The 40,784-nt window shown below is 43.8% G+C and carries 38 protein-coding genes; 19 read left to right on the top strand and 19 right to left on the bottom strand.

From position 1 onward, the window contains the following. Both F6K51_RS21080 and F6K51_RS21075 read left to right on the top strand, forming a co-directional pair. Window positions 1-1,107 (top strand): mechanosensitive ion channel domain-containing protein (locus tag F6K51_RS21080; RefSeq protein ID WP_293023780.1); only part of this gene is annotated, 1,107 nt, incomplete at its 5' end. Between the two features lie 598 nt (window positions 1,108-1,705). Then, window positions 1,706-2,857, top strand: a complete 1,152-nt coding sequence (locus tag F6K51_RS21075; protein ID WP_075897896.1) for a mechanosensitive ion channel domain-containing protein — start codon at window positions 1,706-1,708, stop codon at window positions 2,855-2,857. Window positions 2,858-3,105: 248 nt separating this feature from the next. On the opposite strand, the gene F6K51_RS21070 is transcribed toward F6K51_RS21075, so the two are convergent. The 8 genes from F6K51_RS21070 to arsM form a co-directional block, all read right to left on the bottom strand. Then, window positions 3,106-3,246: a hypothetical protein gene (locus tag F6K51_RS21070; protein WP_158069485.1), complete on the bottom strand. Its 141-nt coding sequence runs from the start codon at window positions 3,244-3,246 to the stop codon at window positions 3,106-3,108. Between the two features lie 4 nt (window positions 3,247-3,250). Next, window positions 3,251-4,096: a phosphate ABC transporter ATP-binding protein gene (locus F6K51_RS21065; RefSeq protein WP_293023772.1), complete on the bottom strand. Its 846-nt coding sequence runs from the start codon at window positions 4,094-4,096 to the stop codon at window positions 3,251-3,253. Between the two features lie 316 nt (window positions 4,097-4,412). After that, complete coding sequence (pstA, locus tag F6K51_RS21060; protein ID WP_293023769.1) at window positions 4,413-5,306, bottom strand: phosphate ABC transporter permease PstA; 894 nt, start codon at window positions 5,304-5,306, stop codon at window positions 4,413-4,415. A 124-nt stretch (window positions 5,307-5,430) separates the two neighbouring features. Beyond that, the gene (gene pstC, locus F6K51_RS21055; protein WP_293023766.1) at window positions 5,431-6,285 is read right to left on the bottom strand and encodes a phosphate ABC transporter permease subunit PstC; all 855 of its coding nucleotides are present in this window, start codon (window positions 6,283-6,285) and stop codon (window positions 5,431-5,433) included. Further along, entirely contained in the window at window positions 6,266-7,120 is an 855-nt protein-coding gene (locus tag F6K51_RS21050) for a phosphate ABC transporter substrate-binding protein (protein ID WP_293023763.1), read from the bottom strand. Before F6K51_RS21050 ends, pstC begins: the two co-directional genes overlap by 20 nt. Window positions 7,121-7,417: 297 nt before the next feature. Then, on the bottom strand, window positions 7,418-7,723 hold the full coding sequence (locus F6K51_RS21045; protein WP_293023761.1) for a metalloregulator ArsR/SmtB family transcription factor: 306 nt from the start codon (window positions 7,721-7,723) through the stop codon (window positions 7,418-7,420). A gap of 80 nt (window positions 7,724-7,803) precedes the next feature. Next, window positions 7,804-8,799: an arsenosugar biosynthesis radical SAM (seleno)protein ArsS gene (arsS, locus tag F6K51_RS21040; RefSeq protein ID WP_293023758.1), complete on the bottom strand. Its 996-nt coding sequence runs from the start codon at window positions 8,797-8,799 to the stop codon at window positions 7,804-7,806. 76 nt (window positions 8,800-8,875) lie between these two features. Beyond that, on the bottom strand, window positions 8,876-9,844 hold the full coding sequence (gene arsM, locus F6K51_RS21035) for an arsenosugar biosynthesis arsenite methyltransferase ArsM (RefSeq protein WP_293023755.1): 969 nt from the start codon (window positions 9,842-9,844) through the stop codon (window positions 8,876-8,878). An 859-nt stretch (window positions 9,845-10,703) separates the two neighbouring features. On the opposite strand from arsM, the gene F6K51_RS21030 reads away from it, so the two are divergent. Both F6K51_RS21030 and F6K51_RS21025 read left to right on the top strand, forming a co-directional pair. Next, the gene (locus F6K51_RS21030) at window positions 10,704-12,683 is read left to right on the top strand and encodes an AMP-binding protein (RefSeq protein ID WP_293023752.1); all 1,980 of its coding nucleotides are present in this window, start codon (window positions 10,704-10,706) and stop codon (window positions 12,681-12,683) included. A 671-nt stretch (window positions 12,684-13,354) separates the two neighbouring features. After that, window positions 13,355-13,804, top strand: a complete 450-nt coding sequence (locus tag F6K51_RS21025) for a YlqD family protein (protein WP_293023749.1) — start codon at window positions 13,355-13,357, stop codon at window positions 13,802-13,804. Between the two features lie 110 nt (window positions 13,805-13,914). Here F6K51_RS21025 and F6K51_RS21020 read toward each other — a convergent pair whose 3' ends face one another. After that, window positions 13,915-14,397, bottom strand: a complete 483-nt coding sequence (locus F6K51_RS21020; RefSeq protein ID WP_293023746.1) for a hypothetical protein — start codon at window positions 14,395-14,397, stop codon at window positions 13,915-13,917. 168 nt (window positions 14,398-14,565) lie between these two features. Continuing rightward, on the bottom strand, window positions 14,566-15,309 hold the full coding sequence (locus F6K51_RS21015; protein ID WP_293023743.1) for a hypothetical protein: 744 nt from the start codon (window positions 15,307-15,309) through the stop codon (window positions 14,566-14,568). A gap of 332 nt (window positions 15,310-15,641) precedes the next feature. Between F6K51_RS21015 and F6K51_RS21010 the strand changes: the two genes are divergently transcribed. The 3 genes from F6K51_RS21010 (at window position 15,642) to F6K51_RS21000 (ending at window position 17,620) form a co-directional block, all read left to right on the top strand. Beyond that, window positions 15,642-15,767: a hypothetical protein gene (locus F6K51_RS21010; RefSeq protein WP_293023741.1), complete on the top strand. Its 126-nt coding sequence runs from the start codon at window positions 15,642-15,644 to the stop codon at window positions 15,765-15,767. 286 nt (window positions 15,768-16,053) lie between these two features. Continuing rightward, a complete protein-coding gene (locus F6K51_RS21005) occupies window positions 16,054-17,364 on the top strand; it encodes a dihydrolipoamide acetyltransferase family protein (RefSeq protein WP_293023738.1) in 1,311 nt (436 codons plus the stop codon). A gap of 10 nt (window positions 17,365-17,374) precedes the next feature. Then, a complete protein-coding gene (locus F6K51_RS21000) occupies window positions 17,375-17,620 on the top strand; it encodes a hypothetical protein (protein WP_293023735.1) in 246 nt (81 codons plus the stop codon). On the opposite strand, the gene F6K51_RS20995 is transcribed toward F6K51_RS21000, so the two are convergent. Both F6K51_RS20995 and F6K51_RS20990 read right to left on the bottom strand, forming a co-directional pair. Further along, window positions 17,610-18,518: an NF038130 family PEP-CTERM protein gene (locus F6K51_RS20995; protein ID WP_293023732.1), complete on the bottom strand. Its 909-nt coding sequence runs from the start codon at window positions 18,516-18,518 to the stop codon at window positions 17,610-17,612. The two genes, F6K51_RS21000 and F6K51_RS20995, sit on opposite strands and share 11 nt — an antisense overlap. Window positions 18,519-18,885: 367 nt before the next feature. Then, window positions 18,886-19,788, bottom strand: a complete 903-nt coding sequence (locus tag F6K51_RS20990) for an alpha/beta fold hydrolase (RefSeq protein ID WP_293023730.1) — start codon at window positions 19,786-19,788, stop codon at window positions 18,886-18,888. Window positions 19,789-19,912: 124 nt separating this feature from the next. On the opposite strand from F6K51_RS20990, the gene clpS reads away from it, so the two are divergent. Both clpS and F6K51_RS20980 read left to right on the top strand, forming a co-directional pair. Beyond that, window positions 19,913-20,194: an ATP-dependent Clp protease adapter ClpS gene (gene clpS, locus F6K51_RS20985; RefSeq protein WP_070391454.1), complete on the top strand. Its 282-nt coding sequence runs from the start codon at window positions 19,913-19,915 to the stop codon at window positions 20,192-20,194. A 105-nt stretch (window positions 20,195-20,299) separates the two neighbouring features. After that, window positions 20,300-21,070: a type II CAAX endopeptidase family protein gene (locus F6K51_RS20980; RefSeq protein WP_293023726.1), complete on the top strand. Its 771-nt coding sequence runs from the start codon at window positions 20,300-20,302 to the stop codon at window positions 21,068-21,070. On the opposite strand, the gene F6K51_RS20975 is transcribed toward F6K51_RS20980, so the two are convergent. Then, window positions 21,017-21,196, bottom strand: a complete 180-nt coding sequence (locus tag F6K51_RS20975) for a hypothetical protein (protein ID WP_293023724.1) — start codon at window positions 21,194-21,196, stop codon at window positions 21,017-21,019. The genes F6K51_RS20980 and F6K51_RS20975 overlap by 54 nt on opposite strands. Window positions 21,197-21,651: 455 nt before the next feature. On the opposite strand from F6K51_RS20975, the gene F6K51_RS20970 reads away from it, so the two are divergent. Together F6K51_RS20970 and larE are read left to right on the top strand one after the other, a co-directional pair. Continuing rightward, window positions 21,652-22,425: an ABC transporter permease gene (locus F6K51_RS20970; protein WP_293023722.1), complete on the top strand. Its 774-nt coding sequence runs from the start codon at window positions 21,652-21,654 to the stop codon at window positions 22,423-22,425. Window positions 22,426-22,614: 189 nt separating this feature from the next. Further along, window positions 22,615-23,445, top strand: coding sequence for an ATP-dependent sacrificial sulfur transferase LarE (larE, locus tag F6K51_RS20965; RefSeq protein ID WP_293023721.1), 831 nt, complete (start codon window positions 22,615-22,617; stop codon window positions 23,443-23,445). A gap of 81 nt (window positions 23,446-23,526) precedes the next feature. On the opposite strand, the gene F6K51_RS20960 is transcribed toward larE, so the two are convergent. The 3 genes from F6K51_RS20960 to F6K51_RS20950 all read right to left on the bottom strand — a co-directional run bounded on the left by F6K51_RS20960 (window position 23,527) and on the right by F6K51_RS20950 (window position 26,796). After that, window positions 23,527-25,023: an NAD(P)/FAD-dependent oxidoreductase gene (locus F6K51_RS20960; RefSeq protein ID WP_293023718.1), complete on the bottom strand. Its 1,497-nt coding sequence runs from the start codon at window positions 25,021-25,023 to the stop codon at window positions 23,527-23,529. A gap of 280 nt (window positions 25,024-25,303) precedes the next feature. Next, window positions 25,304-26,194 carry an Rpn family recombination-promoting nuclease/putative transposase gene (locus F6K51_RS20955; protein WP_293023716.1) on the bottom strand — a complete coding sequence of 297 codons (891 nt, stop codon included), beginning with the start codon at window positions 26,192-26,194 and terminating at the stop codon, window positions 25,304-25,306. A gap of 149 nt (window positions 26,195-26,343) precedes the next feature. Next, window positions 26,344-26,796, bottom strand: coding sequence for a helix-turn-helix domain-containing protein (locus F6K51_RS20950; protein ID WP_293023714.1), 453 nt, complete (start codon window positions 26,794-26,796; stop codon window positions 26,344-26,346). Window positions 26,797-26,986: 190 nt separating this feature from the next. Here F6K51_RS20950 and F6K51_RS20945 point away from each other — a divergent pair, with 190 nt between their 5' ends. The 4 genes from F6K51_RS20945 (at window position 26,987) to F6K51_RS20930 (ending at window position 36,164) form a co-directional block, all read left to right on the top strand. Further along, complete coding sequence (locus tag F6K51_RS20945) at window positions 26,987-31,381, top strand: tetratricopeptide repeat protein (RefSeq protein ID WP_293023712.1); 4,395 nt, start codon at window positions 26,987-26,989, stop codon at window positions 31,379-31,381. A gap of 242 nt (window positions 31,382-31,623) precedes the next feature. After that, a complete protein-coding gene (locus F6K51_RS20940; RefSeq protein ID WP_293023710.1) occupies window positions 31,624-32,457 on the top strand; it encodes a PIG-L family deacetylase in 834 nt (277 codons plus the stop codon). A gap of 856 nt (window positions 32,458-33,313) precedes the next feature. After that, a complete protein-coding gene (locus F6K51_RS20935) occupies window positions 33,314-35,428 on the top strand; it encodes a nucleotide-binding protein (protein WP_293023708.1) in 2,115 nt (704 codons plus the stop codon). A 4-nt stretch (window positions 35,429-35,432) separates the two neighbouring features. Next, complete coding sequence (locus tag F6K51_RS20930) at window positions 35,433-36,164, top strand: FkbM family methyltransferase (protein ID WP_293023706.1); 732 nt, start codon at window positions 35,433-35,435, stop codon at window positions 36,162-36,164. 18 nt (window positions 36,165-36,182) lie between these two features. On the opposite strand, the gene F6K51_RS20925 is transcribed toward F6K51_RS20930, so the two are convergent. Further along, a complete protein-coding gene (locus tag F6K51_RS20925) occupies window positions 36,183-36,317 on the bottom strand; it encodes a hypothetical protein (RefSeq protein ID WP_293023704.1) in 135 nt (44 codons plus the stop codon). Between the two features lie 142 nt (window positions 36,318-36,459). Further along, on the bottom strand, window positions 36,460-37,341 hold the full coding sequence (locus F6K51_RS20920; protein WP_293023702.1) for an alpha/beta hydrolase: 882 nt from the start codon (window positions 37,339-37,341) through the stop codon (window positions 36,460-36,462). A gap of 274 nt (window positions 37,342-37,615) precedes the next feature. Between F6K51_RS20920 and F6K51_RS20915 the strand changes: the two genes are divergently transcribed. The 3 genes from F6K51_RS20915 (at window position 37,616) to F6K51_RS20905 (ending at window position 39,003) form a co-directional block, all read left to right on the top strand. Further along, on the top strand, window positions 37,616-37,945 hold the full coding sequence (locus F6K51_RS20915) for a hypothetical protein (RefSeq protein ID WP_293023699.1): 330 nt from the start codon (window positions 37,616-37,618) through the stop codon (window positions 37,943-37,945). A gap of 27 nt (window positions 37,946-37,972) precedes the next feature. Then, window positions 37,973-38,590 (top strand): hypothetical protein, encoded by a 618-nt coding sequence (locus F6K51_RS20910; RefSeq protein ID WP_293023696.1) that lies wholly within the window; start codon window positions 37,973-37,975, stop codon window positions 38,588-38,590. Window positions 38,591-38,712: 122 nt separating this feature from the next. Continuing rightward, complete coding sequence (locus F6K51_RS20905; RefSeq protein WP_293023693.1) at window positions 38,713-39,003, top strand: cupin domain-containing protein; 291 nt, start codon at window positions 38,713-38,715, stop codon at window positions 39,001-39,003. Window positions 39,004-39,121: 118 nt separating this feature from the next. On the opposite strand, the gene F6K51_RS20900 is transcribed toward F6K51_RS20905, so the two are convergent. Beyond that, window positions 39,122-39,550 carry a hypothetical protein gene (locus tag F6K51_RS20900; protein ID WP_293023690.1) on the bottom strand — a complete coding sequence of 143 codons (429 nt, stop codon included), beginning with the start codon at window positions 39,548-39,550 and terminating at the stop codon, window positions 39,122-39,124. 261 nt (window positions 39,551-39,811) lie between these two features. Between F6K51_RS20900 and F6K51_RS20895 the strand changes: the two genes are divergently transcribed. Continuing rightward, on the top strand, window positions 39,812-40,675 hold the full coding sequence (locus F6K51_RS20895) for an inositol monophosphatase family protein (protein WP_365940025.1): 864 nt from the start codon (window positions 39,812-39,814) through the stop codon (window positions 40,673-40,675). Window positions 40,676-40,784 lie beyond the last annotated feature (109 nt).

The raw sequence follows: 40,784 nt of genomic DNA, 5'->3' as shown, positions 1-40,784 counted from the left end.
ATCTTTGAGTCCGACTTCCAGCTCCCCAACATTCCTGTTACCACGATAGTTATTGTGGTGCTCATCCTCCTCTTCACCCATATATTGCGAGGCTTGTTCACTTCAATAATCATTCACAGACTCGAGCGTCTGACTAGCGGTACAGAAACCACCCTAGACGATGAGTTCATTAGGATTCTTAGGGCACCATTAGGCTGGCTAATTTGGATCGCTGGACTATGGCTAGTACATCTAGTTGTGGCCACCCATCTTAGTCCTGAACAGAATCAGAAAATCCCCGAGATTCTGTTTGTGAGTGCTCTGTTCATTGCCACCTATATTCTTTACTGTGCTGCTCCACTACTGGGGGAGCTTCTAGCCGGATTAGCGGCCAACACTGAAACTGAACTCGACGATTTGTTCGTCCCCTACTTCCCAAAGCTTTTTCAGATCGCAGCAATCCTGATTGCTACCATTAAAGCCAGTGAAATTTTGTTGGGGTCATCTGCCGGTGCACTGATCGGTCTACTCGGTGGCGCAGGTGTCGCCTTAGGTTTGTTATTCAAAGAGATTGTCTATGACTGGTGTTGTACGGTGATTATCTATGCTGATCGTCTCTATAAACCCGGTGACGTGATAGTATTGGACGGAGTAAGTGGTAGTGTAAAGATACTCAATATTGGTCTGAGAAGTACAAGGGTTCTTATTAAGAACTGGGGTTATATCAAAAAAGTTACCAATTCTCAAATGATTGCTAAAATTGTGGGAAATAGGTCCCATAAGACTGGCGAAACGTTGGAATGGGGCATAAATTTAACTCTGAAAATTGATGGGATTTCAGCGGAGCAAACTCTCCGAATTTGTCAGGCTCTTAAAGAAACAATTCCGACTATCGATGGCTTGCACAAGCAGAAAATGAAAGTGTTATTTTCCCACATTGAAGAGAATGCTCGTGTGATTATGATTAGGGTATTTGTGATTGATACCAACCTCGAATATTCTGCCCAGCAAGACTTGAACATAGCCATCTTAGAAATCCTGGAAAAAGAGGAGATTGATCACCTGCATATTGAGCTGGAAAAGCAACTTCAAGACTACAAACAGAGCAAGGGAAATTGGCTCTCCTAGGGTGGCTATAAAAAATTATGCTAAAATAATAGCTATAGCCCTTATTTAGTAAGGCTTTGAGTAATTTAAAAATGCAATTTTAATAAAAATGTATTTTTAGTTTATTGAATCCCTTGCTATTTAAGGGGTTAAGCTAATTTAAACTACTCATTTACTATAATCAGTCTAGGAGAGCCGGGAAATTTAGTTAGTGAGGTGGTATCTAAATCCTAGCAATGCTTTGAACAAGCGATGCAGCGTTGGCTCCTCTGTTCCGAAGCTGTATCGCTATTTAGGCGCGCACCAAAGCGCGAATTTAATTCGCCAAGGTCAAGCGCACCTTTGAAATTAGGCAAAAATTATAAGAAAATTCCCGCGCCCGGGCCCCGGGCCTTTCTTTTTTACAAATATCAGATGCACCCCAGATAGTAAACCTTTCAAACTCGCTCCTAGGGTGCTGCCCAAACGGGCAATTGGTGTCAATCATGTTGATTGCATACCTAGGAGTATTGGTTAAATTACCCACTTATAGTAAAATAAATCCATCAAGAGACTTGCCATCGACTTGCAATTTAGCTAGGCACAGGTCGATCTATGTTACTGTATTTTGGTTGAAACCATGGAAAACCTTAAGAGTACATTCAACAATAGAATCAACCTAATCAAAGAAAAGATCTTTGAGTCCGACTTCCAGCTCCCCAACATTCCTGTTACCACGATAGTTATTGTGGTGCTCATCCTCCTCTTCACCCATATATTGCGAGGCTTGTTCACTTCAATAATCATTCACAGACTCGAGCTGATAACTAGCGGTACAGAAACCACCCTAGACGATGAGTTAATTAGGATTCTTAGGGCACCATTAGGCTGGCTAATTTGGATCGCTGGACTATGGCTAGTACATCTAGTTGTGGCCACCCATCTTACTCCTGAACAGAATCAGAAAATCCCCGAGATTCTGTTTATGAGCATTCTGTTCATTGCCACTTATATTCTTTACCGTGCTGCTCCACTACTGGGGGAGCTTCTAGCCGGATTAGCGGCAAACACTGACACTGAACTAGACGATTTGTTAGTTCCCTACTTCCCAAAGCTTTTTCAGATCGCAGCAATCGTGATTGCCGCTATTAAAGCCAGTGAAATTTTGTTGGGGTCATCTGCCGGTGCACTGATCGGTCTACTCGGTGGCGCAGGTGTCGCCTTAGGTTTGTTATTAAAAGACATTGTTTATGATTGGTTTTGTACAGTGGTTATCTACGCTGATGGTCTCTATAAACCCGGTGACGTGATAGTATTGGACGGAGTAAGTGGTAGGGTAAAGATACTCAATATTGGTCTGAGAAGTACAAGGCTTCTTATTACTGAGTGGGGTTATACCAAAAAACTTCCCAATTCTAAAATGATTTCTGGAATTTTTGCAAATTGGTCAGATAAGACTGGCGAGACAGTTCAGTGGGGCATAAATTTAAATCTGAAAATTGATGGGATTTCGGCCAAGCAAACTAGGCGAATTTGTCAGGCTATTAAAGAAAAAATTCCGACTATCGATGCCGTGAACAAGCAGAAAATGGTAGTTGTATTTTCCCGCCTTGAACAGAATGCTCGTGTGATTAAAATTAGGGTATTTGTGATTGAGCCCAAGCTCTACTATGATGTCCAGAGCAACTTGAATCTAGCCATATTAGAAATCCTGGAAAACGAGGAGATTAATCAGCTCCATGTTTATATGAGAAAGGAACTTAACTGGTTGCCTGACACCAGTATGAATTAGGAACAATCGTAGGCGTTGCTGAATTAAGGAATGAAGGGCGATTATCTGATTTTATTGCAGCCCCCTAAATCCCCCAACTTTGGGGGACTTTGATAGTTTTGTTCCCCCCAGAATTGGGGGGCTAGGGGGGCGAAACCATACTCAGAATCAGCAACGCCCAATCGTAAGCTATCAGCTATCAGCTATCAGCTATCAGCTATCAGCTATCAGCTATCAGCTATCAACTATCAGCTATCAGCTATCAGCTATCAGCTATCAGCTTTTGAATAAAATAAGCTGTTCGCGTAGCGTGGCCAACGGCCAACGGCTGACCACTGACGGCTGACCGCTGTTCGCGCAGCGTGCGCGTAGCGCATATGCTTACGGGAATTCGGAGCAGGGAAGAGCACAGCTTTATCCTCTCATTCCATTCACATAGGCAGCTGTCAAGGCTTGTTGAGGTGATTCAAAAATCTGCTCCACACAGCCGTATTCAATCAATCGCCCCACTGCTTCCTTGACCCAGAAGACGGCAGTATAGTCAGCAATTCGTCTGGCTTGAGCTAGGTTATGGGTAACAATCACCAGGGTGTAGCGTCCCCTGAGCCTAGCTATCAAATCTTCGACCACACCGCTGGATATGGGATCGAGGGCACTACAGGGTTCATCTAATAGGAGTACTTCCGGTTGCAAAACCAAGGCACGGGCAATGCAAAGGCGCTGCTTTTGACCACCAGATAGAGCAAGAGCCGAAGTGTGTAGTCGGTCTTTTACTTCATCCCACAAACCAACATCCCGGAGTGCGGTTTCTATGAGCTGAGCAATGTTATCCCGGTTTTTAACACCATGTTCCCGCAACGGAAAGGCCAGATTCTTCCAGATTGAGAAGGGGAAGGGACTCGGCTTTTGGAAAATCATTCCAACACGACGGCGAAGTGCAATTAGCTCCATAGCACCACGCTTTGCGATCGCATCCATCCTAGGACTCAGCACATCTAGGGAACCAATGCGAATCCTACCGGTAACTTTAGCATTAGGAATCAAATCTGTCAAGCGATTTAGGCAACTTAAAAAACTAGTCTTTCCACAACCAGATGGTCCCACTAGTGCGGTAATCGAACCTTTATAAATTGGCAACGATACATCAGCAAAGGCCGGTTTTGTTCCATAATGTAAACATAGCCGCTCGGTCTGAATCAATGGGTCGTTTATAGACTGGCTTACCGGTAATCGCTGTTTTATTTCTAAAGGGTTAACCATTGTTTTTGGAAATTGGAAATTCTAGCGGTTTTCAATTTGGTGAGGTACTTTCGTCGTGGATTTTAGGGAACAGGGAACAGCGGATCTGGGAACAGGGAATCGGGAATCGGGAATCGGGAATCGGGAATCGGGAATCGGGAATCGGGAATCGAAAAAAATGTCTACCTCATAGCTATGAAAAACCCTATAGTAATTAGTAATTGGAAATTGGTAATTCGGAATTAGTTGCGTAGGGTGCGTTAGGGGGACTGGAGATTTTCCGCCTCGTAACCAGCCTTAGGTTGCTGCTTGTAACGCACCACTGGCTCAAACAGCTTTAATGAGATGCACCCAACCAATACTCAGCCATCAATGCTGCTGTACCATTAATCAGCAACAACAAGACCAGCAACACTAAAGCTGAGGCATAAGCATTAGCATTTCCCCCTGTTACATTCATCGACAAATCAAAAATATGAATCGACAGCGATCGCCCAGAATCCAGCAAAGACTCTGGCATCCGATCCACATAACCACTAGTAAAGATCAGTGCTGCGGTCTCAGCGATCGCTCGCCCTATCCCTAACACTAATCCCACCACTAGTCCCGGTGCTGCGGCTGGTAACAGCAAATTCCAGAGAGTGGTAGTGCGGGATAAACCAAGGGCAGTGGCAGATAGCCGATAATCATCACTAACGGCGCGAAACCCTTCCTCTGTTGATCGAATTAGGATTGGCAACACCATACAGGCTAATGTCAACCCCCCAGACAAAATTGAAAAGCCTAGCCCTAGGGTTTTGCAGAAAAAGGCATTGCCAAATAGTCCAAACACAATCGACGGTACCCCTGCCAGCACATCTAAGCTACGACGAACCAGACGCCCGAAAATACTCTTAGTATCTGTGAACTCAGCTAGCAGTATTGCTGTCCCTACTCCAATCGGAACAGAAACGGTCATACATACACCTAAAATTAGGAGAGTGGAAACCAGAATTGGAGCAATCCCTCCTTCCCGTCCAGCATTCTTTGGTGCAGTAGTCAGGAATTCCCAGTTAATTTGTCCGACACCGTGCCAGACGATATCACTCAAAATCCAGAGGAATACAGCAGTTACGAACAGTGCGATCGCCCAAATCATCACCGTTGAAACTTGGAAGTTGTCGATTGCAGGTTGGAAGTTGTCGGTTGCAGGTTGGAAGTTGTCGGTTGTCGGTTGTGGCTTCGTTTTCATATCATGTCAGGATAATTACCCTTAATAAATATCTCCCTATGTCCCTATGTCCCTATCTCCCTATCTCCCCATCTCCCCACCCTCTCCTTAATTATGGGTATTCAACCAGACTTGATATAAGTTATTACTCATAAATTCCTTCCTTGCTGATGATTTCTGCAATTGCTACCAGTACCAAAATTATTGCCATCAGCAGCAAGCCACTGACAAAAAGTGCTGAGCGGTGATTGCCAATAGCGTAAGCCATTTCCAAGGCAATATTGGCAGTAAGAGTTCGCATCGGCTCAAATAGGCTTTTGGGAGTTTGCACCACATTGCCACACACCATCAGCACGGCCATGGTTTCTCCAATCGCCCGTCCTGTTCCTAAAATCAAGCCAGTAAACAGCCCCGACTTAGCAGCCGGAAACACAACACCTTGGACTGTTGCCCAGCGGGATAGTCCCAGGGCTGCTGCTCCCTGTAGGTATTCTGGGGGGACTTTCGCAAAGCTAGCGTCTGCGGTCAGAGCAATAGTTGGCAAAATCATCAGGGTCAGAATCGCAATTCCAGCTAGGAGACTGGCTCCTGGTGGCTGGAAGCGTCCAATTAGGGGAACTAGCTCCACCAAACCCCAGAAGCCGTAAACAACTGAGGGCATCCCTGCCAACAATTCAATTAGCCGTCGATAAAGTCCAGCAATGGGTGGAGGCGCGTAATACTGACAAAAGACTGCAGATAGAATTCCCAGGGGTGTGGCCACTACCATCGCGCCAGCCGTGACGAATAGGGTACCCCAAAGCATAGGGGTGAAGTTGTACAGAGTCTCGGCAGGATGCCAGGATGGATCGGTAAAAAAAGGGAGTAATCCTACTTGTCCCAATACTGGCAAGGCTTCCGTGATTAGGAACACAACAATCAGCACCACGATAGCACCAGCCACCACAGCACAGCCTTGTAGGGTCAAGATTAGGAGAGTATCACTCCGAGAGGGGGACAAAGTTTTGCTCTTTAACAATGTCTTGTACCTTTTGCGATCGCGAAAACTCAATAAATGCTTTATCTAACCCAACCGGAATAGTTTTGGTGACTAACGTCAGGGAACGAGACAGGGGGAATGTGCCGTTTTGAACATTTTCTGTGGTTGCGGCTATTCCAGCAACGGGCAGTAACTTAATCGGAACATTCTGTTTGCTGCTATATTCTGCTGTGCCAATAGAGACATAACCAATCCCATTAGGATTACCCGCCACGGTCTTAATCCCCTGCTCATTATCCCCAATCACCACATCTGCCTTAATCTCGCTATTTTTCAGCTGGAAGTACTTCAGAAATAACTCTAAGGTAGAGCGCCCCTCGGCTTTGTTGACTACTGTAATTGGTGCCCTCTTGCCTCCCACATCTTGCCAGTTATCAATTTTGCCCTGATAGATATCCACAATCTGTTGATTACTCAGGGATTGCACCGGATTAGTTTTATGGACGATAATGCCAATCCCATCACGAGCGATCGCAAACCCTTGCAGATCTTTCTCGCTCTGCTTAAGGTCACGAGACACCATGCCAATATCAGCGACTCCTTGGCGAGCATCTGCAATACCGCGAGACGAGCCTCCTGTCTGCACATCCACCCGTACACCAGGATTTTCTGATTCAAAACCCTTGCCAATTTCCGACGCCAGGGGGGCTACTGTACTAGAACCAGTTAAAACCAACTTACCCTGCAACTGATCGGTTGATTGGGTAGCTACTTCTGGAGATTGGGCACAGGATTGTAGCCAAAAGCAAGCTACTAAAGCTATAGACATTGATGCCAGAGTTGTTAAATTTTTCATCAATCATCAGTCAGTCATCTTATCTATAAAATAATGAGAGTGCTCAGTTATAATTGCTCAGTTATAATTGCTGGATTGCTCAATAATTTCAAATCCGCCAGACTTGATATAAGGTTTGTATTTGAGATGTAAACCTAAAAGGACTTTTTTGATTTGACAATAAAAGTGAGATTTCTTGCCCCTATTGCTAGCATGCCTATTGTATGCAAGCCTTTTCCTGCAATACGTGTGTTCACAACCGAGATACATACGCTATATAACTGACAACTTAAAACTGAGCAATTACTCAGCACTTTGTTAATCAAAACATAGGCAACAACATCCCAAATCAATTGCTCTATTACCATTTCCTTGCCGAATGGTTAGCGAACACTGATAAAGCACCGCCTTACCATCTCGCGTCGCCCTAACAAATCCCTCATCCCGCAAAACTCTGAGATGATGGGATAGCAGGCTTTGCTCTATTCCCAACACAGCCTTGAGCTCCCCAACATGTTTTGGTCCTTCCATCAGGATTTCCAGAACAGTCAGACGAGTGTTGTCCGCTAAAACTTTCAGCTTACGGACACAGAAGGCTTGAGATGATGGACTTTTTAAGTTCATGATTCAGCTATTCTCAGCAGTTGAATTATCATTGATATGAAAATTCATTCATATTATAATCAAAAAAAACTCTGATTGGATCAAATCAAAGCACCACCACAACTGGAACCAGACCCTGCTGTACAGCCATAGCAATAGGAAGCGGTACGAATTTCCTCAATTATGTCTAAACTTCCTGCTTCGAGAAGTTTACTAACTGTCAACCTTTCTCCAGTGTCAGACGTTGCTGCTACATTTTCCATCTGATTAAAATCGCAATCGTAGACATTACCCAGATAGTCAATAGACAGTTCATTGCGACACATCAAATGCTGCACCGTACTGGCATTGAAACTATTTTCTAGAAACGCCATATAGGGAGCATATAGCTTGGTACGTTGTAAATAAAACTTTGTTCTACCAACGGGGATATTGGTAATTGTAAATAGCTGGTTGAAGTTAATATCAAAATGTTCTTTTAGGAACATTTTATAATCCTTCTCCAAGTTAAGCTGATTAGGAGTCATAGAAAATTTTTCACTCCTTGGCAAGGAAGGATTATAGACCAAATCAATAATTAATTTGGGGTTTCTCCCATAGCCCAACCGATTGAGCCATTGAATCGCCCGAATCGAACGATCGTAAACCCCCTTGCCGCGCATTTTATCTACATTATCTCCGATATAACAAGGCAAAGAAGCCACTACTCGTAATTGGTGCTTAGCGAAATAGTCAGGTATATCCTCATATCCTGGTTCAAAATAAATGGTCAAATTTGACCGAACAATCACCTCCTTTCCGGTTTCCCATGCTGCTTCAACTAATGGCTTAAAGCCATAGTTCATCTCTGGCGCACCACCAGTCAAGTCAATTGTCTTAATTTGAGGAAACTGATGAATCAGCGTAATCAGCTGGTCACAAATTTCTGGAGAAAGTTCTTCAGTTCGTTTAGGACCAGCTTCCACATGGCAGTGAGCACAAGCTAGATTACAACGTTTACCAAGATTAATTTGTAAAACCGTGATTGGCTGTTTACTTAAGGGAGCTTGCAGTTTTTTGCGGAACGGTGTAACCGCTGAAACTTCTGTTTTAATCATAATAGTTTTATCGCCTTGGGATTGTGAGACTTATTAAGTCTAAAGTCTGTTCGCGAACAGACTTTATCCTTCACCTCTAACAACAACCACCACCAACATAGTGCCAAGTTGAATCGGTGATTAAGATTTCTTCTGGATTCACCTTTCCTAATTTCCCAGCTGTTTTATCACAAACAGCGGCTGGCACACCACGGGAGAGGATGTGTCCGGCATTGTCATCAAAAAACTCTTCCGCACCCATGTAAGTTGCTGTCTTGCCAGTAAAAATGCATGCTCCATCTTCTGGGATCACAACTTTGAAAGAAACAGAATCCAGACTTTCCAGCAACAGGGGTTCTTCGAGGTTGTAGTTTTGGCAATCCAGAAGCCGATAGGGACGCTTTGCGCGAATTTCTACTTGACCAAAACCTGACTTGACCAAGTGCTGGACATAGGATTGATAAGTGAGCGCACCAGACAGACACATAGCTCGTAGCCGCTCATCTTCCTGTAGATGGGGTGGAATCGGACGAGTTGCAATCGGGTCACTCATTAAGAGTCGTCCACCTGGTTTTAAGACTCGATAGGCTTCTTTGAGTGCCTTCATCAGGTCAGCCGGTTCAAAGATGTTGAATAGGCAATTCTGAGCAACCACATCTACAGAATCATCTGGCATAGGTAGGGCAAAGGCATCCCCTTCCCGAATTTCCACAAAACTTTGGTCAAACCAGGAATTGTCTTCAGCAGCAATCTTCAGGTTACGGGTAGCCGCCTCCCGCATGGCCTGAACTGGCTCAACAGCAATCACACCCCCTGGACGTTGGGAAAAATAAGCAAATTGTAACGCCTCCAAGCCACCACCAACACCGACATAGAGGACAGTTGGCTGATTGCTGAGTTCTGTGGGATGTACCGTAGTACCGCAGCCATAATTCATCTCCGCCATCAGTGGAGGAATTTTCAGTCCTGGCAGTTGTAAGGGGCTACTTTGGACACAACACAAACCAACTTGGGGTGTTTGGGCGACTTCAGAATAAAATTCAGCAGTTGTTTCGAGATAGGTCATCAGAATCCTTTACTTGGCAAAGATGGTAATGCTATTTATAGTAGGGTGGAAATTGAAAACTAATTCTGAACCAGTATAGTTCCTCAGTTGAGCTTTAATGCTACAAAATTCATGTATCGTCTGATACCAAATCCCGGTTTAAAACCCCGTTGATTATTTTGATCATCTAGTCAGCGAAGCGCGGACTGTGTCATCTTCGAGAAGGCTTCGCCTATGTCTAGCCGCTATTTATTATTGGTTTAGGCTACAGGGAAGCTTTCAATTGGGGGTAGGGGGTAGGGTGACCGGGTGTGGGGACAAGTTATAGTAGTAGATTGGACTACTACTAAACTTGTTTGCCCCTAAAACAAAGTTTTTAGGCGGGGTATTAGACCCCTATGAGTAAGGGACAGTTTTTCCCCTACCCCCTACCCCCTACACCCTACCCCCTGTCCCGAAGGGACTGATAATAGTGGATTTGGAATTAACGCGCTGTTGCAGGCTTTTGTTCGAATTTGTCTTCAGGCAAGCAACGGTAGAATACCTTGCCTCACCCTTAGATGCTATTAAACTGATGCCAGATGAATTTTTCGAGTAGTACACCATGAATTTTTACTGAGATTACCACGCGATCGCTCATGCTTAGGGCATAGGATGCTGGGGTATTCAATGGGGGGTAGGGGGTAGGGTGACCGGGTGTGGGGACAAGTTATAGTAGTAGATTGGACTTTGGTAACTCTGGTGAGTGTGGATTATTCTACGAGTGATTAACCAGACTTCATCTAAGACAGAAACTATAGTGTCCACTCAACACTGCCAATCACCTCTGAGCATAAGAGTATGGTAGAAAGAGCTACCTAAGGAATCAGGGAGTTGATGAATGTCGAAAAACCAGTATGCAGAACGCCTTAGACAACAAGAGAGAGTTTACCTCAGGCGTGTTGCTGATTACTCTTCACTACAGTCGATACCAGAAATTTGGCCCCTTGCTGCCCAACGCTTTGGGTCAATCATTGCTCTGCAAGACCCTCACGCTGTGGGAGCTCATGGTGCTCCAGCTTCGACCCTGACCTATACCCAGTTGCACGAGCAAATCGAGCAATTTGCGGCTGGATTACAATCCCTAGGCTTCCAGCCAACACTGGATGAGAAGGGTATTCCTACCCGAATTGCGTTATTTGCTGATAATTCTCCTCGATGGCTAGTTGCCGATCAGGGTATCATGACTGCAGGAGCAGTAAATGTGGTGCGCTCAGGTCAAGCAGAACGGCAGGAATTGCTTTATATTCTCGAAGATAGCGGTAGCACTGCTGTAGTGCTAGAAAACCTCAAAACTTTGGAAAAATTAGGCGATCGCTTGGATGGGCTACCGATTAAATTAGTGATTCTCCTTTCTGAAGAACAACCACTATCGACCGGATCATCCCGACAAATTGTTAACTATACTCAACTCATGGAAGCCGGGGCATCTCGGTCTCTTACCAAAGCTAACCACAACCGGGAAACCTTGGCAACTCTGCTATATACCTCTGGTACCACAGGTAAACCCAAAGGGGTGATGCTGAGCCATGGTAATCTCCTGCATCAGGTCAACACCCTTGGTACAGTAATAGAAATTGAAAAAGGCGATCGCGTTCTTTCTATCCTGCCTACCTGGCACGCCTACGAACGCTCAGCGGAGTATTTTCTATTATCTCAGGGTTGCACCCAGATTTACACCAACCTGCGCCATGTCAAAAAAGACCTTAAAACCTTCAAACCTAACTTTATGGTCGGAGTACCGCGACTGTGGGAATCGATCTATGAGGGGGTGCAAAAGCAGTTTCGTGAGCAACCGGAAGGTAAGCAGAAATTAGTCCAAAACCTGCTAGGGTACAGTCAACGCTACATTGATGCACGGCGGCTTGCTCAGGGGTTGACCTTAGATAATTTAAATCCAACACCTATCCAAAAACTATTGGCCACAGTGCAAGCTTCCTATTTATGGCCGGTTCATCAATTGGCTAATAAACTAGTTTATCAAAAAGTCCGGGAAGCCACTGGGGGACAAATCAAGCAAGTCGTTAGTGGTGGGGGTTCCTTAGCTCGGCACTTGGATAACTTCTTTGAGATTATTGGTGTCGAAGTCCTAGTAGGCTATGGGTTAACCGAAACCTCTCCCGTTACTAATGCTAGGCGTTCGTATCGTAACCTGCGTTTTAGTGCTGGACCACCTTTACCGGACACTCAAATCCGGATTGTTGACCCTAAGACTCATCAGCCTTTACCCCAAGGTCAACGAGGGTTGGTGATGGTAAAAGGACCACAGGTGATGCAGGAGTATTATCACAAACCAGAAGCTACTGCTAAGGCAATTGATCTAGACCGGTGGTTTAATACAGGGGATTTAGGTTGGGTTACCCCCCAGAATGATTTAGTCCTAACTGGCAGAGCCAAAGATACTATAGTTCTCACCAATGGGGAAAATATTGAGCCACAACCGATAGAAGATGCTTGTTTGCGTAGTGCTTACATTGACCAGATTATCCTGTTAGGTCAAGACCAAAAGGCATTGGGTGCTTTAATAGTACCAAATTTAGATGCCTTACAAGGGTGGGCAGCGGGTCAAAATCTTCCCCTTGACGTATTTGCTCCAGATGTTGATTTAAATCTTAAAGAGGTTCAGACTTTATACCGGACTGAATTAAACCGAGAAGTCAAAAATCGCCCAGGTTATCGGCCAGATGACCGTATTAGCACCTTTAGGCTGATTCTAGAGCCGTTTTCCCAGGAAAATGGCATGATGACTCAAACCTTTAAAATCCGACGACCTGTAGTCACCGAACGCTATCGCGCTATCATTGACGGCATGTTTGCTTAATCGAGGGTAAGAAAGGTGAAGTACCCCAACCTGCTTGACCAAAGGCCATGGGATTGCTCCCATTCTCAGGTCAATTCAGGGACGGTCTTATTCGTCTTATCGGCTAAGCCGACGCTACGCGAACGGGTTTCCCGCGCGCGTCCCCGACGCCTAAACCAGAGGGAGGAGCTTTTGAATGGCCGGGGAACCCGGCCATTCAAAATATCGCCTGCTGGAATTGGTCTTACTCAGCGTCCACAGGCAGACATCCGCCTTCTATCGACGTATAACTTTTACGACAGACTTACCATGGAATTACAGCTCTATGGCTAACCAGCCGGGGCAAGTCTCTTCCCTGAGCTCTGAAGCGTACTTTGTAAACCTTTCATAAGGTAGCCTTTTAGTCAGTCAGGCGGGTCAGCGACCAAGTAGATTATATCACGAATCGTCGTAAGTTGAGGCGCGACCCCGTAATTTAATTCTTCAAACGGAAAGCGCGCCTCCGTAGTCTGGCTATCCATCCCCACCGTCAAAGAAGGTGGGGAATTCCGCGAGTTTCTGTTAAAACGTTAGAAGGTTTAGAGGTGCGGGCCTCGAACCTTGAGACTGAACCTCAATCTTCTTTTTAAGAATTATTGAGTAATATAACCAGTCAAACTCTCAATCCCTCAAACTTAGATAGTGGAACGCATATGGACGACTCTAACAAGAACTTACTATTGAAACGGCCAATTAATATCAAAGCCATCGTTACCCCTCGATGGAAAGAAGAGGTTCAGCAACAACTACAAAATCAAATCAACCAAATCGACGGCCAACTGCAACAGATTGATATCCAGGGACAAAAAGCGATCGCTGAGATTAAAAAGCAGAGCATGGATCCTCCTGGTCCTCAGGTATCGCAACAAATTGAAAGCATTCAAATGCAGGTCAATCAAAAGAAAAGTGAACTGCTAGACCAGAAAAACCAGCAACTTCAGCAACTACAACAAGTCCAAACCCTCGAACTCGACCAAGAAGTTAGTCAAGGTCAGCTAGAAAGCTTCTTCAGGGTCGAAGAGGGAGATAACCTAGTCAAAAAGATGAACGTAGAAATTCTGCTCCGCGATGGGATTATCGAAGAAATTCGCGGTGATATTTAACCGAAACACAGGACATGAATAGACACGGATAGACAGATAGTTGCTTATCTGTCTATCCGTGTTTAAAAATCTCTGTATTGTCTTTCACCCCTTTGCCATTGATCCAGCCATTACTGGCAAAATTCCGTTGACCAATCCTGATGACCCCGTCCCTCTCGACAGGTAAACTGTTGACCAGCCCACATCACCTGCCACTGTTTGCCAGTTTGGGCTGATTTCTTGGGGGATAACTCAATACGATACCGGATGCCACGTACAGAGTCATCCGGTAAACCGGTTTGAGTGATGGTGACTACCGCCTGATCAGGTTTAGGATAATCTACCTTGACCTGTTGATCGAAGTTTCCTTCAATCAACAGTGATTGGTTTTGACCAAAGGTAGATAATGCGATCGCTTTTGGATCGGCACCAATCAGTTGATCCGGTGTTGCCTTATTGGCTAGGTCAATGGCTTTGTAGTCTTCTCGCTTGGTCTGGACATTAGCAGGAGACTCAGTTGGTTTGGGTTCAGGGGGTTTGCTAATCAGATGGCAAGCACTCAGGATTAGGATAATACCTGTAAGCAAGGTCAAGGAAAGTTTTTTGTTAAGCATCTCATATCAAGTGTCATTCGATAGAAATCAAGCTAACTTGTCGGCTGTTGACAGTCAACCGTCAAGGGTTAAAACTCAACACTCAATACTTAACACTCAACACTCAACAAAAAACATTATCGTCTCAGCCTAAGTCCATCTAATTACTAATGGCAAAGCGTGATGGTATTACTGATGGCGCTTGAACACTGACCCGGCACCCATAGCACCGAACATCAACAGACCCAATGTCGCAGTTGGTTCGGGAACTTTCTTAGAAGGTTTAGGGGGATCTGGGAAATCGCGAAACTTGATGCCAGAGACCGCACCACTTCCTGGTAGTTTAATATCTAACTTGGTCACTGAATACTCAGAAAGATGGCTGAAATCGTAAGTGGATAGGGAGTTGTCTGTGCCAAATTTTAGTGATTGTTTCTCTGTTGTGCCATCCTCCAGAAACGCTTCCAGATATCCGTTTTTATTCTTCGGATTCTCATCAATGTCTAGAAGGGTGACGTAATCAACAGAAACGGCTTGATCAAAAACAAAGGAAATGATGCCACCGCCAGCCCAGTCGTCAGGTTCTTCATTTGTGTTCTCGTTGATAATTAGAACATTACCCTGTGGCTTCGTACCAAATGAAGGTCCCGTGGCTAAGTCAGCGTCTCCACCGCTGCATGTAATCCCAAAATCAGGTCCGCAATTGCTGTTGAATAACCTTAAGGGATGATTAGACCCTTTGTTACTGGTTATATGCACACCGAATTTTGCCCATTGCTCACCAATATTTGTCTTAGTTCCAGCCTTGAGAACCTTACCAGCATCATCCTTTTCAAAATCCAGTAAGTATGTATCAGCTAGAGCGGGATTAGCCCCTACTGTGCCCAAAGTAACTAAGGCAGCTGTGAGCGTAAGTTTTGATAACTTTTTCATGGCTTTTATACCCCTCAATACTGACTGAATTTTAGCGCTAAAATTTATTTTTATATCTTATTTTTAGGATTTTAATTAACCTTTAATAGCTACTATTCAGGGAATAAATATATGATTATAGTTATTTTATGATTAATTAACCTATAGGTTAGGTATAAGTTTCCTGTCTTGGAATAATTTATTCATTTCTTTAAGGTTTTATTTGGTTAATTAAAGATTCAGTGAAGTTACCTTCATCCACCAACCAAAATCAATAAGATTTAAGGCTATACTAAACCAGCTCTTAGACTAACCCTGTCAGTAGTCAACGGATAGGGTACCTATAATGAATTGTGGAAATTTTTGATCAAAAGTTCCCTACTCCCTACTCCCTCGGTGCGCGCCTCCAAGGGCGAGTAAATCGCCCTTGGGTCGCACCGCTCCCTACTCCCAGATCCGCTGTTCCCTTTGCTAGATAAGAGCTTTTCTTGATGCAAAGCGCGAGTGGGGGAAACCCCCGCAGGTCGGCGCTGCATCGCTTAGTTAAGAGCCATGAGCATGTATAGAGTGATGGGTAGCTACCCACTCCCCTAATCCCTAATCCCGAGGAAAAAGAGGATATCCGTATTGTAGAAAACCATCGAAGCCCTGTGGCTCATGGTTTCTTTACACAGTACGATGGCTTTCTGGGGCTTATTCAAGTTACAATGCAAGCTGGCATCATGTTTTTGCTAGCTCACTAGAATTGATTTAGAAGACCACCCCATGATTCACGAAGTTTTCATGCCCGCCCTCAGTTCAACCATGACCGAAGGCAAAATCGTTTCCTGGGAAAAATCTCCCGGAGACAAAGTCGAAAAAGGTGAAACCGTGGTGGTGGTTGAGTCGGATAAGGCTGATATGGACGTTGAGTCCTTCTATGAAGGCTATCTTGCCACAATCACGGTATCAGCTGGTGACTCTGCTCCGGTGGGAGCCCCGATTGCTCTGATTGCGGAAACGGAAGCGGAAATTGAAGCAGCTAAACAACAAGCTGCCCAATCTACACCAGCTACTGACACAGCAACAGCTCAGCAAGCAACGGCTTCAACCCCAGAACCGGTACAGACAGCTCTTGCTGCAGTTGCTGATACTCCCAGCCGCCGTAATGGCAGAATTATTGCTTCTCCCCGAGCTCGTAAACTAGCGAAGGAATTAAAGGTTGATCTCAATACCTTGAGAGGAAGTGGTCCCCATGGCAGGATTGTGGCTGAGGATGTGGAAGCAGCAGCAGGTAAAGTTATCACTCCTCCGACACCAGCAGCCACCACCCCAGCAGCACCCGCGACAGCGGCTGTAATGCCCACTCCCACCCCAGCACCTCTGCCAGCACCTCTGCCAACTCCTCCTGCAGCTGTACCCCTTGGAGAAGTGGTGCCATTCAATACCTTGCAAAATGCAGTGGTGCGGAATATGATGGTCAGCCTGCAAGTGCCTACCTTCAGGGTTGGTTACACCATCACTACCGATGAGTTAGATAAGTTATACAAAAAAATCAAGCCTAAGGGTGTTACCATGACCGGGCTGCTGGCTAAAGCAGTAGCAGTTACCTTGCAGAAGCATCCCTTGGTTAATGCTAGTTATACCGAACGGGGAATTCAGTATCACAGTTCCATTAATGTAGCTGTGGCTGTGGCAATGGCTGATGGTGGCTTGATTACCCCAGTATTGCGCCATGCGGAGCAGCTGGATATTTATTCTCTGTCTCGCACTTGGAAAGATTTAGTAGACCGTGCCAGAACTAAGCAGTTGCAGCCAGAGGAATATAATTCTGGTACTTTCACCCTATCCAATTTAGGAATGTTTGGTGTAGACCGGTTTGATGCGATTTTGCCCCCAGGACAGGGTTCTATTTTGGCCATTGGTGCATCCCGTCCTACGGTAGTGGCTACCCCTGACGGCATGATGGGTGTAAAGCGTCAGATGCAAGTCAATATTACCTGTGACCACCGGATTATCTATGGTACTGATGCGGCAGCGTTCTTGCAAGACTTGGCGAAGTTGATTGAAACTGATCCGCAATCCTTGACTCTTTAAGTGAAAGCATATGCGCTACGCGCACGCTACGCGAACAGCGATTAGCGCTACGCGCACGCTACTTGAGGTGCCATCAGCTATCAGGTTAAAGTCATTAATCGTAGGGTGGGCAGTGCCTAGCAACGCGCTTTGCAAGCTTGATTATCTGTCTGATGCACTGCCCACCCTACATGAACTGCTTGATCACTCAGAGGGGCGCACGGTTGGTTGTGCGCCCCTCTCAGTAGAATTGTTCACTATTTTGCTTAACAGTTAGCTTTTCGCAGTTTACCTCCAGCAGTAAACAAACCACCCACAACGATTAGACCAAGCAAAGTAGAGGATTCAGGCACATCTTCTGGCTCGGATCCAGACGGTAATGGAGGAGTACCAAGCAACGCCACTTGGTAGTTACCGGTGTGAGAATACGTGTAAACGTTATTATCGTCAAGGCTGAGCAGCCCAGAATTGGTGGCCTCGAAACCATAAAGGTATTCAGTTTCCCCATTGTAGTCAACCTTGACAATTTCACTAGCCTGTATACTAGGTGGTAGTAAACCACTGAAGGCTGGAGGAATTATCTCTGCCAACATATCTCTAGCATTAAAGTGACCTGCTAGCCCAATGGTAATTAGGCCTGTTGTGTCATCTTGGTTGACGTAGGAAATATTGGGGTCGCTAAATCGTTGCAATCCTCCATTGCCGAGAAATTGTCCATACAGAAGATTATCTAGACCTGACCCAATCAAAGTTCCAAGACCGTTTGCAGTTAAGGCATCACTGAACCACTTCTGAGCCAAATTGATGCCACCACCAACATCAGTCAACCAGTCAGCTAATGTCAGACTGCTCAAGGTGATGTCCTTACCACCAATTTGACCGGTTAGGCTAGTGACATCGGTATGGGTGACAAACTCGCTATTGCTCAGGCTTTCACTGCTGGCAAATAGCTCTACGTTTCCACCAGGGTTACTAGCGTCACCTTGCAAGAGAGTTGACAAAGTTGCACTTGGATCGATAAAAGTATTCGTACCATCAGATGAAACCTTGTAGTAGTCAGTACCGGTCACGGTCGCTCCTGTGAGGCTTCCAGCAACAGCTGGGGTAGTAGCGATCGCACTCATACCGGCAATAATTGAGGCACCGAGCCACAATTTCATTAGTGTGCTTTTCATTGACATGTCTCCCTTCGAGTTTGTTTGGGTTGCTGGCAGCACTTGGTGTATTTTTTTTAGTCTCGTAATGAGATGTTAGCGATCGCGTTTTTGATATGGTTTAAGTTATGTTAATCTTTGACATAATCCTGAGTTCGTCAGTTCCTCACTTCTGAATAAGGCAATATAGCGCTACGGGCAAGGCAAGAGGCAAAAGGCATGCATGCAAAAGTTTACTACAACAGCGCAGGTGCGCTTTCCGTATTAAGAATTAAATTCGCCACGGGTCGCACCTTTTTCAACTTGTATCAATGTGCTAACCTTAATCCGTAGTGCTATAAATTTTCATTCTTTTACCGATTACCGATTGCCGATTACCCATTAGCGATCACCCATTAGCGATTACCCAAGACTTGATCAGATTATTCACCTGTTCTGGTATCTCATCATGGGGACAGTGTCCTGCTTTTAGATAATATTCGGTTAACTGAGGATAATATTGCCTAAACTTTGCTCCCCGTTCTCTGCTCTTGATCCAAGGATCCCCTTCTCCCCATAGCATCAATAACGGACAAGTCATCTGTTCCAACAACACATCGACTTTTTCCCCTTGGGGTGACTTGAACACAGAAGCAAATACCTGAGCAGCACCAGGATCACAAGAGGGGCGATAAATCTCGTCTACTAACTGTTCCGTTACCGCACTCTGGTCAATATAAACCTTCTTGAGGGTTTTGCGAATGATTGACGGTCGCCGCAGGTATTGGAATAAAAGGAAACTAGCCCAAGGTTGTAGAAAAATTGATTTGGTTACCTGATTGAGAACTTTTTTAACAGGATTGACTTTAGTGGCCGGTTGAGTATCACTAAATGGTCCAGCACTATTGAGCAATGCTAAACCTACGGCGGAGCTAGGACGCTGTGCAGCGACACACAAAGCTGCATAACCCCCCAAGGAGTTTCCAGCTAAGACTACTGGTTGACCAATCACCTCTGTAATAAAATCATGCAACTGGTCTCGCCACAAATTGCCACTGTACTCCCCATCTGGTTTAGCAGAACGTCCAAACCCCAACAAGTCAATCGCCCAAACTTCAAAATCCTGACTCAATTGAGCAATGTTTTTGCGCCAGTGGTCTGTAGATGCCCCAAATCCGTGAATTAACAGTAACGGTGGGCATCCTGATGGCTTCTGTCCAGCCTGTACATAATATATAGATTCCCCCCGCCACTGCCAGTAAGTTCCAGGGATGGGATTATTAGAAGGGGTAGCAATTACCTGGGTAGTCACGGTAAACTATTAAGTAATGTTAACTTTTTGATCATACCTCTCCCTGCCAGATGTCTAATGTTATAATAATGGCAGTATATAATGGAGAGTTTGTGTAAACATCTAAAATAGAGAGGGACAAGCTTTGTCAGTCGAAACCATTGAGAAGCGTTCAACAGTTCGTAAACACGCGCCTCGCTATCGCGTATTGCTCCATAATGATGACTTCAACTCTATGGAGTATGTGGTTAAAACCTTGATGGAAACTGTGGCGAGTCTGACTCAACCTCAAGCAGTCAATATTATGATGGAAGCCCATACATCGGGGCTGGCATTGGTGATTACCTGTGCTCAAGAGCATGCTGAGTTTTATTGCGAAACCCTGAAGAACCGGGGTCTGAGTAGTACAATTGAACCTGACGAATAACGGGCAATAGGAGAAATTCTTCCCTTTCCAAATCTTGAAATTATAAAACGTTTTACACCTAGGCTGGCTAGATTATCCCTATACCCAGCACCATTCAGGTTGGGGATGTTTATACTAGCTTTGCTGTTGCTTTGGTTACCCATAGCAGCACCAATATACTTAATTGGTAGCGACCCAAACTCAGTGACAATCCTGACTATGGGGCTAATGTTCGGGGTATTTCTGTACTTAGTCCGAGTTTGGGGAAGGAAGGTTTATCGCCAGCCAGGACTGTTAAAAAAATATGGTTTGCGGCTAACAGCCCAAAACGCTCTTGAGTTAATCAGAGGACTAGGTCTAGGTCTGTTAATGACTCTTAGTCTGTTTGGATTACAAGAGTGGCTGGGTTGGGTAGCATTCCAAACCCCTGCACTGCCATGGTCACGGCTGATTGTAGAGGGATTAATCAGTGCTTTGGCCATAGGCTTTGCTGAAGAATTGGTGTTTCGGGGTTGGTTGCTTGATGAGTTGCAACGGGATTATAGTTTTAGGACATCACAATGGATTGGTGCGATCGCATTTGCGCTGCTACATTTCCTTAAACCAATTCCAGAGATGATTCGCGGCTTACCGAGATTTCCCAGTTTATTGCTGCTAGGGTTAATCCTGATTTGGGCAAAGGGATCAACTCAAGGACGGCTAGGTTTATCGATTGGTCTCCATGCTGGCTTAGTTTGGGGTTATTATATTATTGATGTTGGGCAATTAGTAGTCTATTCGGGCAAGGTTGCTCCCTGGATTACTGGCATTAATCGCGATCCTACTGCTGGGATAATGGGATTGCTATTTCTTGGTTTGGTTGCTTGGTGGATGAAGCGCAATCATAACAGTGATTAGTGATATAAGGGAACAGGGAACAGGGAACAGGGAACAGGGAACAGGGAACAGGGAACAGGGAATCGGGAATCGGGAATCGGGAATCGGGAATCGGGAATCGGGAATAGAGAAGAGGTAGCAGGGCAAAAATTATGTGTACCTCATTAGTATAAAAAAAGCTATAATTGGTGATTAGTAATTATTAATGATTGCTATTGAGAGTCTAACTTGATGATAGTTTAAAAGTCTAAATAGTAAGAGGTGCGACCCGTGGCGAATTTAATTCTTAATAGGTAAAGCGCACCTAAGCAAATTCTGGGCGGTATTTGGCAACTCCTGAAATCCCTTCAACGGCGCAGTGATCAAGTACAAAAATCATAAATGCCTCGTCCGGAATAGTTTTATCTTCGCGCTTATTCACTACTTAACCTTATATACCAATCCGTGTAGGAATTGTGAGAATTTTTGTTCCCTTTTCCCTACTCTCTGTTCCCTGTTCCCTGTTCCCTGTTCCCTTTTCCCTTTGGTATAGCAAAAATCCCTTGCCTTGTGTACCTCCCCTATGATGGAAGCAAAAGAATTCGGAGCATAGGAGATAGTAGGTGAGTTTGGCAAGAATTTGGGCGATCGCAGCTAATGGTTTTCGGGAAGTGATACGCGATCGCGTTTTATATCTGATCGGCTTTTTTGCCCTAGCCCTAGGCATAGCCCTGAGGCTGTTACCGGAGGTAGCAGCAACCACAGAAGAGAAAATTTTTCTGGATTTGGGTCTAGCGGCGATGGGTATCCTGGGTGTAATCGTGTCAGTATTTGTTGGTACGGGGTTGATTAACAAGGAAATCGAAAAGCGTACTGTCTTAGTCTTAATTCCCAAGCCTCTAAACCGCGCTGAATTTATCATTGGCAAACACTTAGGCTTATCGGGTGTATTGGCTGTGCTGGTTGTGGCTATGACCACCATTTATCTGCTGGGCTTACGTGCCTCTAGTATTGAATACCCTGTGGTTAGCATCCTGGTTTCCGTGCTTTACCAATTTCTAGAACTGTCTCTAATCACAGCAGTAGCGCTGATGTTTGGTGTCTTTACTAGTTCACTGCTAGCAACCTTACTGACCTTTGGGGTTTATATGATGGGACACTTGAGCCGTGATTTAGTGGAGTTAAGCAAGTTGAGCGAGAATCCTGGCATTGAGCGGATGACTGAAACCCTATACTTGGTTATCCCGGATTTATCACGGCTCAATTTAAAGAATGATGCCGTGTATGGTGTCTTACCCCCGTTCCCAGAACTGTTTTTAAATGGACTTTATGGATTACTTTACATCGTGCTACTGCTAGCGATCGCTATCCTAATCTTCTGGCAACGGGAATTCTGAGTTATGCCAAGACCTATCAGCTATCAGCCCTGAGCATAATTTTTTTTCCCTGTTCCCTGTTCCCTGTTCCCTGTTCCCTGTTCCCTGTTCCCTCTTCCAGACAACTACCACGAAGTCTAATCATGATAAATGGGGCATGATAGTAAATGGGGATAGTGCTAAAAATAGGGAAAATTATTTATCAAAACCATGCTAGAGCAGAAACTCAAGCAATTAAAAACTATATTTGCTGAGATGGAACGGGCTTTGATTGCCTATTCTGGGGGAGTCGATAGCACGCTAGTTGCTAAAATTGCTTACGATGTTTTAAGCGATCGCGCTTTAGCGGTCACTGCTGAATCCCCCTCACTATTACCAGAAGAATTAGAAGACGCTCGCATCCAAGCCGCTACCATTGGCATTACCCATGAGGTTGTCCAAACCCATGAGATGGATAATCCCAACTATACCTCTAACCCGGTCAATCGCTGTTATTTTTGCAAAAGTGAACTCCACGACACTCTCAAACCTCTAGCCCTGGAGCGAGGCTATCCTTATGTAGTCGATGGGGTGAATGGGGATGATTTAAGGGACTATCGTCCAGGGATTCAGGCGGCAAAGGAACGAGGTGCGCGATCGCCTTTAGCGGAAGTGGGGGTAACTAAGGCGGAAGTGCGCCAACTCTCGAAACAATTAGGACTGCCGTGGTGGGATAAACCTGCCCAACCTTGTCTGAGTTCTCGCTTTCCCTATGGGGAAATGATTACAGTAGCTAAGTTACAACGGGTAGGACGAGCAGAGATCTATTTACGGAAGTTAGGTTTCTCGAATTTGAGGGTTCGTTCAGAAGGAGATACTGCACGGATTGAGTTACTACCGGAAGAGATTAAGGAATTTGTGGTAACCACAGATTTACCGAAGTTAGTGGCAGAGTTTCAGGAGTTGGGTTTTGTCTATGTGACCTTGGATTTAGAAGGATATCGCAGTGGCAAATTAAATCAAGTTTTGGGCCAGGATGTGATTAGTATGAAAGCTTTATAAGTTTGGCTTTTTGTAAGCATTCAGTTATTAGCGAACAGCGATTAGCGCTACGCGCACGCGTGCGCGTTCAGCTATCAGCTATCAGCTATCAGCCTTTGTCTGACTGCTGACTGCTGACTGCTGACTGCTGACTGCTAAATGGTTACATTGCTCCAGCAATTGCTCAAAATTACGACAATATACCAATTGTTGGTAGTCATGCCATGCTTGTTTGTTACTGTAGGGAATTCGGTTCAATGTTGCTTGCTGAATCTTCTCCATTAATGGACGACGAAGAGATTCGTAGTTAAGGCAAGCATTGGCGATTGCTTGGATATTATCAAGATTATTTTTCTGTACAATATTAGCGATCATGGTAGCTACAACCAGAGCATCTTCCAATCCTTGATTAGCCCCTTGAGCCATGAAAGGAGGCATCCCATGGGCGGCATCACCCACTAAGATAACTCTACCTGAACTCCAGGGAGATAGAGTTTCTACACGGTGAATGTAATAGGGACGGGATTTGATTTTGACAGGAGGAGATAAAGCCACTAATTGTGTGAGAGCTTTGGGAAAATTAGCGTTTTCCAACTCTCGCAATGCTAAAGCAATCAAGGCACTTCCAGATTTTTCTGTCAACTCTTCCTGGTTTAAAGGAAGATGGATCAAATACCCAAACTGAGCATTGGGACGGCGAAATAGGAGCATCCGTGGGGATTCCATAGAAGCCGAATCCTCTGAGATTTGATCATTAGTGATGGTGAGAATCCGTTCCTGCTGAAAAAATTTGTTTTCAAGCTCTGTGCTTAGCTCTGGAGGAATATCCGTGATTTTCATACAGAATAGGGCGGCAAATCCGGAATAGTCAGGTCTGGCTAAACCACTGTAGGGACTATCGTTATAAACAATCCGACGAATGGTAGAGTTGATACCATCTGCAGCAACAACTAGCCTAGCCCGGATTGATTTTTTTTGAAATTGTTGGCCACTATGCTCTGAATTGAAGGAGACTGTATCCTGATCGTTCTGTCTGTTTGACCAATGAGCATAGGGATTTGCTTCTATGGCTGCATCAGAAACAAAATCTAGCCGAACATATCCGGTGTTTCCTTCATCAACAACATTGATACAACGATGATTCGCTTTAACCTGTTCAACGGGAAGTTGGTTTCTGAGAGTGGTCTGTAAATCGTACCAAGAAATTGAGACTCGACCCTCTCCATAATCCTTGAACCAATCCTCATAGCTAATAGGAAAAGAATGAATTTGCTCTCCCTTAAAATTTTTGACAACCCATTGAGGAGAAGTCTTAGGTAGTTTTTGTTTGCTGATGGTTGTTTCGGGATTTTGATTGGCTTGGGCTTTCTGTAAAAACTCCATACCCGTTTTTTTAACGGCTTCGTAAGCAGAAGGCGCTATGTGGTTAAGCGCTTTTAATCCATTAGGCAGAAGATCGATAACCTGACCAACTCGACGAAAGGCACGAGTTTGATCAAGGACTAGAAAATTAGATATACCACGCTGCTGTAAGCCAATGGCAGTGGCTAATCCTACTGGACCAGCACCAACCACAACAATATCATAAGTGTCGATCATAATTATATTTTTGCGATCGCGTAGCGTAGCCCTTCGGGCTAATCGTTTTTGCGATCAGCTTCCCTACTGCTGTTCGGACAATTATATTACCTTAACAACTATAGCAATTTTGTACTTAATTAAGTACAAAATTAGCTTTTTTAGGGAACAGGGAACAGGGAACAGGGAGCAGGGAAGAGGAACCCACCCCTACTGCTCCCAGGAGGGGAAGGGAAGAGGGAAGAGGTAAAAAATAATGTGTACCTCATGAGTCCTATGAACGCTATATCCGGGCTGAATGCTAGTTAAGCCAATTTTCTAAATCAGTTATGTTATTGAAATCTAAGAAGTCTTCTCCCAAATTTTCCAACTCTTCAATTGTTAAATTTTCTATTTTGCTAATGTTTTTTTGATCAATTTCCCCAAAACGCTTTTTCAGTTGACGCATTATTAAGGCTATCGCCTCATTTTTTCTTCCTATTTCTTCAGCATAAGTTAGTTTTCCTCTTTCATCTTGTAATGCCATAGCACGGCGATCGGCAATTTCTAATTCTTCTGGTGTCATACCAGCTTGATTAGCAAGATTTAACGCTGATTCTATCTCTGATACTTCTCCTAAAGAAGGAGGAATATTATCGAGACTAGAAGCTTCTTTGATGAAATAAATCCATTTATCGGCTAAAGTTTCTAATTCTGAGAGTCTTTTATGGAATTTCGGTAATTCTATAAATATTAACTGCAATTCCTCTTCCAGACATTCAAACTTTTCTGTTTTTTCTTGAAACACAAATTGATTAATAATTTGCTGAGTTTCGTCAAACAAAATAAAATCCGTAATTGTGACAGCTATAACAGGTTTAAGACGAATATAGTCCTCTGCTGTTTTTAACTGATTAACATATCCTTTCACCATATTATAAAGTACCCGTTTGCTAAAACCAGTGATGGATGAGACTTGCATTTCAATTAGGACAATTTCTCCATCCGCTAACACTGCTTTTACATCCAAATAAGTGTCTTTTAAAGTCAATACTTGACCGGGATTATAGGGATTAATAATGGTTAAAGATTTAATGATTGGTTCGCCATTGTAAATAATAGCATTAAGGAAACTAATTAATATAGTTTGACTTTCTTTGGAACCAAATATTTTTTTGAAGACATAATCTATTTTTGGGCTGATAAATCTCATAGTTTTGGCGTTCCTGAATTAAGGAATAAATGCGCGATAATCTGGTTTTATTAAAGCCCCCGTTGCTCCTCGAATTCTGAGGGACTTTGAAAGTTTTGTTACCCCCAGAATTGGGAAAACCATAGCCAGAATCAGCAATGCCCTTAGGATCAGACACTAGCGGGAAAACTACCACCAATGAAATGAACATCACTGAAAGTTTCAATCCATAGACGAGCACCACAACGCAGTGGGTGATCGGGCTGATAAACAATCCGACATGGACCAAGAATTTCGATCTGGTTGCCGTATAGATTATTACCGCTTCGTTTTACCGAAATCACTGGCTGACGGTCTTCGGCAGGTTTAGCATTGTTGCTGCCAATTCGATTACGGTTGACATTGATCGTGGCTAAAGCGGGAGGACGACTGGTACGCCATTTGCCCTTGGGTCCACGGGTACCTTTGGTGATTTGTGGTAGGTGGTTGAAAAGAGGAATAATCCAGAATTTACCACTTTTATAGGCACCCCTGACCCTACCCTTCTCCAGGAGTTGGCGCAATCGTCGAGAAGAAATACCTAATAAAGATGCAGCTTCGGTAGTACCAACGCAGTGGTTCATGTTCGGATTCCTTAACTATTCCGATACTACTAGTATAGCAAAAATTTATTCTTGGACAGCTTAATGTAAAGTTATGTAAAGTTTTGCCAAACTGACCAGACAACTAGGGGGAAATAATTTTTCATGATTGATATCTAATCAAAACGGATTTAGTATTACAGCCACCTAGCTCTGCCCTGTAAACCGCTATATGACTACCAACCAATTGTTAGAATCAAACCTTGAATCTCTAATCAATACAGCTGCTCAAAATCATCAATTAGGTAAATTAGATCAGGCTGAATCTATCTACAGACAGGTAATACAGATTCAGGGGGATAATCAGGGTGAGGAAAAGCTTTTATCGAAGCCCTATAACGTGATAGCCATTGCTAATCTGGCAAGTATATTTGAGGAAAAAAATAAGCTAGAGGAAGCGGTAGGGTTGTACCAACAAGGTTTAACCCTAAAACCTGACTTTGCTGAAGTTCATAACAATTTGGGAAATATCTTCTGGGCACAAGGAGAGTTAGACAAAGCGGTACAGTCTTACCAAGAAGCGATTAGGGTTAAACCTGACTATGCTCTGGCTCATAACAATTTAGGAAATTTACTTTATAGTCAGGGTAAGTTATCGGAAGCGGTACGGTGCTACCAAGAAGCGATTAGGGTTAAACCTGACTATGCTCAGGCTTATTGTAATCTGGGAAATGTACTACAGGTACAGGGGAAGTTAGATGCGGCACAAGAGTCCTACCAGGAAGCGATTAAGCTTAAAGCAGATTGTTTTCAGGCTCATAACAATTTGGGGACTCTATTCCAAAAACAGGGCAAGTTAGATGCTGCAAGAGAGTCTTACCAAGAAGCAATTAGGCTTAAACCTGACTATGCTGACGCTCATAACAATTTGGGAACAATACTCCAAAAACAGGGCAAGTTAGAGGAAGCGCTACAGTCCTATCAGGAAGCGATTAGGCTGAAACCTGATTTTGCTGAGGTTTATAACAATTTAGGAAATACACTCCACGAACAGTGCAAGCTAGAAGAAGCCCTACAGTCTTACCAGCAAGCATTAAGTATTAACCCTAACTTGGCTGAAGCTAAACTGGCCATGTGCGTGTGTCAGATTCCGATCATTTATTCAAGTGTTGATGAAATCAAGGTAACGCGAAATAATTACCAAGCTAGTCTGAAAAAATTAGCGGATAGCTATACACAGAGCGATACAGAGCTAAGTCCAATGGAACTGCTAAGTGCTGCTAAGGCGGTGGGAGCGTTTCAGCCTTTTTATCTGGCCTATCAAGGGTTAAATAACCGAGAGTTACAGCAAATTTATGGAGCAATGATTTGCCAGATCATGTGGAAGTGCTATCCCCGGTGGAGCCAGAAAATTCCTCTACCAAATTTAGCACCTCATGAAAAAGTTCGGATTGGGGTTATTTCGGAATTCTTTTGGGATCATTCTAATTGGAAAATACCGATTAAGGGCTGGGTAGAAAATATAGATAGATCGAATTTTGAACTATTTGGTTATCACACCGGGTTAAAACAGGATAAGGAAACAGCAATAGCCGCGAAATCATTTGTCAAATTTGTTCAAGGTTCTTTGACTATGGAAGAATGGTGTGAGGTAATTACAAAAGATAAATTACACATCCTGATTTTTCCGGAATTCGGGATGTCCCCCACTACAGTTAAGTTGGGTTGTTTAAGACTGGCTCCGATTCAAATGACATCTTGGGGACATCCCGATACTAGTGGAATGCCGACGATTGACTATTACTTGAGTAGTGATTTAATGGAAGCAGAAAATGCTCAAGAGCATTATAGTGAGAGGTTAGTTAGATTACCGAATCTCTCTATCCATTACACCCCTTTGGAAATTACACCGGAAGCAATTAGTAAAAAGGACATAGGCTTAGAGGATGATGAGATTATGTTCTGGTGCTGCCAATCTTTATATAAGTATTTACCTCACTATGATGATGTTTTTACTAGAATTGCTAAGGAGTTAGATTGTCGATGTAAGTTTGTATTTCTTAAATATGTTAAAAGTGACCAGGTTACTGAGATATTTACCCAGCGTTTAAGGGATGCTTTTAATAAATTTGGCCTCGATTATACAGACTACTGCATATTTTTACCGTTCATGAATAACAGGAGGTTTGCTGGAACCTCAGCCATAGCGGATGTATTCTTGGATAGCATTGGTTGGTCTGGATGTAACTCTAGTTTAGAATCGATTACCCATAATATTCCGATTGTGACATTCCCAGGAGATTTGATGCGTGGTCGGCATACGATAGCAATTCTAAAAATGATGGGTCTGGAAGAGACAATTGCTAAGAGTAAAGAGGATTATGTGAAAATTGCGGTACGGTTGGGTCAAGATGCTCAATATCGTCAATACATATCTGATCAAGTTGCTGAAAATAAGCATAAGTTATATGGTGACTTGAAACCGGTAAGAGCATTAGAAGATTTTCTATTAAATGTAGTCCATAAACCAAGACAATTTGCGATGGAAACTGTTTCTGAAGCACTACAACTTGCTGTTCAACATCGTCAAGCCAATCGCTTAAACAAGGCTGTACAGGTTTACTATAAGATTTTGGAACAACACCCTAATCATCCGGAAGCTTTATATGGCTTAGGGGTGCTGGCACAGCAAACAGGTCAGTATGAGATGGCCGAGAAGTTGTTCAGAGCTACTGTGGAAGCGGAGCCGAATTCTGTTAAGGGTTGGTTTAGTTTAGGTAATTTGTGCCAAGGTCAAGGTCAGTTGTCTGAGTCGGTGGAGTGTTACCAACGAGTCTTAACAATACAGCCGAACTTAATAGCGGTTCACAACAACCTTGGGTATGCTCTGCAACAACAAGGTAATTGGGACGATGCGATCGCATCCTATCAAAAAGCGTTGGAGATTCAGCCTACCTGTACTGAAGCTGATGTGAATTTGGGCAATGCACTCCACGCTCAAGGGCAGCTTTCCCAAGACAAACACGCCTACTACGCTGCCTTAAATCACGATTTGGGCGTTAGTCGGAAAATAGGGGGCGATGTGAAGACTGCGGTGGCTTACTACCGGAATGCGATCGCAATACAGCCAGAGTTGGTAAACAGTCATTATACCTTAGGGGTTGCTCTCCAAGAACAAGGCAAATTAGATGATGCGATCGCATCCTATAACAATGTCCTCAAACTCAATCCCAGTAACAACGAAGTCTACACCACTTTAGTGCATAATAAATTAACTAGGATTGACCGAGAGCAAAACAAATTAAACAACAAATTAAATCATCAATTAAACGGAGCAGATTCTAAGAAACGATTAAAGATAGCATTTGTCTGTCAACCCTTTGTGATGACATCGTTTCCAAACCCGATGGATTCTATCGGAATTTTGACCTATGAATTCGTGCGTCTTTTAGTTCAAGATGGTGATGTTATTGTCTATACACCAGGAGAACGCTTTAATACGGCAAGTCATGACGGAGTAGACTATCGATATATTCCCATAGGTCGGGATAAAAAACTGCTAAACTATCTAGAAAAAATTCCAGGATTCCAGAATCAAAAACGTCCTATATTTTGCTCCCAACTCTATTACCTCGCATATATTTTACAAGTAGCAAATGACTTGATAAAACAGCAATGTGATGTTGTTCACATTCACAACTTATCTCAGTTTATTCCAGTGATACGAGCCTTGAACCCAGGAATAAAAATTGCCCTGCACATGCATTGTGAGTGGTTGACCCAACTGGACCACAAAATTCTAGAAAAGCGGCTTAGTAAGGTAGATTTAGTTATTGGTACTAGTAAGTATATCACAGAAGGGATTCGCGAGCGTTTTCCTAAATTTGCCGAGCGCTGTCAGCCGGTTTTTAATGGGGTAAACCTTGATCGCTTCATGAATTTATATGTCAGCCATAATCAGGAAAATGGCAGCACCAAAAATCCTGCTAAACGATTACTCTATGTGGGTAGAGTATCTCCAGAAAAAGGATCCCATGTCTTATTAGAGGCGTTTAAAAAAGTGCTCGAGCGCTGCCCTCAAACCAAACTTGATCTCGTTGGTCCTGTAGGTGCATTACCCTACGACTATCTTGTGGGATTAAGTGATGACTCCAAAGTGGCAGAGTTAGCATCATTCTACGGTGATGAAAGTTGGACAGGTTACGTGAGACGATACCTGTCCGAATTGAATGATCACTTTGGTGCTGATCTAGCCAGCCAAGTATCCTTCACTGGCTCCCTTCCTCAATCTAAGTTAGTCAATTATTATCAGCAGGCAGACATTTTTGTATTTCCGTCAGTATGTCACGAAGCATTTGGGATGCCAATTGTCGAAGCTATGGTTGCAGGTCTTCCGGTTATTGCTACCCAAGCTGGTGCTTTTCCCGAGATTGTAGAAGATGGTAAGACAGGTCTGCTGGTTGAACGGAGTAATGCTGATGCTTTAGCAGACGCCATCTTGCAACTTCTTTCTGACCAAGAACTTAGAACATCCATGGGACAAGCTGGACATCAGCGAGCGGTTGAACTATTTTCTTTCGAGAAAGTTGTTGATGATTTACTCAAGCAGTACAAGACTATTCTTTGACAGCAAAAAACAGAAGTGTTGAACTTCGGCTCAGGGAATAGTGACACGTGACAAGTTACAGCGTTTTTCATAACTATTAGGTGCGCTTGACCCATTAAGAATTAAATTCGCTCAAGGCGCGGGTCGCACCTGAGGTACAGAGGATTTTTTCCCTGTTCCCTGTTCCCTGTTCCCTGTTCCCTGTTCCCTGTTCCCTAAAACCAAATAATCTGTACCTCACCCAATTGAAAAATGCTGTAAAAATGATAAATAAATTATCCTTACAAACTCTGGTACGCCAGTTTTATCGTTTTCTAATCCATAGTACCAGAGTTGAGTATGACAGAAATAATCTAAGACGATCGGCGATTATATTTTCCCCCCATCAGGATGATGAAACCCTGGGCTGTGGTGGAACAATTATCCGTAAAAAGCAAGCCGGAGCCGATATAAAAATTGTTTTTATGACGGATGGATGTCAATCTCATGCTCATCTGATTCCAGCAAATCAAGTAAAATCAATACGCGCTAATGAAGCATTGGCAGCCGCTCAACAACTTGGTCTGCAACAGCATGATGTCAGCTTTCTGGAATTCAAAGATGGAACATTAGATAAAACCAGAAATTTGGCTATCCAAAACGTCGCCAAAATTATTCTTAACTATCTTCCTGAAGAAATTTTTGTTCCCTACTACAATGATGGGGTATCTGACCATAATGCTACCAATGAAATTGTCGTAGCTGCACTCAAAACAATTAAATTTGATGTGACAGTTTATGAGTATCCTATATGGTTCTGGAATCACTGGCCTTGGACAAGGGTGGAAGGGAGTAAACCAAACCTGGTATCCTTTTTTAAAAAAACCATAATGTCAGGGTTTCGCTTACTGAATGATTTTAGATTATCTGTCTATATTGGTGATGTTTTTGATATCAAACGTACTGCCCTAGACCAACATCAATCTCAAATGAAACAACTCATTCCTCATCCACGCTGGCTAACCTTAAAGGATGTGTCAGAGGGTGAGTTTTTAGACTGCTTTTTTCAAAAATATGAATTATTTCGTCGATATAGTTTGAATCATAATTCTGAATAGTTATAATAAACGCTATAGCAAAGGGAATAGGGAGTAGGGAGTAGGGAGTAGGGAGTAGGGAACAAAAATTATAACAATTCCTACACGGATTGCTATAGACTTCAAATTTTATATAACAATGCACTTGATTTTTAGCCTGTGCTGTTTTACCCCTATTTAATAACTATATAGCCGTCTATAGCCTTCTAAGTAAAGGTTAAGACATATTTTTGTTATCTATTCCCCTTTCCCAGATCCGCTGTTACCTGCTCCGAAGTCCCTGCTCCCTAAAACCCTGGAATTTGTACCTATCACAATTTATAAATTGTCTAAAAAATAGCGAGAAATTAGCCAATTTGGCAACTTCATTCAAGATAATCATGAAATCATAAGTAATAAGAGTGTTCAAGACCTTTATCAGTCAGTCATATCAGTTCTGGATATATGGGACATCATATATCCATTTTATTTTTTTTGTTGTTCTTGACAATGTCAGCTATCATCTAAGCTGGTCTTCATTTAAATTTAATGGTTCTGAAAGCAAGGGAGCAGGTGAGATAGGATTGGGTGCATCTCCTAAAAGCTGTTTGAGCGGGTGGTGCGTTACGGGGTGGGCTATTTCAACCAGGAACGAAGAGGCGGAAAATCAGGGCAATCCCACCCCTAACGCACCCTACGCAAAATTTACAAAAGTGAGATACACCCGATAGGGTTTGACATTGCTTATTTAGCATAACACCAAAAAAAACTCGAGGATCTTTCCTACTGTTACCTGTTATATATTCCCTATTACCTACTCCCTACTCCCTACTCCCTACTCCCTAGGATGAAAGTACCTCACCCAATTTAAAACACTATATAAACATTAAGCAACAACATGCAACAATTAAATCCACCAAAAAATTTAGTAAACAAATCCTTCACAGACACATTCTCAGACAACTGTTGTGCAGGTAAAACCATTGGTACTAAAACTCCCAGTGGTGCAGTTCGTAAGGGTATAGATGTCGAAAAGCTGATTGGGATTGACAATGGCGCATTACGTCTCCAGCCTCTGCTAAAACCTGCGTGGGGCAGACAGGGCATTGCTTATGGTCCCTACACCCGTACCAATGGACTCGCCTTTGGAGTGTTTCTGAGCAATGGTCATAATACATCCCAGACCGAAAGGATTGAGCCCCTAACAGAACGACTCCATCGGTGGATGATTGGTCCTGAGACGGATAAACCGGCTAAACGGCTTCTGCGTTGGACTTCTAGTCAGGGAAAAAGCAGGATGCTGCGAAAGCTCCTATGGTGGATTCGTAGTACCTCCAGAATTTCCAAATATTTCAAACCATTTAAATTGCCAAATATTGATGAGAATCTGGCAGTGGGTTGGTTCCCCAGGGAAGTTCCTGTTGACCCAACTGCAGAGGGAAATGCCTTTATTGTTCATGCCACTGGGGCAGAAAATGGAGAGTTGTGGACTCGCTTGGGCGGGTATCTGCTCTCAGCATTTAGGGGCTTACAAAATCTCCAGGTTTATTACATCGTGGTTCTGCGGGAAAAGGGAGCTGCGTATTATGCTGCTTCTGTTCCTAATGCTCATGGTCTTGCGGCTTACCCTAACATGCGTCCCATTGCTATTGATCCTTTCAATGATGATCCGACAGTATATGCTGGTGTATACCAAAGTATTTTGGGACAGAATGGTTTTGAAGTCGATACGCGCATCTATGGCGCTAATGTAGCCCAAATTTCAGACATCGCCACCTGGTACGGTACAGCTCAGGTGGCAGATGACCTGATTGGTGATGGTTTGCTAGATGGTGCTGAAGCGGACAAGGGTGGTTTCTGGAGTGTCTCTCAAGGAACTTATGAGTTAACAACTGATGGTGCTAGAGCCACTCAACCGGATAGCGTCGCTATGTTGGAGTGTCCCACACCCTCTGGGCTAATCCATTTGTTGATTGAAACCTCTACTCAGATAACTGGAGTCCGCATTGTGTGGCGTGTTCAGGATAAAAACCAATTCTGGAGTTTCCTAGCAGACGGGGACAAATGTCAACTTATGATTCAAGACCATGATAGCTGGGAATGTTTAGCTGTTAGCGATCTATGGTATTTACAGCCAACAGCGATCAACTCTTTACAGATATTGGATGATGGTAAGACCTTCAGCCTGTATCTCAATGGCCAGTTAGTCTTTAACAAGTGGTTTACAGATACCCGCCTGGAAAACGCTACCGGTGTTGGCATTGGTGGGATTAACTCTAACCATAGTCTGTATTTTCGCTCCTTTGAGGCTCACCCACGCACTATCCCTATTCCTTCTGAACTCGACCTTGGCTCCCCTTGGGTAGTAGAGGGTACCGAAATAGCTATCACTGAAGATTTTGCTGGTGCAGCTGGGGACTTGATGGGAAAAACCACCACTAGTGGTAGCAAAGTCTGGCATCGGAATATTGGGCTAGGGGTAATTGAGCTGACTGGGAATAGTACAGCCAAAGTCCAAGCTGATGCTAAACATCCTAATCCAGGTCGCACTGCCTACACCATTGATTGGGATCACCCAGACATAGCGGATTTACAGGTAGACATTACTCCCCCTGGAACTAGACGAGGACAGGGAGAAAAAGGTCGTGGAGGGTTTATCTTTTGGCAGGATGCTGACAATTATATCACTATCAATAACTGGTTAGATGACTGTTACGGTGGTGCTTCAATGTCTTCCTTTTTCTATCTCAATGGCTTTGAAGAATTATTTGATGCTGTCTGGACAAATGTGGGGAAACGCATTTACTGGGGTGTTTCCCATCGGCTCCGCATGATTTTTGATGGCATGAATTACATGATCTTCATCAATGATGAACCAGTATTGTATCGTGCCCTTACAGATGTTTATCCAGATGCGGTGCGTCTTAGAATTAACCGAGTTGGGATTGTTGCTAACTGGGAATGGGGAAATGATACAGGAAGTGTATTTCAAAATTTTGTAGCAAAGGTGTAGACTAATGAATTTAAGCAATCAACAGGTAACCCTTAACAATGGAGTAGGTGCAGGACTAAAATTCCATGGGGATGGTTCTAATCCTGATTTTGCACGTGGTACCTATGAACTTCCGCTTCAGAAAGCCTTAGCAAGCTGCTTAAACCACGATCATATCTTCTATGATATCGGTGCCAATATTGGCTTTTTTACTATTATTGCTGCGAAGCTAGTTGGGCCATCTGGACAGGTTTATGCGTTTGAGCCAGTTCCAAACAATGCTGACATTATTCTACGGAATGTGGAGCTTAATAGTTTCTCCAATGTTACTGTTTTCCCACAAGCCGTTTCTGAATCAACCGGAACCGGAGAATTGTTGCTGGCTCATCATTCAGGAGGAGCTACTTTAGCGACAGCGGGTACACCTCCAGATCTCAGAGGTGAAATGACAGTTGACCTTGTATCTATTGATGATTTGGTTTCCCAAAAAACTTTGAAACCCCCAACGGTTGTCAAAATCGATGTGGAAGGAGCAGAAATTAATGTTTTAAGGGGGATGATCCAAACTATTAAAGAATTTCAGCCCATCCTGATTTATGAAGTAGATGATGGGAATCAAGACTCCTTTAAACTGAAGAATCAAAGCATTGAGATGTTTATTGACTCTGTAGGATATAAAATCATGCCCCTGGAACCAGCTTATCCCAATATTCCCTGGTATGTTGGACATGCGATCGCGTTTTCAAATCTAAATTGAAAATGCTATATAGCGGTTTTAAATTTGGTGAGGTACAGAGTTCCTGGTTTTAGGGAACAGGGAACAGGGAACAGGGAACAGGAAAGAGTAACCCACCCCTAACCCCTCCCAGGAGGGGAAGAGGGAACAGAGGAAAAATCCTGTGTACCTCATTAGGCTAAAAACCGCTATACTCCTGAAGCTATAGCAATCCTAAATCAATTGAGAGAATGTTTGTTCCCTGTTCCCTACTCCCTGCTCCCTGCTCCCTGTTCCCTGTTCCCTGTTCCCTGTTCCCTTTGCTATATGCCGAATTCTAGGCGAATTCTAAAATATGCTCAGCAGTAACTTGAGCTTGTTCCAAGTGAGGCACATGACCACAGTCTTTAATCCAGATTAATTGAGATTGTGCGATCGCATCCTTAAACTTGCTAGCAGCAGCAGTGCCTAAAATTTGGTCATGGTCACCCCATAAAATTAGAGTTGGCTGGCTAATCTGAGCCAGCTTATCCCCAAAATCACCATAACCACCACTTTTGGTAAACGCAATCAAGGCTTGATTCCAACCAGGCATTTCTAGGTGCAATGCAGCACAAATTCGGGCATCTTCAGACGCCCAACCTTTATCATAGTAAGCGTTTTTGCTGATACTTTGCCTTACCTTGGGATTAGCCAAAAATGCTGTCGCTAGGTAGCCTAAGGGAGGAAATAAGAACTTCCCCATCGGGGGAGCCTTGGTGCAGCCAGCGCTATCTATTAATACTAACTGTTTAACAACCTGGGGGTAAGTGAGGGTAAAATCAATCGCCGCTGCACCCCCCATAGAAGCACCGACTACAATGACTGGTGTTCTAATCAGGGTTTTCCAGAAATAATAGAGATGGGTTGCGATCGCATTGGGACTAAATGGAGTCCCTGCCATGCGATCCGTAAACCCAAAACCCAACAAATCCACTGCCCAGGTTTCATTGTCCTGAGCCAGCAGTGGTAGCAAGCGGCGTAATTCTAGCAGGGAACTATCGAAGCCATGGAGTAACAGAATCGGCGTGCCACCCTTACCCTGATTAACGTAAGTTGTGGCAATGGCCTGTGGGCTCAGGGGAGTTGAGATAGCTTGACGCTGGATACTTTGAGCAAGAACAATGGAGCTAGACTCAACTAGCTGCTGGGTATTGGAGGGCAGAAAATCAGGAAACATCAGTTGAATTGCTGTAATCAGAGGACAATCCTGATTTTCCCCCTCACAAGCGCAATTATGTTAGTCAGTGCTTACCCGAGCGGGGTTTAATTCAATAGCCTACCCTGATTCATAGGAACTAACAGACCTATGGATTGATGCAAGGGTAACGGTTGCAGTAAACCCTGCCTACAAAGCGCCAAAATTGTGATTTTGCTGATTTTACAAATGATTTAGAATTGCTATAACGTTTTTAGGACTCATGAGGTACACATAATTGTTTGACTATTGGCTCTTGCCTCTTCTCTTTTATCTGCTCCCTGCTCCCTGCTCCCTGCTCCCTACTCCCTGCTCCCTAAAACCTAAATATTTGTACCTCACAAGTCCTAGAATTGCTATAGATCTCATTACTAAGAGAAACGCTATAATTTTTTTTGACTGTGTTAAGAAACTGAAAGTTACTCAAACCGTTGCTGTTCCTTATTCCGAGATCCGAAGCTCTCAAGTCTTAACAGTTAAATTTAATTCTTTACGACTCCTTAGCTATAGAAAAAGAACATTTTCAACCAGACTCTCCCAAGTCCTGATTGGCTCTGATCAGGATTTCTGGGAAAACTTACGATAAGATTCAAATGGATATCAGAGGATAACTGTGTCTCAAGACCTATTGCAAAACCGAGACTACACCATAATTCTGGCAAGAAATGCCTCTAAAACCTTTGGAACCCTGCCTGGACTAGACAAGCAGTGGTTGCTAGCTCAGGAGTCTATTATCGCCTTGGCAAAGAAATGTGAGGAACTCGATCCAGACGGACTCACTATTTACATTGCATCTACTCCCTATCAAAAATATGACAACACCACTAGTCAGGCATTAGTTGACCTCTTTGAGCAGCCCTATGGTTCAGACAGCATCAATCTGGTTGAGCCGCTCAAAGTTGCAGTTGATGATCACTTTAGCCGTAAATCCCGCCAGCAGACAAAAGCAAACGGTGACATTATTATCGTCATCCTCGATAGTGAACCAAAGCCACGGATGGCTCTAGTCAAATTGCTAGTGGCAGCAACTAAGAAGATGGATTCTCAGGAAGAACTGGGTGTGATGTTTGCCCAAGTGGGGGACGATCCCATTACTCGTGGTTTTCTAACGGCTTTAGATGATGATTTACATGCTGCGGGAGCTAAGTTAGACATTGCGGACACTAAGCTTTTGTCAACGATGGAGGAAAGTAAAATTACCAAGTTTTTGCTTGATGCCCTATATGATTAGGATGTAAGCATTCAGCGGTCAGCTCTCAGCCGTCAGCTATCAGCTATCAGGTTATGGGTATTAGCTGATTGGTTTGATGAAAATGAAAGCTTACCACTGAAAACGGTTAAAATCTCAAAAGTATGTCTAAACCGACCAATATCAATAAGATTCTGATTGAACGTCCTAGCGAAGAGCATCTTGATAACTTAGGTGTCTCAAATTGGCCAATTTGGACAAAGGAAGTCTCGGAATTTCCCTGGACTTATGATGATCCAGAAACTTGTTACTTGCTAGAGGGTGAAGTAGTTGTCACCCCAGATGGCGGTGAACCAGTTCAAATTGCCAAAGGAGATTTGGTAACTTTCCCAGCTGGAATGTCTTGCACCTGGAAGATTCTTTCTAATGTTAGAAAACACTATCAATTTGGCTAGAAGTTTGAGGGAATTTTGTCTAAGATTTTAGGGAGTAGGGAGTAGGGAGTAGGGAGTAGGGAGTAGGGGGAATAAAAACGAAGTAATTAACCGGAATTGAGCTCCCTACTTGATATACCTACTTTATTGTTTCACTGATATGCTTCTCTAATTCTTCTAATAATTGATCGACATCTTTACCAACTTGCTCAAAGCACTCCGGTGGTGAAAGTTCAGGTTCAAATTGAATCAGTTTCAACTGTCCATTACCAATACCAATAATCAAAACTTCTTGCTCAGGTTTATGAGCATCCACCACTCCCAAAATTTCCTGAATTTGGTGATTAACCTGACGATTTAGGGTCTCTATTGCTTCCCTAGGACAGTAAACAAAATGTGGCTTTGGTTTCATGTCAAGTCCGAGGGTCTCATCACTTTCTCCTTTTTCTAGAAATAGCCCCCAAGCCAGTGCAGCTAGTTCTTTCTGATTGGCTTTAACAAACTGATCTAACTGATGTTGCCACTTGTGTATTGCTAAGTCTTGCCGATTACTACCGAATAAGTTCATATCGTATTTATCAATCTGGATTTTAGGGAGTAGGGAGTAGGGAGTAGGGAGTAGGGAAGGTTGGCAAGTTGAAGGGTTGCCAAGTTCCGTAGCGTGGCCTATTGGCCAAGGTTCAACGGAAACTAACCTTTAAGCAATAGTACATAGTTAATATATTCGGCAACTTTGACCTGCTCTGTGGGGATTGTCTAGAGTTAAACAAACCACAAACTAACTCAACAAACTAAGGTAGATGGGTGGTTTTTACCGGAGAACGACACCATGATATCATGTCCGGTACCGCGCACCACCGGACATGATATGAATGATTTTTGGACAGATATTCTCAACTTTGCCAAGGACACCACAAACCGTGTCGGGAATCGGCACCTCCGGGACTTTGGTCAGGTACAAGGGTCCGAAAAAGCCGATGGTACGTTAGTGACCCAGGCGGACAGGTGGGCAGATCAAGAAATTAGAGATGCGATCGCATCTCATTTCCCCAGCCATGGCGTACTGAGTGAAGAAGCATCCCACCAATTTCCTGAGTCTGAATGGTGCTGGATTATTGACCCTCTTGATGGCACCACCAACTTTACTAGAGGAATTCCCCTGTGGGGGGTTTCCTTAGGCTTGTTGTATCAGGGAACTCCAGTGTTTGGTTATATTCATTTTGCTCCTGTCCAGCAATCTTTTCATGGTTTTTGGCTGGGGAAATCGGAGCTCAGTGGTGTAGAAAACGGTGCTTTTCTCAATGGACGTCCCATCCACAGCAGCCAGGATTCCCCTAGCCAAAACCACTTTTTCAACCTGTGCGCCCGTAGTACCTCAGTGATGAAGCAACCCTTCCCCTGCAAAATTCGGATGCTAGGGGTTGCCAGTTACAACTTTCTGGCCACTGCCAACGGTGTCACCTTAGGAGGAGTGGAAGCAACCCCGAAAATTTGGGATTTTGCTGGAGCTTGGGTGATTATTCACGCATCTGGGGCAGTTTGGGTACCCCTAGATTCTCAGCCAATTTTCCCCTTGGAAGTAGGCCAAGATTACGGTCAGCGGTCCTTTCCGACTCTAGTTGCAGCACGTCCGGAATTAGTGAGTGTGTTTAAGCCTTTGGTAGAGTTTCTCGGGAAGTGCGGCTCGTTCTAAGTAGGAGCCTCCTGAAACAGGAGGGGTATGCCTTAGGAGGTTCGCGGGGATAGCCCCGAAAAACCTTAACTGTGTACTGGATGATGGTGAAAGCCCATCCCATTAAGAG

The sequence above is a fragment of the Moorena sp. SIO3I8 genome, assembly GCF_010692325.1.
Classification (GTDB): Bacteria; Cyanobacteriota; Cyanobacteriia; order Cyanobacteriales; family Coleofasciculaceae; genus Moorena.
This window is presented reverse-complemented; position numbering and strand designations above follow the sequence as displayed.

Coding starts and splice junctions, on each gene's coding strand:
- F6K51_RS20920 (WP_293023702.1), bottom strand. CDS start 37,341: ATGTTTCCTGATTTTCTGCCCTCCAATACCCAGCAGCTAGTTGAGTCT.
- F6K51_RS20995 (WP_293023732.1), bottom strand. CDS start 18,518: ATGAAAAGCACACTAATGAAATTGTGGCTCGGTGCCTCAATTATTGCC.
- F6K51_RS21045 (WP_293023761.1), bottom strand. CDS start 7,723: ATGAACTTAAAAAGTCCATCATCTCAAGCCTTCTGTGTCCGTAAGCTG.
- pstA (WP_293023769.1), bottom strand. CDS start 5,306: ATGAAAACGAAGCCACAACCGACAACCGACAACTTCCAACCTGCAACC.
- arsS (WP_293023758.1), bottom strand. CDS start 8,799: ATGATTAAAACAGAAGTTTCAGCGGTTACACCGTTCCGCAAAAAACTG.
- F6K51_RS21025 (WP_293023749.1), top strand. CDS start 13,355: ATGGACGACTCTAACAAGAACTTACTATTGAAACGGCCAATTAATATC.
- F6K51_RS21050 (WP_293023763.1), bottom strand. CDS start 7,120: ATGAAAAATTTAACAACTCTGGCATCAATGTCTATAGCTTTAGTAGCT.
- F6K51_RS21005 (WP_293023738.1), top strand. CDS start 16,054: ATGATTCACGAAGTTTTCATGCCCGCCCTCAGTTCAACCATGACCGAA.
- F6K51_RS21020 (WP_293023746.1), bottom strand. CDS start 14,397: ATGCTTAACAAAAAACTTTCCTTGACCTTGCTTACAGGTATTATCCTA.
- F6K51_RS21065 (WP_293023772.1), bottom strand. CDS start 4,096: ATGGTTAACCCTTTAGAAATAAAACAGCGATTACCGGTAAGCCAGTCT.
- F6K51_RS20950 (WP_293023714.1), bottom strand. CDS start 26,796: ATGAACCACTGCGTTGGTACTACCGAAGCTGCATCTTTATTAGGTATT.
- F6K51_RS20895 (WP_365940025.1), top strand. CDS start 39,812: ATGATATCATGTCCGGTACCGCGCACCACCGGACATGATATGAATGAT.
- arsM (WP_293023755.1), bottom strand. CDS start 9,844: ATGACCTATCTCGAAACAACTGCTGAATTTTATTCTGAAGTCGCCCAA.
- F6K51_RS20960 (WP_293023718.1), bottom strand. CDS start 25,023: ATGATCGACACTTATGATATTGTTGTGGTTGGTGCTGGTCCAGTAGGA.
- F6K51_RS21030 (WP_293023752.1), top strand. CDS start 10,704: ATGTCGAAAAACCAGTATGCAGAACGCCTTAGACAACAAGAGAGAGTT.
- F6K51_RS21000 (WP_293023735.1), top strand. CDS start 17,375: ATGCGCTACGCGCACGCTACGCGAACAGCGATTAGCGCTACGCGCACG.
- F6K51_RS20940 (WP_293023710.1), top strand. CDS start 31,624: ATGATAAATAAATTATCCTTACAAACTCTGGTACGCCAGTTTTATCGT.
- F6K51_RS20945 (WP_293023712.1), top strand. CDS start 26,987: ATGACTACCAACCAATTGTTAGAATCAAACCTTGAATCTCTAATCAAT.
- F6K51_RS20925 (WP_293023704.1), bottom strand. CDS start 36,317: ATGAGGTACACAGGATTTTTCCTCTGTTCCCTCTTCCCCTCCTGGGAG.
- F6K51_RS20905 (WP_293023693.1), top strand. CDS start 38,713: ATGTCTAAACCGACCAATATCAATAAGATTCTGATTGAACGTCCTAGC.
- F6K51_RS21075 (WP_075897896.1), top strand. CDS start 1,706: ATGGAAAACCTTAAGAGTACATTCAACAATAGAATCAACCTAATCAAA.
- F6K51_RS20900 (WP_293023690.1), bottom strand. CDS start 39,550: ATGAACTTATTCGGTAGTAATCGGCAAGACTTAGCAATACACAAGTGG.
- F6K51_RS20955 (WP_293023716.1), bottom strand. CDS start 26,194: ATGAGATTTATCAGCCCAAAAATAGATTATGTCTTCAAAAAAATATTT.
- F6K51_RS20980 (WP_293023726.1), top strand. CDS start 20,300: ATGTTTATACTAGCTTTGCTGTTGCTTTGGTTACCCATAGCAGCACCA.
- F6K51_RS21015 (WP_293023743.1), bottom strand. CDS start 15,309: ATGAAAAAGTTATCAAAACTTACGCTCACAGCTGCCTTAGTTACTTTG.
- larE (WP_293023721.1), top strand. CDS start 22,615: ATGCTAGAGCAGAAACTCAAGCAATTAAAAACTATATTTGCTGAGATG.
- F6K51_RS20930 (WP_293023706.1), top strand. CDS start 35,433: ATGAATTTAAGCAATCAACAGGTAACCCTTAACAATGGAGTAGGTGCA.
- F6K51_RS20935 (WP_293023708.1), top strand. CDS start 33,314: ATGCAACAATTAAATCCACCAAAAAATTTAGTAAACAAATCCTTCACA.